Genomic DNA, 57,671 nt, shown 5'->3' with positions numbered 1-57,671 from the left:
CCCAGGAAATGCTGAAAACCCGCGGTACCTCGTTCGAAGGCAAGCGCGTGAGCGTCTCTGGCTCGGGCAATGTGGCGCAATATGCGGTGGAAAAAGCGCTGGCGATGGGCGCCAAGGTGGTCACGGTGTCTGACTCGAGCGGCACCATCATCGATGAAGACGGCTTTACCACCGAAAAGCTGGCGATCCTGATGGAGATCAAGAACCACCTGTATGGCAGGGTCAGCGATTACGCCGAACGCACGGGCGTGCGCTTCGAGGCCGGCGTCTCGCCATGGCATGTGCCGGTCGATATCGCCCTGCCCTGCGCCACGCAGAACGAACTGACCCTGGACGACGCGCGCACCCTGATCGCCAATGGCGTGCAGTGCGTGGCCGAAGGCGCCAATATGCCGACCACCATCGAAGCGGCCAAGGCGTTCGAAGAAGCGGGTGTGCTGTATGCGCCGGGCAAGGCCAGCAATGCGGGCGGCGTGGCCACCTCGGGCCTGGAAATGAGCCAGAACGCGGCACGCCTGTCCTGGCCGCGCGAGGAAGTCGATGCGCGGCTGCTGCAGATCATGCAGGGCATCCATGCGGCCTGCAAGCGCTACGGCACACGCGCCGATGGCACGGTCAGCTATGTCGATGGCGCCAATATTGCCGGCTTCGTCAAAGTGGCCGATGCGATGCTGGCGCAGGGGGTGATTTAACTCGACGGCAACGACTGGGGTTAACGACCGTTCACCTCATCTCCGGTTTCATCAAACTTTTTCTGCTGATGGTGCGGCCCGACACCATGAACTCGCCGTCGCCCCGGTAGTGCAGGGTTTCGGGCAGCTTGGGCGAGCTTGCCACATGGGCTTTCACGCATTCGAAGATGAAAAACCCGCCCTTCGGGTTGCCCGCCACCTGCGCGAGCTTGCATTCGAAGTTGGCGTAGCATTCGGCGATCAACGGCGCTTTCTCTTTGTCGGCCGCTTGCGCCGTCAGGCCGAAGGTGGCGAATTTGTCGGTGTCTTCGCCGCTACAGTTGCCGATGGCGACGACCTGGTCGACCATGTCGGCCGTCGGCAGGTTGATCACGCACTCCATGCTGCGCTTGATCATTTCGTAGCTGTGGTTGGCGTCGGAAATAAAGCAGCCCAGCAGCGAGGGCGTGAACCCCATCATCATGTGCCAGCCCATGGTCATGATATCGCTCTCGCCCTTCCAGGTGGAGCTGACCAGCACCACCGGCCCCGGTTCGAGAAAGCGGCGGATATTGTCGACGGGGTAATCTTCCTTTTGGTAATTTTTCATGGCGGCTCCTGGGCTGATCAAGCTCCAGCATAGCCCAAGCCTGTCGCGTCGGGCGCGCCGGTGACGCGGTCCGCTTGACGTTCATCGCAAATTTTCCCATTTGCTCAAATTGCAACTTAGAATAGACGACTCCACCTTACAAGGAAATCGCCATGCGCCACTTGCTCCTGTTCGCCGCCCTTTCTTTCACACCGCTGGTCCACGCCGACGAGCAGACCCGACCGGTGACCGCCTTCAACGCCATCGATATCCGCGGCCCGATCAGCATCGAGGTGGAGTCGGGCAAGGAGCACAGCCTCACACTGCGCGGCGACCAGAAATTTTTGAGCGGCGTGGTCACGGAAGTGGTCAATGGCGAACTGAAGATTTCCATGAAGGACAAGAACATCAAGAAGACCGAGGGCGACCCGCGCGTGATCGTCACCATGCCGCAGTTGCGCAAGCTGATCGCCGAAGGCGCCGGTGAAAAGATACTGACCAGGCTGCACGGCCCGCGCGTCGATATCAGCTATCAGGGCGCGGGGCGCCTGCTGGCCGACGGCAAGATCGACTGGCTGCGCCTGAAAGCCCAGGGCGTGGGCGAAGTCGATACGCGCGCCTTGCTGGCGCAAAACGTCGATGTCAATTTCGACGGCATCGGCTCGGTGAAAGTGTATTCGTCGGGGGAACTGAATGCCGTGGTACGCGGCATGGGCGAACTGGTGTATTACGGCAAGCCGAAGATCGTGCACAAATCGGTGGCCGGCATCGGCAGCGTCAGCGCCGCCAAGTAAACAGGAGAATGAAATGGACGTCTCCCTCCTACACGAGCCGCAGCGATGAATCGAACTGAAAGCGAATTACGCGAATCGGCGGGCAACGTCCGGACGCTCTGGAGGAGCGCCGGGCATGCGCAGGGGTACGCCCTTCGGGCTACCTCGCCTTCGCTCGGCTCAAATCGCCCCTGCCGACGGATCACGAGGTGGTTGGCTTGTTTTACGTGGGGAGAATTGGCGGCCTGTGACTGGCGGCGAGATAGATGGCAGATGACGCGTGGCAAGGAGTGGGTTCTCGCTTGCCAACGGCATCAAATGTGCCAGAGTGGAAGTGCAAATAAACCACTTGAGGGAAGGAGAACCCACCATGAATTTTACCGCTTATGGCGTCGACACTGCCAAGAACGTGTTCCAGGTGTATTCGGTCAACCGAGAAACCGGAGAGGTTCTGAACAAGCAGATCAAACGGGCTAAGTTCCTGGAGTATTTCGTCAACAAGCCTGCGTGCCTGATCGGGATGGAAGCGTGCGGAGGGTCGCATCACTGGGCGCGCGCCTTGCAGGCATTGGGACACGAAGTGAGGATGATGGCGGGCAAGGCGGTCAAGGCTTTTGTCAATGGCAACAAGAACGATGCCGCCGATGCGCGCGCGATCTGGCTTGCGCTACAACAGCCGGGCGTGCGGGCTGTGGCGGTGAAGAGCGAGATGCAGCAGGCGGTGCTGTCCCTGCACCGGATGCGGCAGCAGTTGGTGAAGTTTCGCACGATGCAGAGCAACGGCTTGCGCGGTTTGCTTGGCGAGTACGGCGAAGTGATGCCGATTGGCAGGACCGCGCTGAACCGTGGCATGAAGGACGCGCTGGCGCGACTGGCTGAGCGTTTGCCTGCCCTGTTAATCGATACCCTGCGCGAACAGTGGGACATGTTGGCCCGGCTGGACCAACAGATCCTGCAGATTGAGCAGCGGCTGCTGGCATGGATGCGGCAAGACCGGGCCAGTAAGGCGATCGCCGAGATTCCAGGTGTCGGCTTGCTGACGGCGACGGCGGCGGTGGCAGCCATGGGCAACGCGAACGCGTTCAAGTCCGGGCGCGAGTTCGCCGCTTGGCTTGGTCTGGTGCCGGCGCAGACCGGAACAGGCGGCAAGGTCCGGCTGCTCGGGATCAGCAAGCGCGGCGACACTTACCTGCGCACGCTGCTTACTCATGGTGCCAGGTCAGTGCTGATGCATACCAAGGAGCCAGGCAAATGGTTGCAGGACATCGGCAAGCGCCGCCCGCCGAACGTGGTCGTGGTGGCGTTGGCGAACAAAATAGCAAGGACGATCTGGGCGCTGCTGGCGCACGATCAGAAGTACGACAAAGAACACGTCAGTCTCCGACCAGCGTAACAGCCCGGAACGAACGTAAATATCAATCAACATAAGGATGGAATGTCAAAAGGTTGCGCAAGGTATTAACGTGTGATGACAAACAGGTCAGACCGGGACTTACTAAACCTGAATGGCGAGTCGGGCACAAAGCCCGCCAGGAGAATGAGGTGTAGGTCAGCGGATTTCATCGGGGCCGGCAGGGGAGAGACCGTTGCCGCAAGGCCGGATATAGAACTGCAGCCTATCCTGTCTGGAACACACAAAAAACACCTTGGCAAACGGGAGACGTCCATATAGACGCCATGAACATCACAACTGACACAGCGGCGCCACTGGTGCTGCGCGACAACGCCGGTGGCCTGGTCACCCTGCGCCTGAACCGTCCGCTGCAATTCAATGCCCTGTCCGAAGCCATGCTGGCGGCGCTGCAGGCCGAACTCGATCTCATCGCCGGCCAGCCCGAGGTGCGCTGCGTGGTGCTGGCGGCCGAAGGCAAGGCGTTTTGCGCCGGCCACGACTTGCGCGAAATGCAGGCCACGCGCAAGCTCGCCTATTACAAGACGCTGTTTGCGCAGTGTTCGCGCGTGATGCGGGCGATACAGGAATTGCCCGTGCCGGTGATTGCGCGCGTGCATGGCATCGCCACGGCGGCCGGCTGCCAGTTGGTGGCCAGTTGCGACCTGGCGGTGGCGGCTGCCTCGGCGCGCTTTGCCGTGTCCGGCATCAATGTGGGCCTGTTCTGCGCCACGCCATCGGTGGCGCTGTCGCGCAATGTGTCGCCCAAGCGCGCCTTCGGCATGCTGGTGACGGGCCGCTTTATCGATGCCAGCACGGCCGCTGACTGGGGCCTGATCAATACCGCCGTGCCCGACGAAGCGCTCGACGAGCAGGTGGCGCTGCTGGCGCAAAGCATCATGGACAAGAGCCCGGCCGCCGTGCGCCATGGCAAGGCGATGTTCTACCGCCAGCGCCAGATGGCGCTGGCCGACGCCTATGCCTATGCGGGCGACGTGATGGCGAACAACATGATGGAGGAAGACGCACAGGAAGGCGTTGCCGCCTTCCTGGAAAAACGCCCGCCGAACTGGCAAGCGCAAGCTTAGGAGCCTAGCGGTTTTCCTTCATCTGCTGCTGCGCCGAAACACTCAGCTTGTTCAGGTCGTCCTGGCCCAGCAGCGGCAGTTGCGACAGCAGATGCGCCAGGGTCGAGCTGCCCGCCATGTCCAGTTCCGACGACTGCACCAGCACCGTGCCGGCGCCCGTGAAATCGATCTGTTTTTCCTCGCCCGACAGGCTGAAACCGGTCAACGCACCGGCCGCCGAGGCCCAGCCCTGCACATGGGCGTAATCGTAGTGGTATGACGGGCTGGGGCAATCGGCCCAGCCCAGCACGGCCTGCTCGTCGACCCGGCACGGCAGTTCCAGAAAGTGCACGGGGCCGTTCGACGAGGCGATCACCTTGCCGGTGCCGATCATGGTCAGATAGCCGGGCAAGGTCGATTCCTGGCAGATCACGTCCTTGGTAAATCCCAGCAGGTTTTTCGCGCGGATGGTCATGTTGGCGTTGTCGAGATCATAGCAGGCCAGGTCGTTGCCGTTGTCGCCCAAAATCAGCTGGCCCTGCCCGTTCGCCACCACGAAATGATGGACATACTTGGGGGCGTTGAAGGCGGTGCGCACGATCAGGTCGAGCACGCTGCTGCCCATGGCCTCGAAGCGCAGCTCGCCATAAAAGGCAATCATCTTGCCCTTGCGAATGAAGATCTGTTCCTTGACGTCGATCACATACGAAAAACGGTTCAGGTTATCGTTTTTCGGCAAGGTGGAGGGATTGTAGATCGTCATGGCTTACCTTTCGCTCGCTTGGATATAGACCGTGCCCTGGCCCGTGAATTTCACCTGGTACGATTCGCCCGAGGCTTGTCCGACAAAGGTTTTCCAGTTCAGGTCGGTAACAATATTCGAACTCAGTTGCCCCGTATGGCCGATATACGCTTGCGGGTCGACAAACACCGGCACGTCCGGCGTGACGGGCAGGCCGATGGTGTTGCCATCCGACAAAATCGCCACTTCGCCGGTGCCCTGCAAGGTGGTGGTAAACAGGCCCTGGCCCGATACCGCGCCGCGCACCACGCCCTGGATGCCGCCCTGGTTGCCGAGGAACATGGTGCCGGCCGTCAGGCGCGCGTCAAAGGCCAGCAAAGTGTCGCTTTCCACATACAGGGTTTCGCCGCGCACCGGAATAATGGTGACGAACAGGCCGGCGTGCGCGTAGTACACGCTGCCGCTACCCCTGGCCGCCATCATGGCGTAGCCTTCATTGGTAACGGCGCGCATGGCCAGGCTTTGCACGCCCTGGCCCGCCAGGAAGGAGCGGCTGAACTGCACCTCGCCCTGGTAGGACACCATGGCGCCCTTGCGCGCGAACACTTCTTCGTTGCTGAGTTTGACCTCGAGCATTTTTTCATTGATCTGCTGATAAACCGGCATCGCGTGGCTCCTGGCTGCTTAACGTTCGGCGGGCTGGATATACACCACGCCCTGGCCGGTGAATTTGTGCTGGTAGGACTCGCCCGAGCTTTGTCCTATCATCGTGCGCCAGTTGACGTCGAACACGAATTCCTGGCGGATATCGCCCTTGAAGCCGACAAAGGCGTCCGGGTCCACCCGCAGCGGGGTCGAGGGCGTCACTTCCAGCATGATCAGGTTGCCTTGCGAGATGACGGCGATATTGCCGTTGCCTTCCACCGTGGTGGAAAACAGGCCCTGGCCCGAGCTGGCGCCGCGCAGGCCGGCAAAGCTGGTGCCGGTCTTCAGGCTGGTGTCGTAGGCCAGGAGGCTGCTGCTTTCGATGGTCAGCTTTTCGCCGGCCAGCGCCAGCACGGTGATCTCGAACGCATTGTGGGCAAAGAACACGGTGCCGTTGCCGGAGGCCTGCATCAGCTGCATGCCTTCGTTGGTCACCTTGCGCTTGAGCGCGCCAAAGATGCCTTCGCCGCCGAGCAGGGATTTTTCAAACTTGATGCTGCCCGTATAGGCGACCATGGCGCCGGCGATCGCCAGCACTTTTTCGTCCTGCAGCCGTACTTCGAGCAGGCGGTCGGTATTGTTGCGGAAACTGGTCACTCGCGATCCTCCTGAAATACCAGGCAACACAGCCATGGCTGAAGGACAAGATACCGGTGCTAGTGCTTGCGTGCAAGTGCTATTCCTATCGAACGCGGGGGCCGCCCCTGGCTCAGCGCTGCAGCGTGGGTCAGCGCTCTAATTCCAGATGCGATAGATCCAGTAACTTTCATCGTCACGGCTGGCGCGCGCCAGTTCGGTCGGGCTCAATCCCGTGATCTGCCGCGTTTCCCGGCATAAATGGGCCTGGTCGGCATAGCCGCCATGGGCGGCCAGATCGGACCAGGAAACTTTACCCTGCAGCATGGCGTCGCGCTCGTCGAGGAACAGCTGCTCGGCGCGGCGCATGCGGTGCAGGGTGCGCATGGGCTGGCCGGCCCAGGTCTTGATGCGGCGCTCGACATTGCGCGCGCCGCCGGCCAGGCCGCTGGACACGGCCTGCACACCCAGGCGCCGCACCCAGTCGCCGATGGCGCTGGCCGGTTGATCGTCCTGCTGACGCGCCACTTGCCAGCGTGGCGCGAGAAAATCCTCCACCAGTTGCACGCGCACTTCATCGCTGGGCGCGACCAGCACGGCCCGCGACAGCGCTTGCCATTCGCCATCGAACAAGTCCTCAAACGGACGGAACTGGTCCAGCAGCGGCGCCATCGCCATGCCAGTCAAGGCATGCAGCGCGGCCGGATAAAACATCACGACGAAGGAATGCACGGGGCCCGGGTTGTAGCTGACCAGCGGATACGAACGGGGGCCGCCAAACAGGGCCGCCGGCATGCGCACGTCGCCCCAAGCCAGCCCCGGCGCGGCCGCTTCGAGCTCGCCCGCCACCGTCCAGATGATGCTGCACATGGGCGCGGCCGGAAAGCGGTTCAGGCGCTGCGCCGGCGGCAAAGTCGGGCAGCCGGTCGTGTCGCGCACCAGAAAGGCGCGCACGCAGGAAGCGAGCGCCAGGCGCGGCGCGATCAAGCGCGTGACAGGAAGGGAAGCGGTAGCCATGACAGCGATTGTACCGAGATTCATGCGCCACGGGCGATGTCGTATACGTTCAAGACAGGCGCCATCATGCGCGCTACAGTCATGCCATTATTCGCCGTCCAACGGAGTTTGCCATGCCGCCACTCGACCTTGCCGCCGCGCCCGAAGCGCCCGCCATCCCGCGCACCCTGCGCCAGATCCGCCACTTGCCGGGTCCATTCGCCCTGCCCGTGCTGGGCAACAGTTTGCAGTTAAAACTGCCGCGCATCCACCGCGACGTGGAAGGCTGGGTACGCCGTTATGGCCCCTTCATGCGCGCCTGGTTTGGCCGCACCCTGGTGCTGGTGGTGGCCGATAGTGTCGCGGTCGCCGCCATTTTGCGCGACCGCCCCGACGGCTTTCGCCGCCCGCTGTCGAGCTATCTCGTGTCCGAGGAAATGGGCGGCATTCCGGGCCTGTTCCTGGCCGAAGGCAACGCGTGGCGCAACCAGCGCCGCATGGTGATGGCCGGCATGGCCCCGGGCGCCATCAAGGCCTATTTTCCGTCGCTGGTGACGGTGGCGCAGCGCTTGCAGCGGCGCTGGCAGGCAGCGGCGCAACAAGGCCAGCCGATCAGCCTCGACGGCGACCTGAAACGCTACACGGTCGACATTATCGCGGGGCTGGCCTTTGGCACCGAGGTCAATACCCTGGAAGCGGGCGAGGATGTAATCCAGCGCCATATGGATGCGATTTTGCCGGCCGTGGCGCGGCGCAGCCTGTCGATGTTGCCCTACTGGCGCTACTTCAAGTTACCCGCAGACAAGCGCCTGGAGCGCGACGTGGCGGCGCTGGACCGGGCCGTGAGCGACCTGGTCCAGCAGGCGCGGGTGCGCATGGAGCAGGACCCGGCGCGGCGCCTGCGCCCGCCCAATCTGCTCGAAGCCATGATCGCCGCCGCCGACGAGAAAGACAGCGGTGTCGACGACCGCGCCGTGGCCGGCAATGTGCTGACCATGCTGCTGGCCGGCGAAGACACCACGGCCAACACGATTTCGTGGATGATTTATTTGCTGCAGCGACATCCCCACGCCCTGGCCCGGGCGCGCGAGGAAGTGCGCCGGGTGGCGCCCGACATGGCCGGCTTTACCATCGAGCAGATGAACAGCCTCGATTACCTGGGCGCCTGCGCCAGCGAAGCGATGCGCCTGAAGCCGGTGGCGCCGTTTTTGCCGCTCGAAGCGCTGCGCGACACGGTGGTGGGCGACGTGGCCGTGCCGGCCGGCAGCATCGTATGGTGCGTGCTGCGCCACGATACCGTGTCCGACGCACACTTTCCCGATGCGCAAGCCTTCAAGCCCGAGCGCTGGCTGAAGCAAGGACAGGAGGGCCAGGTCAACAACAGCCGCGCCGCCATGCCCTTCGGCTCCGGCCTGCGCACCTGCCCGGGCCGCTATCTGGCGCTGCTGGAAATCAAGATCGCCATGGCCATGCTGCTGGGCAGTTTCGAGATCGCCGGCGTCGATACGCCCGATGGTGGCGAGGCGCAGGAGCTGATGGGCTTTGTGATGTCGCCGGTGGGCCTGTCGCTGCGGCTGGCGCCGCCCAGGTGATACCATCGGCTTTTACTTCAACGTAACGCCATCATGAACGACAGCCTGCTCGATATCCGTGACCGCCTGGCCGCCTTTGCCCAGGAGCGCGACTGGGACCAGTTCCATACGCCGAAAAACCTGGCCATGGCGCTGTCGGTGGAAGTGGCCGAACTGGTCGAGCACTATCAATGGCTGCCGACCGGTGCGGATGCGGAACTCGATGACGCCAGACGCGCCGGCATTCGCCATGAACTGGCCGACGTGCTGATGTACCTGGTGCGCCTGGCCGACAAGAGCGGGGTCGACCTGCATGCGGCCGTGCTGGAAAAGATGGCGCTGAACGCCGTGAAATATCCGGCAGGGCAGGTACGCGGCGACGCGCGCAAATATTCCGAATACTGATAGCCCCCCATCTGTGCGTGGCCGATGCGCGAATCGGCGTAGCATGGTGTCATGCGCATTCCCACTTCCCTCTTTGCTTCTCTACTCCTGATGGCCGTGCTGCCCTGCGTGCCTGCCCTGGCGCAAACGGCGCCGGTACCTGCGGCCGTACCGCAAGTCAAGGTGGACGCCACGCGCGACCCGGTCGACAAGTCCTACCGCAAGATGATGCGGGGCGTGGAGCGTTTCGAGCGCGACCATGCGCTGGCGCCGCAGGCCAGCCTGCGTTTTCGCCTGCTGCCGCGCCAGCCCGGCGTCGACATGCGGGACGTGAAATTGCGCATTGCCGGCGACACCGTCAGCGTGCCGCTGCCCTTGCTTGAGGATAACAGCTTCGCCCCCGTGCGCAACGAACAGGCGCTGCGCGAAGACGCGGTGCTGATCGCCAACCGCAAGGCCAGTACCATGAGCTGGCGCGCCCAGGTCATCACGCCGGGCTTGCCGCCCGACACGCGACGCCTGGGCGACCTGCGCCTGGAATGCCGCGCCGGCATGGATTCGGGCCTGATCTCGAACGATCCCGCCATCATTTCATGGCTGTCCAGCGTGCTCTACAGCACCGACAAGGTCTGCTCCGAGCCGGACGGCAACTATCTGTTCTTTAGCGACCGGCCTTTGCTGGGCGTCACGCTCGTGCACGGCGAGCGCCGCCTGGCCCTGCCCTTCAGGATGCTGTATGCGGGCGGTGAACAAACCCCGGCATCGCTGCCGTATTGCGACTGCCAGGTCTTGCTCGACCGCACCTACTACGCGCCGCTGTGGGACAAAAGCTGGCCCGACGATACCTTGCTGGAATTCGACTACATGGATGAGGTGGCGCCATGAAGTGGCTGATGTTTCCCCTGCTGCTGTCGCTGGCCGCCTGCTCCGGCACGCGCGCCCTGCAGGCCAGCAAATCGGTGCCGCAAGCCACCCTGGAACAAAACGTGCAGGTGGGCAGCAGCACGCGCGAACAGGTGCGCGCCGCCCTGGGCGAGAGCACCTCGATCCGTTTTGACAGCGGCAATGAGGTGTGGATGTACACCTACCCGGATGGCTCGCCGGGAGGCGGCGAGTACATCATCCTGTTCGGCCAGGACGGCGTGGTGAAAAAAGTCCGCCGCAGCGAGGTGTACCTGCTGAAGAAATAGCCCGGGCTGTTGCTCAGCGCGATGTGACCAGCGCCCGCACCGCACCGCCACTGGCCCTGCGCCGTGGCTCATGCTTGAGCTTGAACACGAACATCGACTTGGCCACGCTATCGGTGCGCTGCGCCAGGTTGGTCGCCGCTGCCGCCGCCTGCTCGACCAGTGCCGCATTTTGCTGGGTGATGCCGTCCATATGGATCACGGCCTGGTTGACCTGGCCGATGCCCTGGTTCTGCTCGCGCGTGGTCGACGAGATTTCGTCCATGACTTCCGTCACGCGCGCCACCGAGGCGATCACTTCCTGCATGGTGGCGCCCGCGTTGCTGGTCAGTACGGTGCCGGCGCTGACGGTGGCGATCGAATGGTCAATCAGGTGTTTGACTTCCTTGGCGGCGGTGGCCGAGCGCTGGGCCAGGCTGCGCACCTCGCCGGCAACGACGGCAAAGCCACGGCCGTGCTCGCCGGCGCGCGCCGCTTCGACGGCGGCGTTCAGGGCCAGTATATTGGTCTGGAAGGCGATGCCGTCGATCAGGCCGATAATATCGAGAATCTTGCGCGACGAACCGCTGATTTCATCCATGGTGCTGACCACTTCCGTGACGATCGCGCCGCCTTTCGCGGCCACTTTTGATGCCTGCACCGCCAGCTCATTGGCCGTGGCCACGTGATCGGCGCTATTCTGCACGGTCGAAGTCAGTTCTTCCATGCTGGCCGCCGTCTGTTCCAGACTGGACGCCTGCGATTCGGTACGGCTGGACAAGTCCATATTGCCAGTCGCGATCTCGGCCGTGGTAACGCGGATATCCTCGAAATTGGCGCGCACGTCGCCGATAATGCTGTGCAGATTGATATTGGTCTGGCGCAGGGCCGCCATCAGCTGGCCCATATCATCGTCGCGCACCTTGTCGATCACGCCCGTCAGGTCGCCGCCGGCCATCTTGCGCGCCGCCATCACCGCCTCGCTCAGGGGCTGCACCACAGCGTTGTTCAGATAGGCCCAGAACACCAGCATGATCACCGAGGCCATGGCGGCCAGCGCGATCAGCCAGCCGCGCGTGGCGGCGTGGGTGTCGCTGTCGATATTCCACACGGCGCCGCCCAGAATGGCCATCGAGGCGCAGAAAAAGATGGCGTTCACGGCCATGCCCTGCGACAGGCTGGGCTGGCTCAAGGCTTTCAGCATGGCGCCCAGGCCCTGGCCCACCACGCGGCCCTTGCGAATCGCCAGCTTGGCCTGGTTGCCGTCCTTGAAGCCCTGGTACGCCGCCGCCGCCTCGGCCACCTGCTCGCGCGTGGGCTTGGTGCGCACCGACATATAGCCGACCGGACGGCCGTTTTCGATCACCGGCGTGATATTGGCCAGCACCCAGTAATAGTCGCCGTTCTTGCAGCGGTTCTTGACCATGCCGGTCCACGGCATGCCGCTCTGGATGGTGCGCCACAGGTCGGCAAACGCTTCGGCCGGCATGTCGGGGTGGCGCAGGATGTTCTGCGGCGCACCCAGCAATTCCGATTCGGAAAATCCGCTGACTTCAATAAAATATTGATTGGCATAATTAATGTTTCCCTGTAAATCCGTGGTGGAAACAATTGTCATGCCTTCATTAAGAATATATTCCTGCTGCGTGACCGGCATATTCAAGCGCATTCTCGTCCCCTGTTTTTTTAAATAGCATGGCTAAATTATAAAAACAATATACCACATCAAGGCTGGCGGCCCCACGAGAGAGCCAGAATTGATACACGAAAAGGAATAACATAAATACACGTGATATTGCAATTTGTATTTTCTTTTTTTTAATTAAATTGATCTTATTAACATGTGGAATATTAATAAATCACGCGCCTGACATCGCCTGTATGCCATCAATATTCCAATGCAGCGTCAAATACGCGGCGATGCCTGCCAAATGAACGCAGGTGTAACCAAGCGGCGCACTGTCAGTCAAACCGCAAGCAGGACCACTTATTGCCCGCACAGCAAGGGAAGACGGCTCGGGAAGAGGAATTGATGTTGCCTAAAGGCGACAAAAAAGGCGCCCGAAGGCGCCTCTGGTCACTGCTGCGAACGCTGCAGGATTACTTGTAGGTCTTGCGCGGCGCTTTCGGGCGTGGCGGCGCGGGCTTGCGCTCCGAGGTGCCGTCATCGAGGGTGATGCGCAATTGCTGACCAGCCACCCAGACCGATTTCAGGTGGTCGAGGATTTCCGGCGGCATGCCTTCCGGCAGGTCCAGCACGCTGTGCTTGTCAAAGATATCGATGCGGCCGATATGCTTGGCTTCCAGGTTCGCTTCGTTGGCGATGGCGCCGACGATATTGCTCGGCGTGACCAGATGATCGCGGCCCACTTCGATGCGGTAAGCCGTCACGCCTGGTCGTGGGCGCTCTTTCTTCGGTGCACGAACCGGAACGTCGGCGGCTGGCGCTTCGGCAGCGGCTTCCTTGAACGATGGCGCGGCCTTGGCGGCAAATGGCTTGCGCGGTGCAGCCGCTGGCGCCAGGTCAGGCGCGTCGCCGTCGCGGCTGATGCGCAGTTGCTGGCCGGCGACCCACACGGTTTTCAGCTGCTCCAGCAATTCCTTCGGCATGCTGTCCGGCAGGTCCAGCACGCTGTAGTCGTCGTAGATCTCGATGCGGCCGATATTCTTCGAATCGATGCCCGCTTCGTTGGCGATGGCGCCGACGATATTGCCCGGTTTGACGCCATGCTGATGGCCTACTTCGATACGGAAGGTTTGCATGCCGGCGTCGGCAGGCCGTTGAACGCGTTCCTTTTTCGGGAAGGCCGGGCGTTCGCCGCGCTCGCCACGTTCGAAGCGCTCGCCGCGTTCAGGACGCTCGCCACGCTCGGGGCGGTCAAAGCGCTCCTGGCGTGCCGGACGGTCATCCTGCCAGGTCGCTTGTTCGCGCTGCTTGTTCTTGTCCAGCAGCAGCGGCGTATTGCCACGCGCCATCTTCGCCAGGGCGGCGGCGATTTCGATGGCCGGGATATTCTGTTCGCGCTCGAAGTCCTCGATCAGCGACTGGAATTGTTCCAGTTCGCCCAGCGCCAGCGTTTCCGTGATCTGTTCCTTGAACTTGGCGATCCGCACGTCGTTGACGGCCTGGATGGTCGGCAGTTCCAGCATGCCGATCGGCTGGCGGGTCGAGCGTTCAATGGCTTTGAGCAAATTCTTTTCGCGCGGGGTGATGAACAGAATCGCTTCGCCGCTGCGGCCGGCGCGGCCGGTGCGGCCGATACGGTGGGTATAGCTTTCCGGATCGTGCGGCACGTCGTAGTTGACCACGTGGCTGATACGCTCGACGTCCAGGCCGCGCGCGGCCACATCGGTGGCGACCAGGATGTCGATCTTGCCGTCTTTCAGTTGCTGGATGGTGCGTTCGCGCTGCGCCTGCTGGATATCGCCATTGATGGCGGCAGCCGAGAAGCCGCGTGCCTGCAGCTTGCCGGCCAGCTCTTCCGTGCCCAGCTTGGTGCGGGCAAAGATGATCATGCCGTCAAACGCTTCCGCTTCCAGGATGCGGGTCAGCGCGTCGAGCTTGTGCATGCCCGACACCAGCCAATAGCGCTGGCGAATATTGTCGGCCGTGCCGGTTTTGGCGGCCACCGTCACTTCGGCCGGGTTGACCAGGTAGGTGGTGGCGATGCGCTTGATGACCGACGGCATGGTGGCCGAGAACAGCGCCGTTTGATGGCCGTCCGGCGTTTCTTTCAAGATGCGTTCGACGTCGTCGATAAAGCCCATGCGCAGCATTTCATCGGCTTCGTCGAGCACCAGGGTTTTCAGCTTGGACAGGTCGAGCGAACCCTTGTCCAGGTGATCGATGACGCGGCCCGGCGTGCCGACAATGACGTGCACGCCGCGGCGCAGCGCCGACAATTGCGGGCCATAGCTTTGGCCGCCGTAGATCGGCAGCACGTGGAAACCCGGAATATGGGCAGCGTACACCTGGAACGCTTCGGCGACCTGGATCGCCAGTTCGCGTGTCGGCGCCAGGACCAGGGCTTGGGGTGAGCTTTGTTTCAGATCGATGCGCGACAGAATAGGCAGGGCAAAGGCGGCGGTTTTACCGGTACCTGTTTGCGCCTGGCCCAGCACGTCGCGATTGGCGAGCAACAAGGGAATCGTGGCCGCCTGGATAGGCGACGGTGTTTCGTAACCGACATCCTTGAGCGCGCGTATCAGCGGCTCGCTCAGGTGAAGATCGGAAAATAAGGAAATTGGTGTATCAGACATGAAATCACTCACAAGTTCGCTCGAATCGCCCAATGCGAAAGAGTGTATCTGCTAGTTTACTCTTTACTGGCCCTGCCCGGGTGGAAGCGCGCGGCAGATCGCCAATTTTTGCCATCCCAAACGCAGAAAAATCGGCGATCCGCACGCAATTGGTGCAAAAACCAGGCAACCTTACCTGTTTTGCAATATATCCCGCGCCGCCTACAAATGTTCGGAAGCCAGTGTTGGCGCGTTGGCCGCATGGCGCAGGAACTCCAGCAAGTCTGCATTCAATTGATCCTTGTGGGTGGTCGCCAGGCCATGCGGCGCGCCCGGATACACCAGCAGCCGGCTGCCGATGATCAGTTCGGCCGTGCGCCGCGCCGAGGCGGCGATCGGCACGATCTGGTCGTCGTCGCCATGGATCACCAGCGTGGGAATATCGAACTTCGCCAGGTCTTGCGTAAAATCGGTTTGCGAAAACTGCTTGATGCACAGAAAAGCGGCCGGCATGCCGGCCTGCATGCCCAGCCGCCAGAACGCATCGCGCACGCCCTGCGAAGGCTTGGCTCCGGGCCGGTTATAGCCGTAGAAAGCTTCACTGAGGTCGCGGAAGAACTGGCTGCGGTCGGCCTGCACGCCGCTGCGGATAGCGTCAAACACCTCGAGCGGCAAACCCTGCGGGTTGTCCGGCGTTTGCAGCATCAGCGGCGGCACGGCGCCCACCAGCACCGCGCCCGACAGGCGAGCCGTGCCATGGCGGCCGATATAGCGCGCCACCTCGCCGCCGCCGGTGGAGTGTCCGACCAGGGTCGCGCCCTGCAGGTCGAGCGCCTCGATCAGTTCGGCCAGGTCGTCGGCATAGGTATCCATGTCATTGCCGTCGAAAGGCTGGCTGGAGCGGCCATGGCCGCGCCGGTCGTGGGCGATCACGCGGTAGCCGTTGGAGGCGAGGAAAAACATCTGGTCTTCCCAGGCATCGGATGACAGCGGCCAGCCGTGGCTGAACACCACCGGCGCGCCGCTGCCCCAGTCCTTGTAGTAAATCGTCGTGCCATCAAGAGTGCGCAGGGTGTTTCCCGCGACTGCCTGGTCGGTGCTGCTGCGTGCGTCGTTCATGCCGGCCTCCTGTACATGGCCTGCCGGTTGGCGGCCTTCGTTGTCATTGTGGCCCGATTCGGCGCCGGCACGCCGCGCTGTACGTTCAGGAAATATGATCCGTAGAGTAAGATTACTGCCAATGCATCATCGTTGCAGCTTGTCTCGTCTATTCTGGAGTCCTTATGCGTACCTGTTCCCCCCTTGCCCTCGCCGCCAGCCTCGCCCTTTTGGGCACGGCCGCCAGCGCCCAGCCCCTGCCTGTCGTTGCCGAAGCGCCACTGCGCGCCCACCTGTCCTTTCTGGCCGACGACCTGCTCGAAGGACGCGGCACGGGCCAGCGCGGCGGCGACCTGGCCGTGCGCTACCTGGAAACCCAGGCGGCGCTGGCCGGCTTGCAACCGCTGAAGGACGGCACGTATCGCCAGGGCCTGCAGATTGTCGGCAGCAAGGTCTTGCCGGGCAGCACGGTGACCTTCAGCGCCGGCGGCAAGACGCTGGCGCCCAGGTTTGGTGAAGGCATCGTGTTTGGCGCGTCGAACGGGCAAGAGAAAGTGGCGTTCGAGGCGCCCGTGGTGTTTGCCGGCTACGGCATCCGCGCGCTTGACGAACACTGGGATGATTTCAAGGGTGTCGATCTGAAAGGCAAGCTGGTGATCATGATGGTCAACGATCCGCAGCCCACCGCGCTTGAACCGAACCGCTTTGCCGGCAAGTCGCTGACCTGGTATGGCCGCTGGGTCTACAAATACGAGGAAGCGCTGCGCCAGGGCGCGGCCGGGGTGCTGCTGATCCATACGACGGCGTCGGCCTCGTATCCATGGTCGGTACCGGCCAACGGTTTCGGCCACGAGCGCTTCAACCTGGCCGGCGCCGGCAATGCGATGGAAGGCTGGCTGCAGGAAGATGCGGCGCGCGCCCTGTTCCAGCAAGCAGGGCAGGACCTGGACGCCCTGCGCGCCAGGGCCGAGACGCGCGAGTTCCAGCCGGTGGCCCTGGACGCCACCGTCAAGGTCAGCCTGAACAGCACCATCCGCACCATCTTGCAATTCAACGTGGCCGGCATCGTGCCCGGCACCGACCCGAAGCTGAAAGACGAGGCGGTGATTTATTCGGCGCACTGGGATCACCTGGGCAAGGATGACGAAGGCAACGACAACAGCGCCGCCGGCAGCGACCATATCTATAACGGCGCGATCGACAACGCCTCGGGCGCGGCGGCCTTGCTGGCGATGGCGCAAGTAGCCGTCAAGCAACCGGCACGCCGCACGCAGATCTTCCTGTGGCCGGCCGGTGAAGAAACCGGCATGCTGGGCGCCAACGCCTGGGTACGCGCACCGCTGTGGCCGCTGGCAAAGACCGCCGCCGACCTGAACCTCGACAGCATGAATTTTGTCGGCAAAACGCGCGATATCGGCGTTGCCGGCGCCGAGCGCAGCAGCCTGTACGCGAGCGCCGCCAGGGTGGCCAAACGCATGGGCCTGCGCCTGGCGCCCGCCATCCCCGACCTGTCCGGCGCCTTTTACCGCGCCGACCATTTCGCCTTTGCCAAGGCCGGCATTCCCGCCTTTAACGTGGGCTCGGCCGTGTTCTCGGGCGACGGCTCGTTCGCCTTCATCAAGGACCCGAAGGCATCAAGCGCGCGCCTGGTTGCGTTCAAGAAAGATTACCATCAGGTGACGGACGAATACAAGCCGTCCTGGGATCTGTCGGGCATGGTGCAGCAGGCGCAGTTCACCCTGAACCTGGGCTATGAAGTGGCGAACGACAAGACCATGCCGGTGTGGAACAAGAACGAGGCCTTCGGGAAAGTGCCACGCTGATCAGCACCCGGCCTGGCGGCGGCATGCGCTGCCTGAGCGGCGAGCGGTAGCTCAGATCGCCATGATGCGTTTCAGGTCGACAAACGCCGTCTCATACAGGTGCTGGAAGGCGCCGACCATCACGTCTTCCACGCCTTCGGCGGCATCGAACTGGCTCGACCATTCGGCCACGCACGATGACGCACCTGGTTCGCCCGTCACGCGCAGGGTGGAGCGGTAGTTTTTGACGGGAATCGGGCCCGAGACGATGGTGTAGCTGTAGCTCTTGTCCGCTTCACTGAAGCTTTGCAGGCGTTCGGCGATGATGGCGCCGTCCGTGGTTTTCAGGCGGCGCACGCGGCCGCCCTGCTCCGGCAAGCTGGTCTTGATCGAACTCGACCACTCCGCCAGCGACTGGAAGCCGCCGATAAAATCCCACACGCGTTCGGCGCTTGCCGCCAATGTCACAGAAACAGTTACTTGGGCCATCTTCAGTTCGGTTCCTCATCCAGGTTTGCCGGGCGTGGCGCCCGGCCGGCCGGAATGCCCGGCACAGCCGCTATTTTAGCGCCCATGCCGCTTTGCTGCCGGATGACTACAGATTTTCTGACAGAAAAATCAGCGTATTGCCATGCGCCTGCACCGACGAGCGCAGATCGTAGCTGTCGCGGTAATTGCAGTTGAAACCGTGTTCGGCTTGCGGATAGACATGGATTTCCACCTCTTCGCGGCCGTCGAAGCGTTCGGCGATGCTTTTCACGGCGTCGGCCGGGATATGGCTGTCGTTGGCGCCGAAATGCATCAGCAGCGGCACCTTGATTTCCTCGGCCAGGTCCAGCTTGTTCTGGATGCCGCCGCCGTAGTAGGCGATGGCGCCGTCGACCAGGCCGGCCGCTGCCGCCTGGTACGACAGGCGGCCGCCGAAGCAGTAGCCGATCGAAGCAATCTTGCCGTCCACTTCCGCGCGCGCGCGCAGGGCGGCGACGCTGGCGGTGATATCGGCCAGCACGTGCTCGTTGTCGGTGGCCTGCATCAGTTCGACGGCGCGCTGCCAGTCCGCCCCTTCATAGCCCAGTTCGATGTGCGCGCCTTCGCGCCAGAACAGATCGGGCACCAGCACCACATAGCCGTCAAGCGCATATTGCTCGGCCACCGTGCGGATATGTTCATTGACGCCAAAAATTTCCTGCAACAACACGATGCCGGGGCCCTTGCCGAGATGCGGCACGGCCAGGTAAGCCGGGAAGGTGGCGCCGTCGGCGCCGGTGATATCGATCCACTGCGTAGTGATGCTCATGAAGACTCCAGTTCTGTAAGGGGAAGGAAACAGCAAGGCATCTTACTGGTTTTTTCCGCTTTCTGCGTCAGCCCTGCCCAAGGAACACACTAGTACATTTCGCGTATGTAAAGCACCGGACCCGACTTGAATACGCCAAACACCACCCGCCCGACGGTGGAGGGAAAATGCGGCAGGCCGCCGAGCGACACATCGACGCTGCCAGCCACCTTTGGCGCCTGCAGCGTCAACCGGCCATTGGCTGCCAGCACGCCGCTACTGAACTGATATACCTGGTCGGCAACCACCAGCGTGCTGCAGACCAGCGCCTTGGTGCAGTTGGCCAGCACCACATTGGCCTTGCCGAAGCTGCTCAGGCTGTCGGCCAGGTTGGCGCGCCAGCGCGCGCCGTCCCAGTACTGCGCCTGCACCTCCAGCCGGATCGGCAGCAGTTCCGAGCCGTAGCTGTTGGGCACCATCGCGCGCCCGGTAATCACCGTCAGCACCGCTTCCTTGCCTTGCGCCGACGGCGTCGATGTCACCACATTGCTGACCGGGTAAGTAAAGTTGGCGCGCAGCAGCAGTATGGTCGGCGCTGCCAGCGACGTGGCGCCAGCCGAGGGCGAATAAGCGCCGGGAAATTGATAGGCCAGCACCTGGCGCGCCACGCCGCCGCTGAAAGCGCTTATGGGCACGCCGCTCAAGACGATGCCGGCCGCGCTGCCATCGGTGAACTTGCTGCCGGCTGGCGGCATATTGGCGCTGTCCTGGGCGTCGCGCGCCAGCAGCTGGACCTGCTGCGTATTGATGCTGGTATCCTGCTTGTCAAAATTTATGGTGGTGGCGTTCTGCAGGTTCTGCGCCGTCACCTTCAGCGCGAAAGGCTGGCGCGCATACACATAGCGGGCGCCGGTGCCGGCGCCGTTATCGGTACAAGCGAACTGGGCGCCGCACAGTGCGGGAAAACCCGCAGCGGGCATGTTGACGATATCGAGCGCCGTCTGGAAATGGTGCGGGATAAACAGTACATTGTTGCTGGCGCCCGTCGCCAGCGGCGTAACCGTGCCGATTTGTTGCACGCCCAGGTAATTGTTCAAGATAGCGGTGATATTGATGGTGCCCGTTTCCGCCCATGCCAGTGCGCTGCTCTTGAGCACGCCATTGTTGAAACCGAGTACGCCGCTCACTTCCGGGTCGGCATTGCCATTTTGCGTACCAAACTTCGGTAACACATAGCCATGGCTCAGGGCCACCGCTGGCTTGATCGTCTCCTGACCGAAATTAGGCGTGGTGGCGCCCGCCTTGTTTTGCGCCGTGACGGTCACCGATGGCACTTCCTGGCCGGCGCGCTGCGGGCTGGCAATCGCGCTGAAAGCAAACTTGGCCGGTACGACGATGACATTGCCGCTGCCCGTCATCGTCAAACCATTGTCGGTGCCGCTGGTCGAGGTATAGGTGGCAGTCAGCCCCAGCTGGCCTACGTCCGCATAGAGCATGTTCGGCTGCGCCAGCCCATCGCTATCGAATTTCAACAGGACATCGGTGCCATCCACGCCGCAGGCGCTGCTGTTACTGGCGCCCAGCGACAAATAAGTCCCATTCTTGCCCTGTATGCGCGCGGCCAGGGTGCCAGTGGCGGGATTGGCATAACTGCAGCGCAGCTTGATGGTTTTATCGAGGCCTGCGAACAAGGGAACGCAGGCGCGCGGATTGTTGCTGGAGGAGCGCAGCGCGCTGATCGACACAATCGCCTCATCTTCCGCATAGCGCGGATTGCCGCTCACCTGCAGGCCGCTGCTGTTGAACGGCATCTGGCAGTTGGTGACATTGCCGGTGGTACTGTCTTTGCAGACCAGCGCGCCTGTGGTCGATGGCGTGCTGGTGAGGCTCAGGGTGGCCGTGCCCCCCGCGTATTGCGCCACCGTGCTGTCGACGCTGCCGGTAGTGCCCGTTGACGCCGTGGCGCCGCCAGGCGCCAGGACGACGGTTGCGCCATTGGTATACGCGCTGCCGCAACTGGCGTCGGCGCAGGCCTTGACGGTGACTTTTTCAGGGGAGCAGCTCAATGCTGCGGCCGGATGGGTGATCTGGAAATGGTGCGGGCCGGCTACCTGCGGCGCGGCGCAGGACGGTCCGTTCACCGTACCCTCGTCGTAACCGCTGTTGTTAGAGACGCAAGTACAAGGAGTGCTCGGAGTAAAAGCATTACAAGTGATTTTTTGCCGCACCCGGCCATGCCAGCCAAGGATGATGGAATCGACCTTGGCATTGCCGGTGATATACGCTTCCGACGATTGCAGTTCGACCTTTCCCGCGACAACGTTACCGGAAATAAAATTTCCAGAACCAAGGGTCAATGATTTGGAGGCCGTGACATCGCCGAAAACGCGGGTATCGGATGGTTCGATATTGACGGTTGGCGACACCAGCTTGCCGGTCAGGCGACCGCCAGATGCCAGGTTGAATTCGACCTTCGCGGTAACGTCGCCATTGAGCACTACCGGAGAATTGGTATGGACGGTAGAGCCGCTGATCGGACCGTTGACGGTGGCATGCGATGCAATATCGACCAGGCTTGTGGCCACAATGGTGCCAGTGATCGTCAGGTTGGAGCCACTGCCCAGATAAATGTTGGTCGCGCTGACGTTCGCCGTCAGTGTCTGTGCCTGTTGCCCGACCTTGAAGGTACCGCCCTGCGCAGTCAGGCTGCCGCCAGAGATATTCAGGTTGGGGCCGTTGATATTGCCAATATCGAGGTCGCCATTGACGATCAGCGCTGCGGTGCCGCTCATCGTCAGGCTCTGGTTATAACCGAAGGAAATGGCGCCCGGCACCACCACGGTGTAGCCGCTGGCGATCACCATGGTGTTGTTGTAATCCGGCATATCGAGGCCGCTACAGCTATATTGATTTCCCGTGATTGAACAAGCCGATACGGCACCGCCATTGAAATTCAAGTTGGCCGCCTGCGTGATCACAGAAACGGTCAATAAAAGCCACAATGCTGCCAGATATTTGAACAGGGTTTTTTTCATAATGCGGAATTATAAAGCCCTTTAATATCCACGAAACATTGCGTGTTGACTTTAAGCATAGCCCTCGCATGCTAAGCTGTCACCTTGACCCAGCAATCACGTATCTGATGACAGATCCGCTCCCCACTTCCCGCTCGCCATTGCGCACCGTCGACATCATCATCTACCCGGGCTTCAAGGCCCTTGAAGCCATCGGCGCCATGAAGGTGTTTGATTATGCCAACACCCATCTGCGCCTGCGCAATCTGCCGGGAGGCTATGAGATGCACATCGCTTCGACCGCCATCGGGCCGGTGGCGTCCGATACGCTGATGAGTTTGCATGCCAGCAAGATGCTCGACGCGGCCAGCTTGCCGGACCTGGCGGTGATCGTCGGCTGCCACCATGTCGAGCAGGTGTTGCAAGAGATCCCGGCGATTGCCGCCTGGGTGGCGCAGGCGGCGCCGCGCATCGATACCCTGGCGGCGCTGTGCACGGGCTGCTTTTTCCTGGCCGAGGCCGGTGTGCTCGATGGCAAGCGCGCCGCCACGCACTGGAGCGCGGTGGACAGCCTGCGCCGGCGCTATCCGCAAATCGAGGTCAACGCCGATGCGATTTTTGTGCGCGAAGGAAATGTCTGGACCTCCGCGGGCGTCACCGCCGGCATCGACCTGGCGCTGGCACTGGTGGAAGAGGATTTCAGCCGCGATATCGCGCTGGAAGTAGCACGCGACCTGGTAGTGTACCTGAAACGCCCGGGCGGGCAGTCGCAGTTTTCCGTGCACCTGTCGAGCCAGATGACGACGCACCCGACCATCCGCCAGTTGCAGGCCTGGATCATGGACCACCTGGCCGAAGACCTGAGCGTGCCGCAACTGGCGGCCAGTCTGGCCATGAGCGAGCGCAATTTTACGCGCGTGTTCCAGCGTGAAACGCATACCAGTCCCACCGAGTTCATTGAAACGGCGCGCTTCGAGCTGGCGCGTCGGCTACTGGAAGAAAACGTGTCGTCACTGAAACACGTGGCCGCGCAGACTGGTTTACAGAGCGAGGAAAGGCTGCGCCGGCTGTTTCACAAGAAACTCGGCGTCACGCCGCGCGACTACCGCGAACGTTTTTCCAGCACCACGCGTTAGCGTGAGTCCTTAGCGCGACTTGCCCGAACTGGCGATGCGCACACGCCGCACCGCCAGTTGCTGGCGCTGCCACTCCAGCGGCGTAAACATCAGCGCACACAGCAAATACGTGGCCAGCAAGGCCAACCAGACGACGGGCGTGGCAAGGATGGCGGCATCGCGCCACCACAGCGCCAGCATGGCGGACAAGCTCGCGCCAAGCAACACGGGCAGCATGCGCCGCAAGGTCAGCAGATAGGCAGTGGCAAACATTGGGGCTCCCGGCATCAAGGTTATGCAGCGATGCCTTCGACATTAGCAGGGGTGGCTGGCGAAGTACAGCGCGCCGTCCCCTGCTGGCCTCTGGTGTTGCTGATTTAAGTAAGTGCCAAGAAATTATTGTGAAATTATGACGAACAGAACCGGATGGCGGAGCAGGGAATTCGCGGGACCTGTCCCGCGCCTGCGCAACGGTATCGCCTTGCAAGGCGATACTCCCGCAAAGGCGCCCGATGCGACGCAGTGCGAGCACTGCTAGCAGCGGGCAACGCCGCAGAGCGCCGGTTATGGAAGTCAGAATCCACAAGAATTTATGCGTACTTGCTTAGTACAGCACCACCGAACGGATCGACTCGCCGCTCTTCATCAGGTCAAAGCCTTCGTTGATGCGTTCGAGCGGCAGGCGGTGCGTGATCAGGTCGTCGATATTGAGCTTGCCTTCCATATACCAGTCGACGATCTTCGGCACATCGGTGCGGCCGCGCGCGCCGCCAAAGGCCGAACCGCGCCATTCGCGGCCCGTCACCAGCTGGAACGGACGGGTCGAGATTTCCTGGCCGGCCGCCGCCACGCCGATAATGAACGATTTGCCCCAGCCCTTGTGGGTGCATTCGAGCGCCTGGCGCATCAGGCTGGTGTTACCGACGCATTCAAAACTGTAATCGGCGCCGCCGTCGGTCAATTGCACGATGGCGTCAACCACGTTCTCCACTTCGTTCGGATTGATAAAGTGCGTCATGCCGAACTTGCGGGCGATGGCCTGGCGCGCCGGGTTGATGTCGATGCCGATAATCTTGTCGGCGCCGACCATTTTCGCCGCCTGGATCACGTTCAGGCCGATGCCGCCCAGGCCGAACACGGCCACATTGGCGCCCGCCTCGACCTTGGCCGAGAACAAGACCGCGCCCACGCCGGTGGTCACGCCGCAACCGATATAGCAGACCTTGTCGAACGGCGCGTCTTCACGGATCTTCGCCAGGGCGATTTCCGGCACCACGATAAAGTTCGAGAAGGTCGAGGTGCCCATGTAATGGAACAGCGGCTTGCCGTCCAGCGAAAAGCGGCTGGTGGCGTCGGGCATCAGGCCACGGCCCTGGGTGCTGCGGATTTTCTGGCACAGATTGGTCTTTTGCGACAGGCAAAACTTGCACTCGCGGCATTCCGGCGTGTACAGGGGAATCACGTGGTCGTCCTTTTTCAGCGTTTTCACGCCCGGGCCCACGTCAACCACGATGCCGGCGCCTTCATGGCCCAGGATGGCGGGGAAGATGCCTTCCGGATCGGCGCCCGACAGGGTGTAGTAATCGGTATGGCAGATACCGGTCGCTTTCAGTTCGATCAGCACTTCGCCTTCACGCGGCCCGGCCAGGTCGACTTCTTCGATGGTCAGGGGGGCGCCGGCCTTCCAGGCCACGGCTGCTTTGGTTTTCATGGGTCGCTCCTGCGCGGTTTCAGATGTCGCATTATGGCCTGCCTCGGCCGCGCGCGATACGGGCCGGCGCGCGATTGTCTGAAAACGCCGCCCCTTTGTCCGATCGTGCGGCAACGAACGGTAGCGGTATGCGGCAGGCGTATGCTGGCAACAGTACAACACTCGCTTGCGCGCGATCAAGTCAGCTGGCGAAAAAATGCATGATCGTATTTCAACGCCGTCCGTCACCCGACAAGCGGCTGCGTCGTTCCATCCCTGGAGACTGACATGCGCAATCGAACTTCCCCCACCGCACTCAAACAAGCCTTGCTGGCGCTGCTGATGCTGTTCACCCTGGGCCTGCTGGCCGCGTGCGGCGGCAACGACAATGACCACCATCCGCCTCCCGGCCCCACCACCGGCAGCCTCGCGGTGACCATCAGCGGCCTGCCCGCCGGCGTCAACGGCGCCGTCACCGTGACCGGACCGGCCGCTTACAGCAAGCTGCTGACGGCGTCAGCCACCTTGAGCGACCTGGCGCCGGGTGCCTATGCCATCACCGCCGCCAATGTGGCTTACGGCACCGGCAGCCTGGCGGCCACGCCGGCGACCCAGCAAGTGCAGGTGGCCGCTGGCGCCACAGCCGGCGCTGGCGTCGCCTACGCGGCCACGGCGCCGCTGGCGCTGGCCTTGCAGGAGGTGGCCAGCGGCCTGCAGGCGCCGACCTTCCTGACGTCGCCGCCCGGCGACAGCCGGCTGTTCATCGTCGAGCGCGCCGGGCGCATCCGCATCGTCGACAATGGCATCCTGCTGGCCACGCCGTTTCTCGATATCAGCAGCCGCACCACCACCGATGGCGAACGGGGCCTGCTGTCGATGGCGTTTCATCCGCAGTACGCCAGCAACGGCTACTTTTTCCTGTACTACACCGACTTGATCGGCAATATCATCATCGAGCGGCGCCAGGTGTCGGCCGGCAACGCCAACGTCGCCGATGCGCTGGCCAGCGTGCAGATCATCGCGATTGCCCACCCCGGTTTCAGCAACCACAATGGCGGCCTGCTCAGCTTTGGCCCGGACGGCTATCTGTATGTGACCACGGGTGATGGCGGCGGCGCTGGCGACGCGGCCGGTAACGCACAAAATACCAATACACTGCTCGGCAAGATGCTGCGCCTTGACGTGAACGCCAGCAGCATCGTGCAACCATATGCCATTCCGGCCGGCAATCCGTTTGTCAATACGGCCGGCAAGCGCGCGGAAATCTGGGCCTATGGCCTGCGCAATCCCTGGCGCTACGCCTTCGATACCACGGCGCAACTGCTGTATATCGCCGACGTGGGCCAGGCCCAGCGCGAAGAGATCAATGTCGTGCCCGTGGACCAGGCTGGCAACAACTATGGCTGGAACATCATGGAAGGCACGCAGTGCTACAACAGCGCGACGTGCAACCAGACGGCTCTGGTATTGCCCAAGGTCGAGTACGGCCACGACAGCGCGGGCGGCTGCTCGATCACGGGCGGCTATGTCTACCGCGGCACGGCGCTGCCGGAACTGGCGGGCCGGTATCTGTACTCCGACTATTGCAGCGGCTGGCTGAAGAGTTTTACCTACAGCAATAGCAGCGCCTCGGCCGTGACGGACTGGAACATCACGAACGTGGGCAATATCCTGTCGTTCGGCCAGGATGCGCAGAAAGAACTGTACCTGCTTGGCGGCAGCGGCAAGGTGTACCGCATCGTGCGCAAGCAGTAACACAGTGGCATTTTTCGACGCCTGGCGGGGAAGCGGCTAGAATTGACTTTCCCGCCACGTCTGGCGCCCCTGCAAAGAGAGACCCATGGCACGTTTGACACTGGAATTTCCCGAAGACCAATACTGCTATTCTTCGCAATTGACGGTACGCACCACCGACATCAATGCCGGCAATCATCTCGGCAACGATTCCATGATCTCCATGATTTCGGAGGCGCGCGCCCGCTTTTTGTTCGAATTCGGCGTGCGCGACATCGAGGCCGACGGCACCGGCATCATCGTCACGGATCTCGCCACCACCTACCGTGCCGAAGCCCATGCGCGCGACCAGTTGCTGTTTGAAGTGGGCGTGATGGACTTCAACAAATACGGCGGCGACATCACCTTCCGCATCACGCGTCCGCGCGACAACACCCTGATCGCCATGGCCAAGTCGGGCTTTGTATTTTTTAACTACAAGCGCAGCCAGGTCGTGCCCATGCCGGAAGAATTCGGCAGCAAATTTACCCAGGTTAACTGGATCGATTAAGCCTGTTCAGCGGTAGATGGAAGGTCTTGGCGAACCATTCGTCGATCATCAGCTTTTCATAGCGCAGGCGCTCGCCGCTGGGGTAGCGGTTCATGTGCGTCAGGTAAGACATGTCGGACAGCTGCGCATCGGCGCTCTTGATCGCCTTGCCGTCCTGTTCCAGCACATACGACAGGCTGATGCGCGGCCAGTCGGCGCCGCCCGTCATTACGCGGATTTCGTTGGCGGAACGCACCTGCGGATCTTCGCGGCCTGCCAGGTCGATATCGGTGATCACGATCTGCAAATGCTGTCCGGCCGGCAGCGACGCGCCCAGCTTGTCGAAGTGGCGCGTCAGTTCCTGCAATGCCTCTTCGCGCTTGCGCGGATCGAACGACAGATCGGCGAATTGTTCCGGCTTGTCATAACGCACCTCGGTCTTGCCGGTGGCCATGACAGCATCAGAATGTTGCGCCCACGCGGCGGCGCTTGCCAGCAAGACGCTGCCAGCCAACAGCAAGCGCGTGACTTTCTTTTTCATGATCATCCCTTTCAAAAGACACCCGCATCCAATATACGCGCCTCGCCCGGCATCGCCGTTGAAATTCATATCTTGTTACGAACTGATTGGCAATCTGGACGAAAACAAAGTATTGTCTTGAGAGTATAATTGCATAAGTGATAAAGTATGTATGACAATGTTTTCGTGTAGTTGAAAACACTGTTGCATGGAAACAGGACAATTAATCTTGCCTGTTGTTAATACCATGCGCTCGGTCTACAATCGACAGAATGCGCCCGGAAACTGGGCAACGCCATTGCTGGCGCACAGGGTGCCTGGCGCGTGGCGGCCAGTCATGCCCTTTAGCGGAACTCGTCCTTATGTCATTTTTGTCTTCAGCCTCGCCCAAGTTAACGCCGTGGAAAGTCTTGCTTGTCGACGATGAACCCGACATTCACGACATTACCAAGCTGACACTGACCCGTTTCCGCCTCGAAGGCCGCGCCCTCAGTTTTGTGCATGCCTACAGCGGCGCCGAAGCCAAGCAGGTGCTGGCGCGCGAGGAAGGCATCGCGCTGGTGTTTCTCGACGTGGTCATGGAGCGCGAGGACAGCGGCCTGGAAGTGGCGCGCTGGATGCGCGAAGACCTGGGCAACCACTTTACCCGCATCGTGCTGCGCACCGGGCAGCCGGGCCAGGCGCCGGAAGAGCGCGTAATCGTCAATTACGATATCAACGATTACAAGGAAAAAACCGAGCTCGACCGCACCAAGCTGTTTACCACCACCTTTGCCGCCCTGCGCGCCTACCGCGACATCATGAAGGTCGAGGAAGCGCGTCTGGCGCAGCTGCATTACCGCGAAGGCCTGGAACGCGTGATCGCCGCCTCGGCGCACATCTTCAAGCAGCGCAACCTGCGCGACTTCGCCAGCGGCCTGCTGCAGCAAGTCGTCGCCCTGCTGCGCCTGGAAACAAGCATGCTGCTGCGCCTGCGCGGCGCCAGCGCCATCACCGGCGTGCAGGACTATGAAATCCTGGCGCAGATCGGCGACACCGACGACGGCATGTTCAGCCCGGCCCTGCTGTCGCAGCTGGACGACGCCAAGAGCAACAAGATTTCGCGCCTGCATGGCGACACCTATGTCGGCTATTTTCCCAACAGCAGCGGCAAGGCGTCCCTGCTGGTATTGAAAGGCGTGGCAGAAATTTCCGACCTCGACGCGCAGCTGCTGGAAGTGTTCTGCTCGGGCGTGGCGATCGCCTTCGACAATATTTTGCTGACGCAAGAAATCACCGACACCCAGGCCGAACTGATCCTGCGCCTGGGCGACGTGGTCGAATCGCGCTCGCACGAAAGCGGCAACCACGTGCGCCGCATGGCCGAGGTATGCCAGTTGCTGGCGCAGGCGTCGGGCATGTCGGAAGAAGAAACCATGGTGCTGCGCCACGCCGCGCCCATGCACGACATCGGCAAGATTTCCACCCCCGACGCGGTATTGCTCAAACCGGGCAAGCTCGACGCGGCCGAATGGGAAATCATGAAGCAGCACCCGTCCGTGGGCATGTCGATCCTCGACGGCTCGCAGCGCCCGCTATTGAAAGCGGCCGCCGTGATCGCCCACCAGCACCATGAAAAATACGACGGCAGCGGCTACCCGCAAGGCCTGGTCGGCGAGCACATCCACAAATACGCGCGCATCGCTGCGGTGGCCGACGTCTTCGACGCCCTGATGCACAAGCGCTGCTACAAGGACGCCTGGCCCCTGGAGCAGGTGGTCGCCTACCTGCGCGAAGTGAGCGGCAGCCATCTCGATCCGCAATATGTGGAGTTGTTGATTGCAAACCTCGACGAAGCGCTGGCGCTCAATCAGCGGTTTCCGGACTAGCATTGCATATTGAAACGTTGAACCATTGGCTTACGAATGAAGGGTGCGGCAAGTCGGAGATAGCAGCCGGGGGGGGTGATCTAATACAGTGAGTATGGAGAACGGACCCGGGGGTCAGGTCCGCCATTCCGACACAAGCCCAGCGGTGCCCATACAACTTGCTGCTGATCGAGACGACCAAGGCTCAGAGCGTGTGCAAATGACTGACCTGGCCCTGGCCACTGACCCTGACCACGCTCGGCTTCGTAAAACCCTCTCCCACTCAAGCTTTCTAACACAGAGTGTGAGACAATGAGACATGGTTAAAACGACTACCACAACTGTTGCTGGAAAGAAGCAGGCGGCGAAAAAGGCGCTTGCAACAGCGGCTGCGCCAGCGCGCGTAGGCCGGTCTGTTTCCGCCAGCGCAGCTGCAGCCGCAGAGGCTGCTCTTCCGCAAAAAACAAGCTATGCGGCATTGGTCCGCCGCCTTGCCAAAGACTATGGCGTCAAAGTCGCTTCGGCACCTGCCGCTTCGCCGATCAACCCGTATCGCACGAGCGAGGCCGTAACCAAAAAAGCTCTGCAAGGCGCAGGGGTTTTGACCCGTTACGGTAATCTGGCGCCACACTTGAAGTGAAGACTGGGCAGCTGGTATTCGCTTATCACGGTTGTGATGTTACTCTGCGTGATGACTTGGTCAGCGGTCGCATCACTGAGCTGAAGCCGAGTGCAAACAAGTACGACTGGCTAGGTGCTGGAGCATATTTCTTCGAGAACGATTACAAACGCGCGCTGATGTTCGCGAGCGCCGCGCAAGCCAATCCAACGAAGCGTTTCACGAAACAACCGATTGCGACGCCAGCTGTAGTAGGCGCAGTCCTGCAATTGGATTTCATCTTGGATATGACTACGCAAGAAGGTATTGAAGAGTACTGTCTTGCGTACGAAGCAATGGTTGAATATCTGACTGATAATGGCCTTCCCGAGCCAAAAAACTCGAAGGCTAATGACGATGATGAAGACATCATTGTTCGTCAGCTAGATAGCGATGTATTTAATTTCATGCATCAGATCCGCGACAGAACTGATCAGCGAATGTTTCAAGCTGTCCGATCAGCATTTCCGCAAGGCAAGGAGGTGGCGCCGTCATCAGCTTTCAAACGCAGCTCGCACATCCAGATTGCGCTACGCGAGAACTCCTGCGTCCGTGCCTGGTTCCTGCCGTCAGGTGCGCAGCTTATGACTGAACGGCAATATGAAACAGCCGAGGAAAAACTCGCCGCAGCCAAAGCTGTATATGCTGCTCAAAAGCCGCGTATCCGAGCCACTCCCCAGCATTAATAAGATATCGCACTGCGTTCGATAACAATGAAGCAAGCCGGTCATGGGGCAGCAAAGTGCCCCTGAGCAATACGCACAGCAGCAAACCAAGTTTCGCCCCAAGACCTCAACCTGGGCGCCTCGGGCCAAGCGGCCCGCTGTTTTGAAGTTAAAGTTCAAGCAGTCTTCGGCTCCAGCGGAAAACGTATCGTGTAATGCAACCCCATCCCCGGCGCACTGGCCACCTTGACGGTGCCTCCCAGCGCCCCCGTCACCAGATTATACAAAATATGCGCGCCCAGCCCACTGCCGCCCGACCCGCGCTTGGTGGTGAAAAACGGATCAAACAACTGGCCCAGGGTGGCACTATCCATGCCCAACCCGTCGTCGCTATAGTCGAGCAGCAGCATGTCGCCGTCGCTACGGGCATTGATCCTGATATTGCCCGGTTCGCCTTCCGGAAAACCATGCACCATGGAATTGACCACCATATTGGTGACGATCTGCGAGATCGCGCCGGGATAGCTGCGCAGCTGCAGCTCGGGGGCGCACTCGACAGCGACCTTGATCGGCTTGCCTTTGAGCTTGGGTTGCAGCGACAGTAAAATTTCATCGAGGTATTTGCGCAGGTTGAAGTTGCGCATGTCGTCCGAGGACTGGTCGACGGCCACCTGCTTGAAGCTGCGCACCAGCGCTGCGGCGCGCTGGGTATTGGTGGTCATGATGCGCAAGGTCTGGTCGATAATGCCGAAAAACTCCTGCAAGCCGTCTTCGTCGAGCTGGCCGCTTGCCAGGTCTTCGCGCGTCAGTTTCAGCTCCTGCACCAGGTGGCTGGTAGCGGTCACGCAAATGCCCAGTGGCGTGTTGATCTCATGCGCCACGCCGGCCACCAGGCGCCCCAGGGAGGCCAGCTTTTCCTGGCGCACCAGCTCCGACTGCGCCTCTTTCAACGCCTCGAGCGCGCGGTTCAGGGCCGCGTTCTGCTCTTCCAGGGTTTCCTTGGCCTGGCGCATGGCGCGGTCGGCCTGCATGCGCGCGATCGCCACCGCCACGTGGCTGGCCATAAAGGCCAGCACGTCCAGCTCGGCCTGGCCATACACCACAGAGGCATCATAACTTTGCACGATGATCACGCCATAGGCGCGCTCGCCGAGCAGCATCGGCGCCCCCATCCAGCTGGCGATGGCGGCATTGCCGAGCGGCTCGTTCATTTCGCCGCTGGCCAGCAGCGCCGCATAGCTGTGCGCGTCGAGCAGGCAGGGCTGGCGCCGCGCCAGCACATAGGAACTCATGCCCACGCCATAACGAAAACGCTTGACGGGCGCCTGCGCATCTTTTTCATCGACAAAATAGGGAATCGTGATCTCGCTGCTATCGGGGTGATACAAGGCGATCAGGAAATTGTTGGCCGTTACCAGTTCGCTGATGATGGCGTGCAGGCGCGCATACAGGGTGGCGGCGTCGGCCGCCTGAGCCGACAGGTTGGCGATTTCAAACAGCGCATGCTGCAGGTTTTCCGCGCGGCGCCGCTCGGCCACCTCGTGGGCCAGCAGGGCCGTGCGTTCCTGCACCGCCTTTTCCAGCCGGTCCATGCTTTGCAGGCCTTGCAGCGCGCTCGACACATGGGTGGCGATCAGCGCGAACAGGGCCTGGTCTTCCAGGCTGAAACGGTGTTCGGCGTCATAGCTCTGGATCACGATGGCGCCCAGCACCTGATGCTGCTGGTCGAGCAGCGGGCAGCCTATCCAGTGCTCGGCCGCCGTGCCGCCGCCCCAGGAGGCGCCGCCATCGACATGCATGGCCTCGTCGCCGGCCGTCATCACCAGTTGCTTGCCGTGGATGATGACCCAGGCCGTGGGCGACTGTTCGGCGCCGGCCAGGCGCACCACCCGCCCGGCATCGGGCGCAATGTCGAATTCGTCGACAAAATACGGAAAGCGCACGGTGCCGTGGTCGCTCAGGGCCACATAAAAATTGGCCGCATACATGATGCGTCCCAGCGCCGCGTGCACCGCTTGCAGGAAATCGGCGATATCGCTGCAGGTGCTGGAACGCTGGCCGATTTCCAGCAATACGTTTTGTACCGCTTCCAGGCGGCTGAGACGACTTTCCATGGGGTTTCCTGACGGCTGCAAAAAATAGTTCCAAAAATCAATGTTAGCAGTTCATCTGCCCCTTGGCACGCTAAACCGGCAAGGATTTGCCAGCATCGGCCGACAGTGGCTACACTAGCGACTCTTCCATGCATGAATTGCCCATGACCATCTCGCTACGCGCTGCAGTGCGCCCCTACACCGTTGCCGCTCTGCTGGTGTTTTCCGCCGTCGGCATGCCGCCCCTGTGCGCCGCACCGGCGCGCGTGCCGGCCGCGCAGACGGCCGATGGCGGACGCTATTTCGGCCCGCTGGTCGACGGCAAGATGCAGGGCCGCGGCCGACTCGAATACGCGAGCGGCGCCTACTATGAGGGCGGCTTCGAGCGCGGCGTGTTCAGCGGCCAGGGCAGCTTGCGCCAGCCGTCGGGCGTGCGCTACGAGGGCCAGTTCCGCCTGGGCGCGTTCGAAGGGCAAGGCCGCTATACCTCGCCCAAGGGTGAAGTCTATGCCGGCCATTTTACCAAGGGCAATTTCGAAGGCCAGGGCAGCTACCAGGGACAGGACGGCAGCTATGTCGGCGCGTTTCGCAACTGGAAGCCGCATGGCGCGGGCGTGCTGACCGACAGCGAGGGCATGGTTTTCCAGGGCACGTTCGTGCAAGGCCAGCCGCAGGGCAAGATGCAGGTGCGCACGCCCGACGGCATCGTCTACACGGGCACGCTGAAGGACTGGAAGTTCGATGGCGAGGGCGTCTTGCGCACGCTTGACGGCGATGAATACAAGGGGCACTTCCGCAATGGCCTGTTCGATGGCGCCGGCGTGCTGCGCTATGCGCATGCCCAGCCGGACGGGCGCACCAGCGACAGCGGCAACTGGACCGAAGGGCAACTCGACGACCCGGCGCTGGACAAGCTCACGCGCGACAATATCGAACTGGCCCTGTACAAGCAGCCGGCCCTGCTGGAAAAAACCCTGGCCGGCGTGCTGCCGCACGACCCGGCGAAAAAAATCAATCTGTACTTCCTCGGCGTCGGCGGCGATGGCGCGCAGGAAGTGTTCCGGCGTGAAACGGCCTTCGTGCAGCGCCAGTTCGACCGCGACTATGGCACGGCCGGGCGCTCGATGGTGCTGCTCAACAGCCGCAATACGGTGGCGCAGCAGCCGATGGCCACGCGCACCAGCATCGGCGCCAGCCTCGATGCGCTGGGCGCAAAAATGGACAAGAACAACGACGTGCTGTTTTTGTTCCTGACCAGCCACGGCTCGGCCGACCACCAGCTGGCGCTGGCGCAAAACGGCATGGACCTGCACAGCCTGCCCGCGCAGGACCTGGCCGCCATGCTGAAACACAGCGGCATCCTGTGGCGGGTGATCGTGGTTTCGGCCTGCTACTCGGGCGGCTTTATCGCCCCCCTGAAAGATGACCATACCCTGATCATCACGGCCGCGCGGCTTGACCGCACCTCGTTCGGCTGCGATGACCAGGCCGACTTCACCTATTTCAGCGAAGCCTATTTCAAGCAGGCGCTGCCCGCCAGCAGCGGCTTTGCCGAGGCCTTCGAGCAAGCCAAAATCCTGGTGCGCGCGCGCGAAGCGCAAGACTTCAAGGAGAACGGCGACGGCGCAGAAGAACATTCCGAACCGCAGATTTACCAGGGCAAGGCAATCGGCCAACAATTGACGGCATGGCGCGCCCAGCGCAAATAAAGTCGGTACAATGGCCGCTGCCATGAAAAAATTCTTCCTGCTCCTGCTGCTGTTGGTGCTGCCGCTCCAGATGTCCTGGGCTGCGGCAAGCGCTTATTGCCTGCACGAAGAAGGCAAGGCGGCCCGGCACCTGGGCCACCACAGCCACCAGCACCAGGCCGATGCCGATACCGACAAGAGCGAACCCGGCAAGGACCTGAAAGCCAAGGGCCAGCCGCACAGCGACTGCCATGTCTGCCATGGCATCGGCCATGCCTGGCTGCCGCCCGGCGCCAGCATGCCCGTGTTCGACTCGGCCTCGATGGCCGTTGATTCTTCTTCCGTCCTGTACGTCTCGCATATTCCCGATGGGCCCAAGCGGCCCGACTGGTCGCCGGTCATCGTTTAGACCGGCGGGATTTCTCACTGTTGCATCCTGGCGCCGCGCTGTTCAAGCGCGCGCCTGTGTACACGTCCCGTCGAATTTTCTTTCCATTGTCTGGAGAATTCGATGTACCGACTTATCTATTGCCTATTGCTGGGCATTGCCGCGCCCGCCCCTGCTCTCGCCGAGGCGCAGCGGGAAGCGCCCGGCCCCCTGACCCTGCCGGCTGCGCTGCAGCTGGCCGAGGCCGGCAACCCCACCCTGTCGGCCGCGCGCCACGAACTGGCGGCCCAGGGCGGCGCGCTGCAGCAGGCGCAAGCGCTGCCCAACCCCGAACTGCAAACCGTGCTCGAAGATACGCGCCGCGCCTCGCGCAGCACCACCGTGCAGTTGAACCAGCTGATCGAACTGGGCGGCAAGCGCGGCGCGCGCGCCGCGGTCGCCCTGCGCGGCCAGGACCTGGCGCAAGCGGCCCTGGCCCTGCAAGCGGCAGACACGCGCGCGCAAGTGACGACAGCGTTTGCCGACGTGCTGGCCGCGCAGGAAGGCTTGCGCCTGGCCGACAGCGCGCAGGCGCTGGCTGCGCGCGCCAGCGACATCACGGCGCGCCGCGTGGCGGCCGGCAAGGCCTCGCCGGTGGAAGCGACGCGCGCCAAGGTGCTTGAGGCCAGCGTGCGCCTGGAAGGCAATCTGGCGCGCAGCAACCTGAGCCAGGCCCGCCAGCGCCTGGCCGCGCTGTGGGGCGCCTGGGCGCCGCGCTTCACCGAGGCCGAGGGCCGGCTCGATGTGCTGCCGCCACTGCCCTCGCCGGCGGAACTGGCGGCGCGGCTCGACGCCTCGCCCGCCGTGCGCCAGGCGCGCAGCCATCTGGCGCAGCGGCAAGCCATGCTCGATGTGGAACGGCGGCGCGCCACGCCAGACGTAACGCTCAGCATCGGCATGAAGCGCTCGGAAGAGCTGGGCCGCAACCAGGCCATCTTCGGCCTGGCCTTGCCGCTGCCCCTGTTCGACCGTAACGCCGGCAACCAGCTTGACGCCTTGCGCCGCAGCGACCAGGCCGGCGACGAACTGGCCGCCGCCCAGGTGCAGCTGCAGTCGGCGCTGGCGCAGGCAGGTGCACGGCTGGCCACGGCCAGGCTGGACGCAGAGAGCCTGCAAAACGAGATCGTGCCCGGCGCGCAAAGCGCCTACGACGCGGCCAGCAAGGGCTTCGAGTTCGGCAAGTTCGCCTTTCTCGATGTGCTCGATGCCCAGCGCACCTTGTTGCAAGCAAAAAACCAGACCCTGCGCGCGCTGACCGAAGCGCACCATGCGGCCGCCGAACTCGAGCGCCTGCTGGGCGCTCCCCTGACTGCGCAAGAAAGATAACATGAACATCACACTCTCCAAAAAACAGCTGCTGGCCATCGTCGCCATCCTTGTCACCGGCCTGGTGCTGGCCTTCCTGATCCTTGGCAGCGGCGCGTCCAGGGACGAGCATGCATCCGAAGAAGAACAACACGGCCATGCCGAAGAGAAAAGCGCGCCGCCGGTCGAGGGCCTGTTGCTGATGAGCACAGAGCAAAGCAAGGCGGCCGGCGTGGCCATCGCCACCGCCGCGCCGGGGCGCATCCAGACCAGCGTGGCCCTGCCCGGCGAAATCCGCTTCAATGAAGACCGCACCGCGCACGTGGTGCCGCGCCTGGCTGGCGTGGTCGAGGCCGTGCATGCGGACCTGGGCCAGCTGGTGAAAAAGGGGCAGGTGCTGGCCGTGATCGCCAGCACCGATTTGTCCGAGCGGCGCAGTGAGCTGCTGTCGGCCCAGCGCCGCCTGTCGCTGGCGCGCGCCACCTACGAGCGCGAAAAAATGCTGTGGCAGGAAAAAATCTCGGCCGAACTCGATTACCTGCAAGCCAGGCAAGCGTGGCAAGAAGCGGACATAGCGGTGCAGAACGCGCAGCAGAAACTGCAGGCGCTGGGCGCCATGAACGCGGGCAAAGGGCCTTTGAACCGCTACGAGATCCGCGCGCCGTTCGACGCCATGGTGCTGGAAAAACATATCACCCTGGGCGAAGCGGTCAAGGAAGACGCGAATATCTTTGTCATCTCCGACCTGTCGACCGTGTGGGCCGAAATCGCCGTGCCGGCCAGGGACCTGGCCACCGTGCGGATGAAAGGCAAGGTGCTGGTGAAAGCGTCGGCCTTCAACGCCAGCGCCAAAGGCACGATTACCTATGTCGGCGCGCTGCTCGGCGAACAGACGCGCACGGCCAAGGCGCGCATCAGCCTGCAAAACCCCGACATGGCCTGGCGCCCGGGCCTGTTCGTCAGCGTGGAGGTGATCGCCGGCGAGCAGGATGCGCCGGTTACGGTGCAGAGCACGGCGATCCAGTCGGTGGAAGACAAACCGTCGGTGTTTGTGCAGGTCAAGCATGGCTACCAGGCCACGCCCGTGACGCCAGGGCGCAGCGACGGCCAGCTGACGGAAATCACGCAAGGGCTGGCGGCAGGTACGCCGTATGCGGCGCAAGGCAGCTTTACCCTGAAATCCGAGCTGGGCAAGGCCTCCGCCGGCCACGAGCATTGATCACGCCGACAAGAGCCAAGGAAACCATCATGTTTGAACGCTTGATCCGCTTTGCCATCGCCCAGCGCTCGCTGGTGATGCTGGCCGTGGCCGCCATGGCCGCCTTCGGCATCTACAACTATCAACAGCTGCCGATCGACGCCGTGCCCGATATCACCAATGTGCAGGTGCAAATCAATACCGCCGCCGCCGGCTACTCGCCGCTGGAAACCGAGCAGCGTATTACCTTTCCGATCGAAACGGCGATGGCCGGCCTGCCGAAACTCGAGCAGACCCGTTCGCTGTCGCGCTACGGCCTGTCGCAGGTGACCGTGATCTTCAAGGACGGCACCGATATCTATTTTGCGCGCCAGATGATCAACGAGCGCCTGCAGGAAGCGAAGGAAAGCCTGCCGGCCGGCATCACGCCGAAGATGGGACCGGTATCCACCGGCCTCGGTGAAATCTACCTGTGGACGGTGGAAACCAAACCGGGCGCAAAAAAGCCCGATGGCACGCCCTACACGCCGACCGACCTGCGCGAAATCCAGGACTGGATCATCAAGCCGCAGCTGCGCAATGTGGCAGGCGTGACGGAAATTAACGCCATCGGCGGCTACGCCAGGCAATACCAGGTGGCGCCGCACCCGGACAAGCTCGGCTCCTATGGCATCAGCCTGCAGGAGATCGTGGCCGCGCTCGAGCGCAACAACAGCAATGTGGGCGCCGGCTATATCGAACGCCAGGGCGAGCAGCTGCTGATACGCGCGCCGGGCCAGGTGGGCAACGGCGACGATATCGCCAATATCGTGGTGGCCAACCGCGAAGGCGTGGCGATCCGCATCCGCGACGTGGCCGACGTCGTCATCGGGCGCGAACTGCGCACCGGCGCGGCCACCGAGAACGGGCGCGAAGTGGTGCTCGGCACGGTCTTCATGCTGATCGGGCAGAACAGCCGCGCCGTGTCGCAGGCGGTCGACAAGAAAATGCTGGAGATCAACCGCAGCCTGCCTGCCGGCGTGCACGCCGTCACCGTGTATGACCGCACGGTGCTGGTCGACAAGGCCATCAATACGGTCAAGAAAAACCTGCTGGAAGGCGCGGTATTGGTGATCGCCATCCTCTTTTTGTTCCTGGGAAACATCAGGGCCGCCTTGATCACGGCCATGGTGATTCCGCTGGCCATGCTGTTCACGTTGACGGGCATGGTGCGCTTCCACGTCAGCGCCAACCTGATGAGTCTGGGCGCGCTGGACTTCGGCATCATCATCGACGGCGCCGTGGTGATCGTGGAAAACTGCGTGCGCCGCCTGGCGCACACCCGGCAACAGCTGGGCCGGCCCCTGAGCCTGCAGGAGCGCTTTGAGGAAGTGTTCACGGCCTCGCAGGAAGCGCGCCGGCCGCTGCTGTACGGCCAGCTGATCATCATGGTGGTGTACCTGCCGCTGTTTGCGCTGACCGGCGTGGAAGGACGCATGTTTACCCCGATGGCCTTGACGGTGGTGATCGCGCTGCTGGGCGCCATGCTGCTGTCGATCACCTTTATTCCCGCTGCGGTAGCCTTGTTTATCGGCGACAAGGTGGCCGAAAAGGACAACGTCATCATGCGCGTGGCGAAACGCTGGTATGCGCCGGCGCTCGACAGGGTGATGGCCAACACGCCGGTGGTGCTGGCGTTTGCTGCCGTGGCGGTCTTGCTGTCGGGCCTGCTGGCCACGCGCATGGGCAGCGAATTCGTGCCCAGCCTGAACGAAGGTGATATCGCCATCCAGGCGCTGCGCATACCGGGCACCAGCCTGACGCAATCACTGGCGATGCAGCAGCAGCTGGAAACCAGGCTGATAAGCAATCACAAGGAAATCGAACGCGTCTTTGCCCGCACGGGAACGGCCGAGATCGCGTCCGACCCGATGCCGCCAAATATCTCGGACGGCTACATCATGCTGAAACCACGTGAGCAGTGGCCGCAACCGAAAAAGCCGCGCGAGCAACTGCTGGCCGAAATCGAGGCGACGGCCGCCAGCCTGCCTGGCAGCAACTACGAGTTTTCGCAGCCGATCCAGCTGCGCTTCAATGAACTGATTTCCGGCGTGCGCAGCGACGTGGCCGTCAAACTGTATGGCGACGACATGGCGGTACTCGACAAGACGGCGGCAAGCATTGCCGGCGTACTGGGCAAGGTGGCCGGCGCCACTGAAGTCAAGGTCGAGCAGACCAGCGGCCTGCCCATGCTGACGGTGCAGATCGACCGCGAGCAGACGGCGCGCTATGGCCTGAACATGGCCGAGGTGCAGGCGGCGATTGCGACCGCCGTCGGCGGCCAGCAGGCCGGCACCGTATTCCAGGGCGACCGCCGCTTCGCTATCGTGGTGCGCCTGCCCGACAGCCTGCGCAGCGACCTGGAGCAACTGCGCCGCCTGCCGATCGCCCTGCCCCAGGGCGCCGGTGCGGAAGGGCGCGCGCGCTTTATACCGTTGGGTGAAGTGGCCAGCCTGCAAGTGGCGCCGGGGCCGAACCAGATCAGCCGCGAAGACGGCAAGCGCCGCATCGTCATCAGCGCCAATGTGCGCGGGCGCGATATCGGCTCGTTTGTCGCGGAAGCCACGCAGCAGCTGCAAGCCCGCGTGAGCATCCCGGCCGGTTACTGGACCAGCTGGGGCGGCCAGTTCGAGCAGCTGCAATCGGCCACCGAGCGGCTGCAACTGGTGGTGCCGCTGGCCCTTGGCCTGGTGTTCATTTTGCTGTTTGCCATGTTCGGCAATGTGAAGGACGGCTTGCTGGTGTTTAGCGGCATTCCGTTTGCGCTGACGGGCGGCATACTGGCGCTGTGGCTGCGCGACATCCCGCTGTCGATCTCGGCGGCGGTGGGCTTTATCGCCCTGTCCGGCGTGGCCGTGCTCAACGGGCTGGTGATGATCGCCTTTATCCGCCAGCTGCGCGAACAAGGCCTGCCGCTGCAGGCGGCGATACGCGACGGCGCCCTGTCGCGTTTGCGGCCGGTGCTGATGACGGCACTGGTCGCGTCGCTGGGGTTCGTGCCGATGGCGATCGCCACCGGCACCGGCGCCGAAGTGCAGCGCCCGCTGGCCACGGTGGTGATCGGCGGGATCTTGTCGTCGACGGTATTGACGCTGCTGGTGTTGCCGTTGTTATACCGGCTCGCTTACGGGAAGGACAAAAAACCTCAAGGTTTTCTGTAACCGCCTTCGATCCAGTTGGCCGCCGCGGTCGCGTTGAATTTGAACGCGGCCGGGGCGCGCACCTTGGCGATCTGTTCGCCGTCGGCGTCATAGGCGCTCAGCTCGGCGTACGGGTGCTCTTCGTCGGGCACGATGTCGAACATGACCTTGACCTGGCCCTCATCGGTGGCCACATACAGGCTCTTGTGCAGTTGCGCGTACAGCTGCTGTTCGTGGCGGCGCAGCACTTCGGATGCCGTTTTCACCAGGGTGTTGAAGGCGTTGACGTCGAGCGGCTTGGGGTTTTTCTTGTCGCGGCCCATGGTCCACGGACCGACCAGGGCCGGCTCCGGTTCGCCATCCTTGATCATCGCCACGGCCCAGCCCTCGTCTTCCTCGTTCTTGATCACGCGCGCCGTCCAGCCATTGCCGGTCCACAAACGCGGTTCCTGGATCGGGGCGTCGCTGTCTGGCTCAACTTGCTCGTCTTGCTCGGAAAACTCGGGAAGATCGTCGGTACTCATGGCGGTGCTCGTGAAGGAAGGCTGGGGCTAGCATGATAGACGAAATCGCCTCGCCGTGCCGTGTTTGGCACACGGCAAACGGCATGCCGCCCCACCTTGTCACTTCCCGCTCAGCACATCGACATGGCGGGCCTTGCCGGCCATGTCAGCGGTGGCCCGGGCGGCGTCCAGCGCGGGTCGATGGCCGGCAGCGGCACGCGGTAATTAAAGGGGGTAATGATAATCGGCGGGATCGCCGATGGCGCACCGACAGGCTCGGCGCATGACTTGACGGCGCTACGCTGGCGCGTGATTCGACGGTGTTTCAGGGATAGCGATTGATCCCCGTTCGCTGCAGTCACAAGCATGGTGCCCTCCTTGCAAATGTGAATGTTCAGTATAGGATGCCATCGGCGTATTACAAGAAAAGAAATCTTGTTTGACACTATGAAAGTGGGGCCGCGCGCCATCCATGCCGCGAAAACGACCGCCTGTCGCACGCCGCTGGCAGGGGCTGGGGCGCGCCGCTACAGTGTGAGCATGTTTCTTCCCTGTTCAACTGCCTGAGGCCTGCCATGAAAAAAATACTCGCGTTTGCCCTGATCCTCGTGCTGGCCTGCCTGTTCCTCGACAAGATCGGCGCGGGCGACATGCACATGCAGTTCAACGGCGACGATGTCGACGGCCCGTTGGAATGGCTGTTCGGCCTGGTGTTTGCCGGCGGCGGCCTGGCGATCGCCCTGATCGCGCTGGTCTGCGCCTTTGTCGTGGCGGGCGTGGTGGTAGCTGGCGTCGGCCTGTTCATGGTCGCCGGCATCGTCATCGGCGGCGGCGTGCTGGTGCTGGTGCTGCTGGCCTGCAGCGCGCCCGTGCTGCTGCCGCTGCTGGTGATTGCCGCCGTGATCTGGCTGTTGTCGAAGCGCAGCCGCCAGCAGGCGCGCGCGCGCCAGGCCGGCATGTAATGTAGTCAAGTGGCCATGAACTGGCTCAGCACGCCGCCGCTGCCGCCGTCATGGTGTTCCACCCGGTTGCGGCCGCCCCGCTTGGCGCGGTACAGCGCTTCATCGGCGCGCGCCAGCACCGCATCGCAACCGGCATCGGTGCCGCCCATGGCCGCGATGCCGATGCTGACCGTCACGCTCAGCAGCGCACCACCGTCGATGCCGATCGAACTGTCGGCTACGCGGGCGCGCAAACGTTCGGCAAACACGGCCGACGACGCCATGTCGGTACCCGGCAACAGGATGGCGAATTCCTCGCCGCCCACCCTGCCCGGCACATCGACCTTGCGCAGCGCCTGGCACATCAGCGAGCCCAGGTGGCGCAACACCACATCGCCCACCGCATGGCCGTACTCGTCGTTGACGCGCTTGAAATGATCGATATCGAGCATCAGCACGGTGGCCACGCTGGCCAGTTCGCGCTGCAAGCGCGCGTGTTCGCTGGCCAAAGCCGTCATGAACTGGCGCCGGTTCGGCAAGCCCGTCAAAAAGTCGGTGGTGGCCAGCTGCAGCAGTTCGGCATTCATGCGCTTGCGCTCGGTGATATCGAGCGACGACACCATCACGAAGTCCAAACTGTCGGCATGGCCAGGCATCACCAACAAGCTCAGTTCATTTTGCCGCGCCGCCCCATCGAGGCGCACAAAACTGCTCTCGCATTCGTACAGATGGGCGCCGCCGGCCAGCGCCAGCAGCGCCGCGCCAAACGCGGGCAAGGCGGCGTCGTCAAAATTTTGCGCCAGCCCCAGCTTGCCGCGCCGCTGATCGTCGAGGTTGGCCCGCACTTGCGCCAGCGCGGCGCCATTGGCGTCGATAATGCGCACCAGGCCGGCCAAACGTTTGAGTTCGTCGGCTCGCTGCTGCAAATACGCCGGCAGGTCCGCCACACCCGACTGCCTGAGCACATCGAGCGCCTCGCGCACGGCCGACCAGTCCTGCTCCCACAAGGCCACCGGCGCATGGTCGTACAGGCTGCGAAAGCGTGCTTCGCCGGCGCGCAGCGCCTGCGCCACCTGCGCCTGCTCGATCGCCATGCCGGCCAGGTGCGCCGCCTCGGCCAGGCGCGCCAGGTGCGAGGCGCCGGGCGCCAGCGGCTGGCGGTGGTAGGCCATCAGCACGCCCAGCAGCTTGCCCGAGCTGCCGCGTACCGGTTCGGCCCAGCACGATTGCAGGCCCGCCTGCCCCGCCAGTTCCATCTCGCCGGGCAGTGTTTCGGCCGCCCGCAGGTCGGGCACGCTGATGCGCTGGCCGCTGCGCACCACCAGCGCCGCCACGCCATGCACGCCGCGCAGCATGTCGAGGCCATGGCCGTGGCTGGACAGGTTGAAAAACGCCGGCAGCGAAGGCGCCGCGCCCAGCACCAGGCGATGGCGGCCTTCATCGAGCAGCAAGATGCTGCAGAGCATGGCCGGATGGTCGGCCTGCACGCCCAGCACCACGCTTTCGAGCACCCGCTCGAGCGGCGCGCCGATGGCCAGCATTTCAAGCACCTGGCGACGCGTCGTTTCGCGCCGCTCCGCCAGGCTGCGTTCGCTGATATCGCGGAAAGTCCACAGCCGGGCCTGTTCATTGCCAAGCTGCATGCTGCGGACATATTGTTCGATCACCCGGCCGTCGCGCAGGTGCAGCTCGTCGCGCTGCTCGCGGTGGCCGTGCGGCGCATGGCGGCGCGCGTCGAGAAATGGCGTGGCCTGCTCCAGCCGGCTTTGCACATGCAGCACCAGCGCGCACCCATCGGCCTGCCAGTCGAGCGTGTCGGGTACTTGCCACAGGTCACGAAAGCGCCGGTTCGAGGTAAAGATGCGGCCTTCGCCGTTGTCGACCAGGATGCCGTCGAGGGTCGAGTCGAGGATATTGCGCAACATCGCCTGGCTGCGCTGCGCCGCCTCGGCCATCGCCAGCACGCTGGCCTGGCCCTGCTCGAGCTGGCCGGCCAGCTCGCTGGCGCGCGCCAGCGAACGCTGCGCCTGGTAGCGGCTGGCCGCCAGCAGCCAGGTGGCCAGGGCCAGCGCCAGGCTGACGCACAGGCCGGTCCAGGCCACCACGGGCGGGCGCGCCAGCAAGTCGCCGTCAAAAGCGGGCAGCGCGCGCACACGCACCGTCCAGACATGGCCGGCGATGGTCAAGGCCTGCGTGCTCGACAGCCGGCCCGGGGCCGCAGGCGTGCCGGGCAGGCTGTCGTACAGCTGCGTATCGTCGCCGAGACGTTGGCCATCGTAGATTTCCAGGTCGAGCAGGCGCGACGCTTCGCCGCCCACGTCGCGCATCAGGTCCTGCATGCGAAACGGCGCGAAGACCCAGGCGCGCAAGGCGGCGCGGCGCTGCTGCACGCTGTCGTGCACCAGGCCATTGTCGAAGATCGGCAGCACCAGTAAAAAACCATACATCGTGGCGCTGGGGCCGCCATCCTGCAACAAGCGGATCTTGCCCGTCATGGCCGCCTGGCCGGTATCGCGCGCCTGCTCCAGGGCCGCGCGCCGCACCGGTTCGGCCAGCAGGTCATGGCCCATGGCGCGCAGGTTGCTGTCGTTGACCGGTTCCAGATAAGTGATGGGCGCAAGCAAGGGCCGCGCCCCCGGCGGTTCAATGACATAGCCGGGAAACCCCTGGGTGCGCGCCTGCGCCTCGTGCGCCGCGCGCTCTTTGCCCGGCAACAGCGGCAGGTAGCCGATGCCCTGAATGCCGGGGTAGTGGCGAGCGAAGTCGCGCACCGCCAGGAAGGCATGGAATTCGTCGCGCGTGACGTCGTTCGAGCTGGCGTACAGCCCCTGCACGCCATGCAACAGGTCGGTGTAAGTGCGCATGCGGCCGGTGATGCTGCCCACCAGTTCGCGCACGCGAAAATCGAAATCGGCCCTCACCTGCTGTTCACTGGCGTCGCTGGCGACGCGCCAGGCGCCGTAGCTCAGGCCCAGTCCCAGCACCAGTACCAGCGCCGCAAACAGCGGCGGGCCCACCCACTGCGGGCGGTGCGATCTGGACGACAACGGCGAGGCGCGTCTGTTCATGGCTGGCTGGAAAACTGATCGAAATGCGCGCAAGCGCGCCGCTACCGTCGGTAGAGGATGTCAACGATACTACGTCAGTGCCAAAAGCATTGCAAACTTTGTATCAATGTGTCAAAAAGACCACATTTTCATAGCGCAGGCAAGGCCACCTTGCCCGCCACATACTGGCGATAGCCATTGGCGCGCAACGCGCAGGCGGGGCAAGTACCGCAACCATAGCCCCAGTCATGCAACTGGCCCCGTTCGCCGAGGTAGCAGGTATGCGTGTCGCTGCGGATCAGGTCGACCAGGCTCTGGCCGCCGAGCTTTTCCGCCAGCTCCCAGCTTTGCGCCTTGTCCAGCCACATCAGCGGCGTTTCCAGCTTCAGGCGCGTGGCCATGCCCAGGTTCAGCGCCACCTGCAGCGCCTTGATGGTGTCGTCGCGGCAATCGGGGTAACCCGAAAAATCCGTCTCGCACATGCCGCCCACCAGCACCGTCAGGCCGCGGCGGTAGGCCACGGTGGCGGCCACGGTCATGAACAGCAGGTTGCGTCCCGGCACAAAGGTGTTCGGCAAGCCGTTTTCCTGCATCACGATTTCCACATCCTGCGTCATGGCCGTATCGGAAATGGCCGCGATCAGCGACAGGTCGATCATATGGTCTTCGCCGAGACGGTCGCGCCACTGCGGCGACTGCTCGCGCATCCTGGCCAGCAGGCCCGGGCGCACCGTCAGTTCGATGGCGTGGCGCTGGCCATAATCAAAGCCGATCGTTTCTACACGGCTATAGTGTTCGAGGGCCCAGGCCAGGCAGGTGGTGGAATCCTGGCCACCGCTAAACAGGACCAGCGCCGTATCAGTTGCTAACATAATATTCTTTCTATATAAAGTACAGGCTGGCGGACCAGGTGCAAGACCATGCAATACCTGCGCAAAATAGACTTATTCGTCCGCCATCAATTTTCCACTTCCGGTAACATGCGGGCAGCATTTACTCATCTGGAGCACCATGTTTTCTGCACGTCCCCTACCGCACTTCGCCACCGGCAAGGCAATACGACCACGAATTTTGGCACAGTTATTGGCAAAAGCAATGGGGCAACTGACACTGGCGGCCGCCGGCGGCGCCATCCTGACCCTGCCCATGACCCATGCGCGCGCGCAGGAAGCGGTAGCAGACACGCCTGCCGAAGCGCCTGCCGAAGCGCTCGCCGAAGCGCCTGCCGCCGATACCGCCCCCGTTGCGCCGGCCCTGCAATACGATGTGCGCGTCAATGCGCCCGGCGACCTCGACGAGCTGCTGGAAAAAAACCTCGACCTCGAACGCTTTCGCGGCAACCCGCGCATGGACCGCGAACAGCTGCAGCGCCTGGTGCGCGACGCGCCCGAACAAGTGAAAAACCTGGTCGCCACGGCCGGCTTCTATACGCCCGTCGTCACGGTCACTCTCGACACCGCCGGCAGCCGGCCGGTGGTCACCGTCAATGTCGAGCCGGGCCAGCCGGTGGTCATCGACAAGGTCGAGCTGGAATTGCGCGGTTTCGATCCAACGCCGCCGCTGGCGGCCAGCGAGCCGTACGACACCGAAGGCCTGAAGCGCCGCTGGGCGCTCAAAACCGGCGCCATCTTCCGCCAGGCCGAATGGGAGTCCGCCAAGCGCGCGCTGCTGCGCGAAGTGGTGCAGACGCGCTACCCGCGCGCCCAGCTGGTCGATACGCAAGCCGTGGTCGACCCGGAAACGCACCAGGTGTCGCTGCTGGTGATCCTCAGCAGCGGCCCCGAACTGCGCTTTGGCGAACTGCGCATCGAAGGCCTGAAGCGCTACGATCCCGCCATCATCCGCAACCTCAACAAGATCAGCCCCGGCGACTACTACAGCGAATCGGCGCTGCAGCTGTACCAGGCGCGCCTGCAGGACACCGGCTATTTTGCCAGCGTGGAAGTGAGCGCCGACCTGAGCAGTATCCTCAATGAGCAGATCGAGGCGGGCCAGGCGGTGCAGGAAGGCGAGACCGTGGCAACGGCCCAGGCCAGCCGCGGCCCGGCGCCGCAACTGCCGCTGGTGGTGCGCGTCACCGAGAACAAACAGCAGAACGTCAGCGCCGGTATCGGTTTCAGTACCAATACCGGCAACCGCGCCCAGCTCAACTACGACAACCTCAATGTCTGGGGCACGCGCTTCAAGAGCGCGGTCACGATGGAAACGAAGAAACAGGCGGCGCACGCCAACTTCTACTTCCCCACCACCGAACGCGGCTACAACGACAGCGTCGGCGCCTCGTTCGAGCGCAGCGATATCTCCAACGAGATCACGGCCGTGTCGACGATTGCCGCCAAGCGCAACTGGGGCGGCACCACCCTGGAACGCAGCCTGACATTCGAATTTCTCAGTGAGAATAAAACCGTGGTCGGCCTGGAACAGACGCGCAGCAAGAGCTTGCCGCTGACCTATGCCATCACCAAGCGCAGCCTCGACAGCCTGCTGTTCCCCACCAGAGGCTATGTCATCAATGCCCAGGTCGGCGGCGCGCTGCTGCCGGTGCTGACCGACGAGCGCTTCGTGCGCGTCTCGGGCAAGGGCGTGTATTACAAGCCGCTCGGCGAAAAAGGCGAATTGATCGTACGCGGCGAAATGGGCGCGCTGGGCTCGAAAGAGAAAACCGGCGTGCCGGCCGTCTACCTGTTCCGCGCCGGCGGCGACCAGTCCGTGCGCGGCTATGCCTACCAGGAGCTGGGCGTGAAGGAAGGCGACGCCACCGTTGGCGGGCGCTACCTGGCCACTGCCAGCGCCGAATACCAGTACTGGTTCAAGCCGAAATGGGCCGTCGCCGCCTTCTATGACGCCGGCAATGCGGGCGACAGCGTCAAGGATGCGCTGACCCTGAAATCCGGCTATGGCCTGGGCGGGCGCTACAAGAGTCCCGTCGGCCCCATCAATGTCGACGTGGCGTATGGCCACGCCGTCCACGCCTTCCGTTTGCACTTTTCTCTGGGATTCACTTTCTGATGTCCGACCTTACCACCGAGTCCTCCTCCGCCGTGCCACCACCTGCGCCACCGCCGCCGGCAAAAAAACGCCGCTGGCCGCGCTATTTGCTGGTCAGCATCATCAGCCTGGCCGTGCTGCTGGGCGGCGCCTTCTGGTTCCTGGGCCGCGAATCGACCCTGCAACTGCTGGTGCACAAAGTGGCCAGCGCCAGCGGCGGCCAGATCGAAGTATCCGGCGTGTCCGGCTCGCTCTACAACCGCATGCACCTGGACCACGTCAGCTACCGCAGCAAGACGCAGCACATCACGGCCGACAATATCGATATCGACTGGTCGCCGTTCCAGTATTTCTCGGAAGGCATCGCGATTTCCGAGTTGCATGTGGCCAGCCTGGCCGTGCAGACCATCGGCACCTCGGACGAACCGTCGACAATGCCCGACAGCCTGGCCTCGCCGTTTAAAATCGGCATCAGCGAAGCGCGCCTCGATAAAATCACCGTGATCGGCGAGACCGGCAACACCGTGTTTGAAAAAGTCCGCTTTGCCTTGTCCGGCGACAAGAGCGAGTGGCAGCTGAAAGACGCCGCAGGCGTCACGCCGTTTGGCCTGGCGAAAGCCGACGCCACCATCGCCGCCGTGAAACCGTTCAAGCTCAAGGGAACCGCCAGCCTGACGCAAGCCGTGGCGCCGGCCGGCGAAAAACCGGCGGCGCTGAAGCTGGCGCTCGGTGGCGACCTGAACCTTCTGACCATCGGCGCCAAGGGCAATGCCGGCGCCGCCACGGCCGACGCGCAACTGGCGCTGGCGCCGTTCGACCCCGTCATCATCCTGCGCTCGGCCAGCATCAAGGGCCGCAATATCAATCCGGGCAAGTTCGATGCGACCCTGCCACAGGCCGACCTGAGCCTGGAACTGGACGCGGCCATCGGCGCCAATCAAAGCGTCTCGGGCAAGCTGGCCATCGTCAACCACGCCGCGCCGGGCCCGCTGGACCAGCAAAAGCTGCCGCTGCGCCAGTTCGACGCACGCCTGGGAGGCACCCTGACGGCCACCACCCTCGATTCGGCCATCATCGACTTCGGTAACGCCGGCAAATTCACCGGCAGCGGCAAGCTCAAGCGCGACGCGCCCGACGCCGGCATCGCCCAAGCCAATATCGCCCTGCATACCGACAAAATCGACCTGCAACAGATCTACAGCAGCATCAACAGCACCAAAATCGCCGGCGACATCACATTGAATAGCGACGGCAAGACGCAGACCGTGCGCGCCAGACTGGGCGAAGCCAAGCTGCGCCTGGACCTGGAAGCCACCATGGCCGATTCCCTGGTCAAGCTCGGCAAGGCGACCTTGCAAGCAGGCAAGAGCAGCATCAGCGCCAGCGGCGAGCTCAACCTGAAAGACGATCAGCCGTTCAAGGCCGTCGCCGCCACCAGCCGTTTGAACCCGGCCGACTTTGGCGCCTTTCCTGTCGCCGACCTGAACCTTGATGTGCGCGCGAATGGCCACGTGGCCCCACAGTGGCTGGCCAACGCCGACTTCACGGTGCGGCCCAGCAAGCTGCTCGACCAGCCGTTGTCCGGCAAGGGCAAGCTGACGGCCGACGCCCGGCACTTGAGCGGCATCGACGTGCAGCTGGCGCTGGGCAAGAACACCCTCGCGGCCAAGGGCAACTTTGGCGGCCTTGGTGAAAAACTGAACTGGAATGTCGATGCCCGGCAACTGTCCGCCGTGCAGGGCGAGCTGGTCGGCGCGGTGCTGGCCAGCGGCGTGGTGCAGGGAACCATGCAGGAGCCGCGCACCACCTTTGTTGCCGACGCCAAAGGCTTGGGATTGTCCAGCAGCAAGCGTCCGGCACCCGACAGCGTGATCCACGCCAGCGGCGACATCGGCCTGACGGGGCCGAAGCAGTCGGCGGAAGTGAAAATGGCCGGCACGGTGCAAAAACTCAATCCGGCCGCGTTCGGCAACCTGCCGGTCGGCAATATCAATGCCGACTTCAACGGCAGCAGCAAGCTGTCCAGCGACTGGCGCATGGCGCTCACGCTGGCGCTGCGCGAATCGACGCTGCAAAATGCGCCGCTGGCCGGCTATGCCAAGCTGACGGCGTCCGCCAAGCGGGTCGACAATGCTGACGTGGAACTACGCCTGGGACCGAACAGCCTGGTCGCCAAGGGCGCGCTGGGCGGCGCCACCGACAAGCTGAACTGGAAACTCGATGCGCCGCAACTGAGCAGCCTGGGAGCGCAGTTTGGCGGCGTGCTGCATGCGTCCGGCGTAGTGTCGGGCAAGATGGATGCGCCGGCCGCGCAGCTGAGTCTGGACGGCAACAACCTGACCTTTTTCGGCGACCAGCGCCTGCAGACCGTCAAGGGCAGTGCCAGCGTCGGCTCCGGCCAGGGCGCGCAAGACCCGATGGTCAGCGCGCTGGAAATCACCGGCTACAGCACGCCCACCTTCAAGCTGGCCACGGCTAGGTTGGGCACCACCGGCACGCGCGGCAACCACAGCATCAACGTGGCGGCGCGCAATGACGACTTCGACGCCACCGTCGCCGCCAGGGGCAGCCAGAACGGCGCCAGCTGGACCGGCAGCATCGACAGCCTGCAGAACAAGGGCCGCTATGCGCTCGTATTGCAAGCGCCGGTGCCGGTCAAGGTCACAGGGCCAGCCGGCAGCGGCGTGGCTGGCCTGGGCAATCCCGAGCAACTCAGCGTGGGCAATACCGTCATCAAGCTGCCGGCCGGCAGCATCACCATGCAAAGCCTGGCCAAAAACGGTCCGCGCTGGACCAGCAGCGGCCAGGCCACCGGCGTGGCCTTGAACTACCTGGCGCAATTTGCGCCGGCGCTGCGCGACAATGCGCGCGGCGACCTGACCCTGGGCGCGCAATGGTCGCTCGACATGCAAGCGGCCACGGCCAGCCGGAAAGAGCCGGCCCTGGCCGGCATGCTGCATGTGTTCCGCGAAAAAGGCGATATCACGGTCGGCGTCGAGCAGCCTTTGACGCTGGGCCTGCGCACCCTGGACGCGCGGGTCGACGTGGCCAACCAGCAATTGCGCCTGGCCGTGAAACTGGACGGCACACGCGCCGGCCAGAGCGATATCAACGCCACCGTGCAAATGGTGAACGGGCGCATCGGCAACAGCAGCGCACTGAACCTGACCGGCACCACCAATATCGCCTCGCTGGCATGGGTGGCGCCACTGGCCGGCCAGCCTGGGCTGGAACTGGGCGGCGCCTTGAAGGTGGCATTGACGGGCAGCGGCACCATCGGCGCGCCCCTGCTCAATGGCGACATCACGGGCAGCGGCCTGCTGGTGAGCTGGGCCGAACAGGGCTTGCGCCTGCGTAATGGCGTGCTGCAGGCAAAACTGGCCGGCGACCAACTGCAGCTGCAGCGTTTGACTTTTGACGGCGGCAACGGCAAGGCGCAGCTTGATGGCTGGGTGCGCTTTGCGAACGGCGAAGCGACGATGGAACTGAAACTGCTTGCCGAACGCCTGACGGCGCTGTCGCGCCCGGACCGCACCCTGATCATGTCGGGCAATGCCACCGTGCTGCGCAACGACAAACTTTTCAGCCTGGAAGGCAAGTTCAAGGCCAACCGCGCGCTGATCGAACTGGCGCCGGAAGGCACGCCGACGCAAAGCGATGACGTGGTGGTGCTGGGCAAGAACAGCCGCGCCACCAAGGCGGCGCCCGAACTGCCATTGAATATCGACGTGGAATTCGACCTGGGCAACGCCTTCCACCTGCGCGGCATGGGCATCGATGCCGATCTCGCCGGCAATATCCGCGCCCGCGTGCAGAACCGCAATGCGCCGCGCATCACCGGCGGCATCCGCGTCGTCAACGGCCTGTATGCGGCGTACGGGCAGAAATTGTCGATCGAGCGCGGCGTGATCAACTTCACGGGCGCCTACGACAATCCGTCGCTGAACGTGCTGGCCGTGCGCAAGCGTCCGCAGGGCGAAGCGTTGTCGGAAACCAATGTCGAAGCGGGCGTGGAAGTGCGCGGCACGGCCCAGGCGCCAACGGCCAAGCTGGTGTCGACGCCGAACGTGTCGGACAGCGACAAGCTGGCCTGGCTGATCCTCGGCCACGGCGCGGAAACGGCTGCCGGCGATGAGATGGCCCTGTTGACCACGGCCGCCGGCGCCCTCTTCGGCGGCTCGGGCGGCGGCATGCAAGGCAAGCTGGCCAGCTCGCTGGGCCTCGATGAAGTGGGCCTGTCGCAGGCCAAGGGACTGGAAAGCACGGTCGTCACGGTCGGCAAGCGTCTGTCCTCGCGCGCCTACCTGACGTTCGAGCAGGGCGCCAGCTCGGCGTCGAGCCTGGTCAAGCTGCGCTACAAGCTGAACCGCCGCTTTACCTTGCAGTTCCAGACCGGCACCAACAATGCGCTGGACATCCTGTATACCTGGGCGTTTGATTGACCCAAGACACAAAGGCACCCAGGCGCGAGCCGTTTCCTTAATCAGTTGAAATGAGGTCGATTCGCGTCACAAACTCGCTCGCAATCCATGTGATTGCCTGGTGTCAAAGAGCAAGGCCAGCCTTAACTTTCAACTTTTCGGCCTGTTGCGCCGCAAGGATGCTGGCTTGCAGAACTGGACTTTGCAGCGCTGTTTTTAAGACTGATTCAAAATGATCGATGGCGTCTGAATACGATGGCTTGTCTGCGCCATAAACCATGTCGCTCACGAAGGCCACATACTGGGCGCTGAGCGTCTTGCTCGTTTTTGCGAAAGCCATGCTGGCTTGTAGCTCTTTGGCAGGATCGTCTTTGAAATCATCATGCGACTTGAACTCGAAAGCGTCCTTGTTGATAGCTGTCGCGAGCAGGGAGCCAAAACCGTCCAAATCAGCGGTCAATGCAGGATATTTATCCGACAGAATCTTGACATCGAGAAGATGGCGGATGAGAGCTTTATCCCAATGAAGCTCCTCAGTCAAAAATTTTTCGTTGAATATTTTCTGGCTCTTGGCCCCCTTCGGAACCTGGTCCGCCATCTGCTTGCTTAAACGACGCGGAAAAGAAACTATTTTTTCCGCCAAGGCCTCTTCCAACGAAACACACTCCAGTTTCAACGGTGCCGAGTAGCTGCCGCTTAACAACCTGTCCAGCAATAAGCCTACTTCTTGGGATTGGCTTGGCTTGGCCAATTCCGTGTAGTTCAGCTCGATTAATAAGTGTGGGCGCAACGAAACTGGTTTATCAAACACCGAATCATATTCAACGCTAATCGCGCAATAGGCCCCCTCGTCTCTCACTTTTGTCGCAATGGCGTCATCGCCGGTAAATCCGCCGACCACCAAGGCTGTCGTCACGGACTGTCGGAACGTCTTCAGTTCATTCATTCGGCGAGTTTTGCTAAGGATGAGAGCCGCTGCCGTCGGCACGACTTTATAATCAATGTCTTCCGACATGCGTTCCAAAATCCCGTAGGCCTTGGATAAACACGTCCCGCCGCAAAACACAAGCTTGAACAGAGGGCTCGCAGGCAAGGCAGCCAGGATTTTCATGGCGTCGACTACATGCATGTCTTTTTCAAGCACATAAGCTGGAAGCGCTACGGGGCTTTCCAGAGCAAAATCAGCGAGCTTCTGAGCGTCAACGGCTGAGATCTTTTTCATTTCTCATACCTGATCTGCTTGCCACCAAAACCGATTTTCCGGGCCACCCGCGCCTTGCCAATATTGACGACAGGAGCCATCGGCATTTGCGTCGATTTGCCGGATATGTATTCCTTGGCCGATGCACCAACGTCAGCCTCAACCCCCATTTTCGACAACGCTTCAAGTCCCAGTTGGACGAGGGGAACGACGGGAATTGGGTTACCCGTGATGCTGGACTTTTTCGCCTTGACATAAATGCCATAACCAGCCTTGACCAAGAAGCCTTTGCGGATGGCGGCGCGTAGAGCGCGACCGACCTGATCATAGCCGCCGAACCGCTCAAAGTCTTTTCTGAGGAAAACATTGGGTTTGGAGCGAGCGATGCTCATTTCAATGCGTTCTTCCAAGTTCATTTTCGGCATGAAAACCCTGCAAACATAAGACATTATTGTCGTATGTTTGCATGCGTAGAAACCCATGTCAAGGGCCATCGGAGATCGTTACGGCGCGATGAGTTATCGCCGTCATCTCAGATACCAGCCGAGGTAAGCAATGAACTGACAAGGTCGAGCCGATTCACAAGTATCCCGCAACGCTACATATAAGTAGGGCAAGGACACACTTGATCGACAGCAAAACTGTGTTTTGTGGCATCGTCGCCGCAGTCCTGGAATCAGCCCAGGCTGGTCACGAGATCCTTGCCGAACGCCACCTCGGCCACGTCGCACGCCATGGCGATGATCTGGCCTATCGTCTGTTTGCTGTGGTTCGTGCTCATCCACCAGCCAGAGACCAGTTGGGTCGAGCTATCACGAACCAGGTCCGAGCGGCCTGGATAAAGGTCGTTGGCGTCGAGGGCCAGGTAGCGCCGGCTCCGGCCATGCTTGGGCAAGCCGGCGAACCGCTCGCCGAACATCGCGTCCCGCTGGATCAGCAGGTCGAACACCTGGCGCAGAGTGTCGATGGCGTTGCGGGCTGGATGGAACTGCCCCTGGAATGAGAAGCCGGCCGGCCGGCTCGGGGCGGCCGCGACGCGCGCCACCGGCATGGGCGGAGCTGCCGCAGCGGCGGGTTGGCCAGCAGACTTGATCGATGCTGTCCCGATAGCCGGGACTGCCATCACTTGCGACCCCAGCTGAGCGGCTGCTTTGGCCCGAGCGATGGATCTCGTCGGGGAGACAGGCAGCTGCAGACGGCCGGCCACGCTTTCCTTCAAGAAGCTCGCGACCATGTCCGGCTCGGGTTTGAAGCCGCACAGACTCTCGACGCGGTCGGAGAGGATCTCCAACAGCATCCCGTCTTCGTCATCGATGATCTGCCGCCAGGCCTTGGGAAGGGTCGCCAGCATCTGGCGGTCCTTGGACACGTTGCGGTAATCATCGCGGGCGGCCTGGATCGCATGCCCCGACGCCACCGCCGAGTGCAGCAGGTATCGCTGCAACCGCTCGACGCACTCCTTCACGTCGCGGTCGACGATGTCGAGCTTGTAGACACGACGCTCGCCATAGTCGCCCTGCTCGCCGGGCAGGAAGAAATGCCACTCGCGGCCATCGGTGAGGATGGCCATCGGAACGCCAATATGGAACGCATATTCGAACAGTTGCCGCTCAGCCCCGTCGCTCTGGCCGATCTGTTTGACCTCGACGAAGGCGATGGGCTTGGCCGGTGGGTTGCACAGGGCGAAGTCGACGCGACGTCCTCCCAACGCGTATTCCGGCCAGACGGCGTCGGTGTCGTAAGTGGGCCAGCCCAGCGCATGGAGGAGGCGCAGCACGATGCCCTGGGATACCGACGCCTCGTTGGAGAAGCGGCCCGCTTTGATACCGGCCCGGATGGCCTCGACCTCCTGCTCAATCCCCATGCGACACACTCCCCCTGTTGTTATAGAAACATTTTACAGGAGTCTGGTCGAACGGACTGAGCTGGCTACCCGAAGCGCGCGCCGTAAATCAGGCTGATGGCCGGGTTTAACTTGTGTATACCTGAGGTGGATCAGACTCGGCGGGTCTGATCCCGGATCTTACTCGGCGACATCGAGCCCGCGCTCGATCATGCCTTCGACATAGGCGCGCAGGTATTGCTCCAGCGCCGGGCCGGACAGCACGTTGGCCGTCAGCGCGCCGTGTGGCGAGCCCTTCAGCACGCCGTCGTGGTAGACGCGGGCCAGCCAGCCCACGGCGCTGCCGGGCGTGTATTCGAGTTCGTAGTCGAACGCTTCTCCGCTGACCTTGCGGGTGTAGTTTTCCTTGATTAATACCATCTGAAACAGCCTTTCTTTGACGAATTAACTTGGGTGCGGATCGGGGACCGGATCATCCTGCGGCACCGGGTGCGCGGGACCGGGACGGTGCCCCGGACTCGTATCGGGCTCCGGTGCGGACAGCGGATCGTTGACCGGCGCCGGGTCGGGCGCGCGGTGCGCTTCAATGGCATGGCTGGGCATGGCAGGCCTCCGTTAGCGAACAGGCAAAGGAAGACCATACCACGACTCGCTGCCCTCTGCCCTTATTGGCCGTCCTTGCCCGCCCGTGGCGTGCGCGGCGCGGCGTTTTTGACATATTTTTCCAGCCAGTTGTTGCTTTCATACAGCATGTGCATGATCGATTCGCGCGCGCGGTAGGCGTGGCTTTCGTTGGGCAACATCACCAGGCGGGCCGTGCCGCCCAGACCCTTGATAGCCTGGAACATGCGCTCGCTCTGGATCGGGAAGGTGCCCGAGTTGTTGTCCTGCTCGCCGTGGATCATCAGCAGCGCATCCTTGATCTTGTCGGCATAGTTAAACGGCGACATGGCCTGGTACACCGCCTGCGCCTGCCAGAACGGCCGGTCTTCCGACTGAAAACCGAATGGCGTCAGGGTGCGGTTGTAGGCGCCGCTGCGGGCGATGCCGGCGCGGAACAGGCGCGTATGGGCCAGCAGGTTGCCGGTCATGAAGGCGCCATACGAGTGACCGCCGATGGCGATGCGGTCGCGGTCGGCCACGCCGCGCCGCACCACTTCATCGACGGCCGCTTCGGCGTCGGCCACCAGCTGCGGCAGATAGGTGTCGTTCGGTTCCTGCTCGCCCGTACCGACGACGGGAAACGATGGATTGTCGAGCACGGCGTAACCCATGGCCAAAAAGGCCGCCGGCCCCCAGTAGCTGACGGCATTGAATTTATACGGCGAACCCCTGGTCTGGCTGGCGGCGCTGGCGGTCTTGAATTCCTGCGGGTAGGCCCACATCAGGGTCGGCAGCGGGCCGTCGCGTTTTGCATCGTAATTCGGCGGCAACATCAGGGTCGCCGTCAGGTCGACGCCGTCGGCGCGCTTGTAACGGATCAGTTCCTTTTGCACGTCTTTCATCTGCGGCAGCGGATGCGGGAAATGCGTCAGCGGCGTCAGGGCAGTCGCACCCGGTTTCAGATTGCGCACATAATAGTTCGGCTGCTCGGTCGGCGATTCGCGCGTCGACAGCAGGCGGCCACCGTCTTCGTCGAGCACGGCCACCACGTTTTCATAATACGGCGCGGCGCTCTGGAACAGCCGCTCCTTCTTTTTCGTCGCCAGGTCCAGGCGGTCGATAAACGGACGGTCGCCATCGTTCGAGGCGCCGGCGCCGTCGAGCAAAATGGTACCGTCGGCGGCAATCAAAATGCGCGGCAGGCCGGCCGCGTCGGCGCGCATCACGGGCTGGCCCGGATCGTTGTAGCGGTCTTCGAACGAGCCTTCATAGATCAGGTCAGCTGCCTGGTCCGCGAGTTTATCTGGATAAATGCGCCACTGCCTGATGGCGCGCGTCTTGTACCACGCTTCGGTCAACAGGGCCAGGTCGCCACGGCCCCAGGCGACGCCGCCATAGCGCGCAGCGAGCCTGGCCA

The 57,671-nt window shown here is 62.8% G+C and carries 47 protein-coding genes (2 of these 47 running past the window's edge); 23 read left to right on the top strand and 24 right to left on the bottom strand.

What is annotated here, in order from left to right; translation table 11 throughout:
• A protein-coding gene (gene gdhA, locus CD932_RS13630) for an NADP-specific glutamate dehydrogenase (protein ID WP_094443097.1) crosses the window boundary here: on the top strand, positions 1–692 show its 3' portion. Its footprint begins 652 nt before the window's first position; 692 of the gene's 1,344 nt are visible here — the last part of the coding sequence; its start codon lies off the left edge, out of view; the stop codon is at positions 690–692.
• Positions 693–723: 31 nt separating this feature from the next.
• Here the strand turns inward: gdhA and CD932_RS13625 are convergent, their stop codons facing one another.
• Positions 724–1,281, bottom strand: coding sequence for a flavin reductase family protein (locus CD932_RS13625; RefSeq protein ID WP_094443096.1), 558 nt, complete (start codon positions 1,279–1,281; stop codon positions 724–726).
• A 152-nt stretch (positions 1,282–1,433) separates the two neighbouring features.
• On the opposite strand from CD932_RS13625, the gene CD932_RS13620 reads away from it, so the two are divergent.
• The 3 genes from CD932_RS13620 to CD932_RS13610 all read left to right on the top strand — a co-directional run bounded on the left by CD932_RS13620 (position 1,434) and on the right by CD932_RS13610 (position 4,511).
• Positions 1,434–2,054, top strand: coding sequence for a head GIN domain-containing protein (locus CD932_RS13620; RefSeq protein WP_094443095.1), 621 nt, complete (start codon positions 1,434–1,436; stop codon positions 2,052–2,054).
• 349 nt (positions 2,055–2,403) lie between these two features.
• Entirely contained in the window at positions 2,404–3,426 is a 1,023-nt protein-coding gene (locus CD932_RS13615) for an IS110 family transposase (protein WP_094442825.1), read from the top strand.
• A gap of 284 nt (positions 3,427–3,710) precedes the next feature.
• Positions 3,711–4,511, top strand: a complete 801-nt coding sequence (locus tag CD932_RS13610) for an enoyl-CoA hydratase (RefSeq protein WP_094443094.1) — start codon at positions 3,711–3,713, stop codon at positions 4,509–4,511.
• A gap of 4 nt (positions 4,512–4,515) precedes the next feature.
• On the opposite strand, the gene CD932_RS13605 is transcribed toward CD932_RS13610, so the two are convergent.
• From CD932_RS13605 to CD932_RS13590, 4 genes are all read right to left on the bottom strand, one after another.
• Positions 4,516–5,253, bottom strand: coding sequence for an AIM24 family protein (locus CD932_RS13605; protein ID WP_094443093.1), 738 nt, complete (start codon positions 5,251–5,253; stop codon positions 4,516–4,518).
• A 3-nt stretch (positions 5,254–5,256) separates the two neighbouring features.
• Entirely contained in the window at positions 5,257–5,898 is a 642-nt protein-coding gene (locus CD932_RS13600; RefSeq protein ID WP_094443092.1) for an AIM24 family protein, read from the bottom strand.
• Positions 5,899–5,916: 18 nt separating this feature from the next.
• Positions 5,917–6,534, bottom strand: a complete 618-nt coding sequence (locus CD932_RS13595) for an AIM24 family protein (protein WP_217270619.1) — start codon at positions 6,532–6,534, stop codon at positions 5,917–5,919.
• Positions 6,535–6,672: 138 nt separating this feature from the next.
• Positions 6,673–7,530 (bottom strand): AraC family transcriptional regulator, encoded by an 858-nt coding sequence (locus CD932_RS13590; protein ID WP_094443091.1) that lies wholly within the window; start codon positions 7,528–7,530, stop codon positions 6,673–6,675.
• 113 nt (positions 7,531–7,643) lie between these two features.
• On the opposite strand from CD932_RS13590, the gene CD932_RS13585 reads away from it, so the two are divergent.
• From CD932_RS13585 to bamE, 4 genes are read left to right on the top strand one after another with little or no spacing between them, the layout of a single operon-like run.
• Positions 7,644–9,101, top strand: a complete 1,458-nt coding sequence (locus tag CD932_RS13585) for a cytochrome P450 (protein ID WP_094443090.1) — start codon at positions 7,644–7,646, stop codon at positions 9,099–9,101.
• Positions 9,102–9,134: 33 nt separating this feature from the next.
• Positions 9,135–9,485 (top strand): nucleotide pyrophosphohydrolase, encoded by a 351-nt coding sequence (locus CD932_RS13580; protein WP_094443089.1) that lies wholly within the window; start codon positions 9,135–9,137, stop codon positions 9,483–9,485.
• A gap of 51 nt (positions 9,486–9,536) precedes the next feature.
• Positions 9,537–10,349, top strand: a complete 813-nt coding sequence (locus tag CD932_RS13575; protein WP_094443088.1) for a hypothetical protein — start codon at positions 9,537–9,539, stop codon at positions 10,347–10,349.
• Entirely contained in the window at positions 10,346–10,654 is a 309-nt protein-coding gene (bamE, locus tag CD932_RS13570) for an outer membrane protein assembly factor BamE (protein ID WP_094443087.1), read from the top strand. Before CD932_RS13575 ends, bamE begins: the two co-directional genes overlap by 4 nt.
• Before the next feature lie 13 nt (positions 10,655–10,667).
• On the opposite strand, the gene CD932_RS13565 is transcribed toward bamE, so the two are convergent.
• The 3 genes from CD932_RS13565 to CD932_RS13555 all read right to left on the bottom strand — a co-directional run bounded on the left by CD932_RS13565 (position 10,668) and on the right by CD932_RS13555 (position 15,988).
• The gene (locus CD932_RS13565; protein WP_176460949.1) at positions 10,668–12,299 is read right to left on the bottom strand and encodes a PAS domain-containing methyl-accepting chemotaxis protein; all 1,632 of its coding nucleotides are present in this window, start codon (positions 12,297–12,299) and stop codon (positions 10,668–10,670) included.
• Positions 12,300–12,730: 431 nt separating this feature from the next.
• Positions 12,731–14,890: a DEAD/DEAH box helicase gene (locus tag CD932_RS13560; protein ID WP_094443636.1), complete on the bottom strand. Its 2,160-nt coding sequence runs from the start codon at positions 14,888–14,890 to the stop codon at positions 12,731–12,733.
• 201 nt (positions 14,891–15,091) lie between these two features.
• Complete coding sequence (locus tag CD932_RS13555) at positions 15,092–15,988, bottom strand: alpha/beta fold hydrolase (RefSeq protein ID WP_094443086.1); 897 nt, start codon at positions 15,986–15,988, stop codon at positions 15,092–15,094.
• 164 nt (positions 15,989–16,152) lie between these two features.
• Here CD932_RS13555 and CD932_RS13550 point away from each other — a divergent pair, with 164 nt between their 5' ends.
• Entirely contained in the window at positions 16,153–17,790 is a 1,638-nt protein-coding gene (locus CD932_RS13550; protein ID WP_094443085.1) for a M28 family peptidase, read from the top strand.
• 51 nt (positions 17,791–17,841) lie between these two features.
• On the opposite strand, the gene CD932_RS13545 is transcribed toward CD932_RS13550, so the two are convergent.
• From CD932_RS13545 to CD932_RS13535, 3 genes are all read right to left on the bottom strand, one after another.
• On the bottom strand, positions 17,842–18,258 hold the full coding sequence (locus CD932_RS13545; protein WP_094443084.1) for an SRPBCC family protein: 417 nt from the start codon (positions 18,256–18,258) through the stop codon (positions 17,842–17,844).
• A 106-nt stretch (positions 18,259–18,364) separates the two neighbouring features.
• The gene (locus CD932_RS13540) at positions 18,365–19,066 is read right to left on the bottom strand and encodes a dienelactone hydrolase family protein (RefSeq protein ID WP_094443083.1); all 702 of its coding nucleotides are present in this window, start codon (positions 19,064–19,066) and stop codon (positions 18,365–18,367) included.
• Between the two features lie 89 nt (positions 19,067–19,155).
• Positions 19,156–21,930, bottom strand: a complete 2,775-nt coding sequence (locus CD932_RS13535) for a polymer-forming cytoskeletal protein (RefSeq protein ID WP_141213244.1) — start codon at positions 21,928–21,930, stop codon at positions 19,156–19,158.
• 257 nt (positions 21,931–22,187) lie between these two features.
• Between CD932_RS13535 and CD932_RS13530 the strand changes: the two genes are divergently transcribed.
• Positions 22,188–23,195, top strand: coding sequence for a GlxA family transcriptional regulator (locus CD932_RS13530; RefSeq protein WP_094443081.1), 1,008 nt, complete (start codon positions 22,188–22,190; stop codon positions 23,193–23,195).
• A 9-nt stretch (positions 23,196–23,204) separates the two neighbouring features.
• Here the strand turns inward: CD932_RS13530 and CD932_RS13525 are convergent, their stop codons facing one another.
• Positions 23,205–23,447 (bottom strand): hypothetical protein, encoded by a 243-nt coding sequence (locus CD932_RS13525; RefSeq protein ID WP_094443080.1) that lies wholly within the window; start codon positions 23,445–23,447, stop codon positions 23,205–23,207.
• 331 nt (positions 23,448–23,778) lie between these two features.
• Positions 23,779–24,885 carry an S-(hydroxymethyl)glutathione dehydrogenase/class III alcohol dehydrogenase gene (locus CD932_RS13520; protein ID WP_094443079.1) on the bottom strand — a complete coding sequence of 369 codons (1,107 nt, stop codon included), beginning with the start codon at positions 24,883–24,885 and terminating at the stop codon, positions 23,779–23,781.
• Positions 24,886–25,152: 267 nt separating this feature from the next.
• On the opposite strand from CD932_RS13520, the gene CD932_RS13515 reads away from it, so the two are divergent.
• Positions 25,153–26,619 (top strand): sorbosone dehydrogenase family protein, encoded by a 1,467-nt coding sequence (locus tag CD932_RS13515; protein ID WP_094443078.1) that lies wholly within the window; start codon positions 25,153–25,155, stop codon positions 26,617–26,619.
• Between the two features lie 85 nt (positions 26,620–26,704).
• On the top strand, positions 26,705–27,148 hold the full coding sequence (locus CD932_RS13510) for a thioesterase family protein (RefSeq protein ID WP_094443077.1): 444 nt from the start codon (positions 26,705–26,707) through the stop codon (positions 27,146–27,148).
• On the opposite strand, the gene CD932_RS13505 is transcribed toward CD932_RS13510, so the two are convergent.
• On the bottom strand, positions 27,132–27,668 hold the full coding sequence (locus tag CD932_RS13505) for a DUF3016 domain-containing protein (RefSeq protein ID WP_094443635.1): 537 nt from the start codon (positions 27,666–27,668) through the stop codon (positions 27,132–27,134). The genes CD932_RS13510 and CD932_RS13505 overlap by 17 nt on opposite strands.
• A gap of 341 nt (positions 27,669–28,009) precedes the next feature.
• Between CD932_RS13505 and CD932_RS13500 the strand changes: the two genes are divergently transcribed.
• From CD932_RS13500 to CD932_RS13495, 3 genes are all read left to right on the top strand, one after another.
• Positions 28,010–29,515, top strand: coding sequence for an HD domain-containing phosphohydrolase (locus CD932_RS13500; RefSeq protein ID WP_094443076.1), 1,506 nt, complete (start codon positions 28,010–28,012; stop codon positions 29,513–29,515).
• A 298-nt stretch (positions 29,516–29,813) separates the two neighbouring features.
• Positions 29,814–30,134, top strand: coding sequence for a hypothetical protein (locus CD932_RS28235; RefSeq protein ID WP_141213243.1), 321 nt, complete (start codon positions 29,814–29,816; stop codon positions 30,132–30,134).
• Positions 30,131–30,838 (top strand): hypothetical protein, encoded by a 708-nt coding sequence (locus CD932_RS13495; protein WP_094443075.1) that lies wholly within the window; start codon positions 30,131–30,133, stop codon positions 30,836–30,838. The genes CD932_RS28235 and CD932_RS13495 overlap by 4 nt, the downstream gene beginning before the upstream one ends.
• A 155-nt stretch (positions 30,839–30,993) precedes the next feature.
• Here CD932_RS13495 and CD932_RS13490 read toward each other — a convergent pair whose 3' ends face one another.
• On the bottom strand, positions 30,994–32,931 hold the full coding sequence (locus CD932_RS13490; protein ID WP_094443074.1) for a GAF domain-containing sensor histidine kinase: 1,938 nt from the start codon (positions 32,929–32,931) through the stop codon (positions 30,994–30,996).
• A 143-nt stretch (positions 32,932–33,074) separates the two neighbouring features.
• Here CD932_RS13490 and CD932_RS13485 point away from each other — a divergent pair, with 143 nt between their 5' ends.
• From CD932_RS13485 to CD932_RS13465, 5 genes are all read left to right on the top strand, one after another.
• Positions 33,075–34,619, top strand: coding sequence for a C13 family peptidase (locus tag CD932_RS13485; RefSeq protein WP_176460948.1), 1,545 nt, complete (start codon positions 33,075–33,077; stop codon positions 34,617–34,619).
• A 22-nt stretch (positions 34,620–34,641) separates the two neighbouring features.
• On the top strand, positions 34,642–35,007 hold the full coding sequence (gene czcI, locus CD932_RS13480; protein ID WP_094443634.1) for a cation efflux protein, CzcI family: 366 nt from the start codon (positions 34,642–34,644) through the stop codon (positions 35,005–35,007).
• A gap of 102 nt (positions 35,008–35,109) precedes the next feature.
• Positions 35,110–36,351 (top strand): TolC family protein, encoded by a 1,242-nt coding sequence (locus CD932_RS13475; protein WP_141213242.1) that lies wholly within the window; start codon positions 35,110–35,112, stop codon positions 36,349–36,351.
• A gap of 1 nt (position 36,352) precedes the next feature.
• The gene (locus CD932_RS13470) at positions 36,353–37,549 is read left to right on the top strand and encodes an efflux RND transporter periplasmic adaptor subunit (RefSeq protein ID WP_094443072.1); all 1,197 of its coding nucleotides are present in this window, start codon (positions 36,353–36,355) and stop codon (positions 37,547–37,549) included.
• Positions 37,550–37,578: 29 nt separating this feature from the next.
• A complete protein-coding gene (locus CD932_RS13465; protein WP_094443071.1) occupies positions 37,579–40,728 on the top strand; it encodes an efflux RND transporter permease subunit in 3,150 nt (1,049 codons plus the stop codon).
• Here the strand turns inward: CD932_RS13465 and CD932_RS13460 are convergent.
• Both CD932_RS13460 and CD932_RS28230 read right to left on the bottom strand, forming a co-directional pair.
• The gene (locus CD932_RS13460) at positions 40,713–41,231 is read right to left on the bottom strand and encodes a hypothetical protein (RefSeq protein WP_094443070.1); all 519 of its coding nucleotides are present in this window, start codon (positions 41,229–41,231) and stop codon (positions 40,713–40,715) included. The two genes, CD932_RS13465 and CD932_RS13460, sit on opposite strands and share 16 nt — an antisense overlap.
• Before the next feature lie 110 nt (positions 41,232–41,341).
• Positions 41,342–41,578, bottom strand: coding sequence for a hypothetical protein (locus tag CD932_RS28230; protein WP_141213241.1), 237 nt, complete (start codon positions 41,576–41,578; stop codon positions 41,342–41,344).
• A 207-nt stretch (positions 41,579–41,785) separates the two neighbouring features.
• Between CD932_RS28230 and CD932_RS13455 the strand changes: the two genes are divergently transcribed.
• Complete coding sequence (locus CD932_RS13455; RefSeq protein WP_094443069.1) at positions 41,786–42,172, top strand: hypothetical protein; 387 nt, start codon at positions 41,786–41,788, stop codon at positions 42,170–42,172.
• Positions 42,173–42,177: 5 nt separating this feature from the next.
• Here the strand turns inward: CD932_RS13455 and CD932_RS13450 are convergent, their stop codons facing one another.
• Both CD932_RS13450 and queC read right to left on the bottom strand, forming a co-directional pair.
• A complete protein-coding gene (locus CD932_RS13450; protein WP_254926574.1) occupies positions 42,178–45,219 on the bottom strand; it encodes a CHASE domain-containing protein in 3,042 nt (1,013 codons plus the stop codon).
• A 128-nt stretch (positions 45,220–45,347) separates the two neighbouring features.
• Positions 45,348–46,070 (bottom strand): 7-cyano-7-deazaguanine synthase QueC, encoded by a 723-nt coding sequence (queC, locus tag CD932_RS13445; RefSeq protein WP_094443068.1) that lies wholly within the window; start codon positions 46,068–46,070, stop codon positions 45,348–45,350.
• Between the two features lie 223 nt (positions 46,071–46,293).
• Here queC and CD932_RS13440 point away from each other — a divergent pair, with 223 nt between their 5' ends.
• Both CD932_RS13440 and CD932_RS13435 read left to right on the top strand, forming a co-directional pair.
• Positions 46,294–48,207 (top strand): autotransporter assembly complex family protein, encoded by a 1,914-nt coding sequence (locus CD932_RS13440; protein ID WP_094443067.1) that lies wholly within the window; start codon positions 46,294–46,296, stop codon positions 48,205–48,207.
• Positions 48,207–52,628, top strand: coding sequence for a translocation/assembly module TamB domain-containing protein (locus CD932_RS13435; RefSeq protein ID WP_094443066.1), 4,422 nt, complete (start codon positions 48,207–48,209; stop codon positions 52,626–52,628). The genes CD932_RS13440 and CD932_RS13435 overlap by 1 nt, the downstream gene beginning before the upstream one ends.
• A 103-nt stretch (positions 52,629–52,731) precedes the next feature.
• Here CD932_RS13435 and CD932_RS13430 read toward each other — a convergent pair whose 3' ends face one another.
• From CD932_RS13430 to CD932_RS13410, 5 genes are all read right to left on the bottom strand, one after another.
• Positions 52,732–53,829, bottom strand: coding sequence for a nucleotidyl transferase AbiEii/AbiGii toxin family protein (locus CD932_RS13430; protein WP_094443065.1), 1,098 nt, complete (start codon positions 53,827–53,829; stop codon positions 52,732–52,734).
• Positions 53,826–54,233, bottom strand: coding sequence for a DUF6088 family protein (locus CD932_RS13425; protein WP_094443631.1), 408 nt, complete (start codon positions 54,231–54,233; stop codon positions 53,826–53,828). The genes CD932_RS13430 and CD932_RS13425 overlap by 4 nt, the downstream gene beginning before the upstream one ends.
• A gap of 251 nt (positions 54,234–54,484) precedes the next feature.
• Entirely contained in the window at positions 54,485–55,672 is a 1,188-nt protein-coding gene (locus tag CD932_RS13420; RefSeq protein ID WP_094443064.1) for a hypothetical protein, read from the bottom strand.
• Between the two features lie 159 nt (positions 55,673–55,831).
• Positions 55,832–56,071 carry a hypothetical protein gene (locus CD932_RS13415; RefSeq protein WP_094443063.1) on the bottom strand — a complete coding sequence of 80 codons (240 nt, stop codon included), beginning with the start codon at positions 56,069–56,071 and terminating at the stop codon, positions 55,832–55,834.
• A 245-nt stretch (positions 56,072–56,316) separates the two neighbouring features.
• Positions 56,317–57,671: the 3' portion of a S9 family peptidase gene (locus CD932_RS13410; RefSeq protein ID WP_094443062.1), read on the bottom strand. The gene runs 1,141 nt beyond the window's last position; the window shows 1,355 of its 2,496 coding nt (coding positions 1,142–2,496); its start codon lies beyond the right edge, outside the window; its stop codon occupies positions 56,317–56,319.

This window comes from Janthinobacterium sp. PC23-8 (assembly GCF_002250505.1).
In the GTDB taxonomy this organism is placed as follows: Bacteria; Pseudomonadota; Gammaproteobacteria; order Burkholderiales; family Burkholderiaceae_D; genus Janthinobacterium.
Note: the sequence above shows the minus strand (reverse complement) of the source record. Positions and strands in the feature narration are given on the sequence as shown.

Excerpts from the sequence above, each read along its gene's own strand:
- CD932_RS13505 (WP_094443635.1), bottom strand. The coding sequence starts at position 27,668 with ATGAAAAAGAAAGTCACGCGCTTGCTGTTGGCTGGCAGCGTCTTGCTG.
- CD932_RS13525 (WP_094443080.1), bottom strand. The coding sequence starts at position 23,447 with ATGTTTGCCACTGCCTATCTGCTGACCTTGCGGCGCATGCTGCCCGTG.
- CD932_RS13490 (WP_094443074.1), bottom strand. The coding sequence starts at position 32,931 with ATGGAAAGTCGTCTCAGCCGCCTGGAAGCGGTACAAAACGTATTGCTG.
- CD932_RS28235 (WP_141213243.1), top strand. The coding sequence starts at position 29,814 with ATGGTTAAAACGACTACCACAACTGTTGCTGGAAAGAAGCAGGCGGCG.
- CD932_RS13430 (WP_094443065.1), bottom strand. The coding sequence starts at position 53,829 with ATGAAAAAGATCTCAGCCGTTGACGCTCAGAAGCTCGCTGATTTTGCT.
- CD932_RS28230 (WP_141213241.1), bottom strand. The coding sequence starts at position 41,578 with ATGCTTGTGACTGCAGCGAACGGGGATCAATCGCTATCCCTGAAACAC.
- CD932_RS13510 (WP_094443077.1), top strand. The coding sequence starts at position 26,705 with ATGGCACGTTTGACACTGGAATTTCCCGAAGACCAATACTGCTATTCT.
- CD932_RS13615 (WP_094442825.1), top strand. The coding sequence starts at position 2,404 with ATGAATTTTACCGCTTATGGCGTCGACACTGCCAAGAACGTGTTCCAG.
- CD932_RS13590 (WP_094443091.1), bottom strand. The coding sequence starts at position 7,530 with ATGGCTACCGCTTCCCTTCCTGTCACGCGCTTGATCGCGCCGCGCCTG.
- CD932_RS13515 (WP_094443078.1), top strand. The coding sequence starts at position 25,153 with ATGCGCAATCGAACTTCCCCCACCGCACTCAAACAAGCCTTGCTGGCG.
- CD932_RS13580 (WP_094443089.1), top strand. The coding sequence starts at position 9,135 with ATGAACGACAGCCTGCTCGATATCCGTGACCGCCTGGCCGCCTTTGCC.
- CD932_RS13550 (WP_094443085.1), top strand. The coding sequence starts at position 16,153 with ATGCGTACCTGTTCCCCCCTTGCCCTCGCCGCCAGCCTCGCCCTTTTG.
- CD932_RS13535 (WP_141213244.1), bottom strand. The coding sequence starts at position 21,930 with ATGCCGGATTACAACAACACCATGGTGATCGCCAGCGGCTACACCGTG.
- CD932_RS13415 (WP_094443063.1), bottom strand. The coding sequence starts at position 56,071 with ATGGTATTAATCAAGGAAAACTACACCCGCAAGGTCAGCGGAGAAGCG.
- CD932_RS13540 (WP_094443083.1), bottom strand. The coding sequence starts at position 19,066 with ATGAGCATCACTACGCAGTGGATCGATATCACCGGCGCCGACGGCGCC.
- CD932_RS13475 (WP_141213242.1), top strand. The coding sequence starts at position 35,110 with ATGTACCGACTTATCTATTGCCTATTGCTGGGCATTGCCGCGCCCGCC.
- queC (WP_094443068.1), bottom strand. The coding sequence starts at position 46,070 with ATGTTAGCAACTGATACGGCGCTGGTCCTGTTTAGCGGTGGCCAGGAT.
- CD932_RS13605 (WP_094443093.1), bottom strand. The coding sequence starts at position 5,253 with ATGACGATCTACAATCCCTCCACCTTGCCGAAAAACGATAACCTGAAC.
- CD932_RS13625 (WP_094443096.1), bottom strand. The coding sequence starts at position 1,281 with ATGAAAAATTACCAAAAGGAAGATTACCCCGTCGACAATATCCGCCGC.
- CD932_RS13465 (WP_094443071.1), top strand. The coding sequence starts at position 37,579 with ATGTTTGAACGCTTGATCCGCTTTGCCATCGCCCAGCGCTCGCTGGTG.
- CD932_RS13575 (WP_094443088.1), top strand. The coding sequence starts at position 9,537 with ATGCGCATTCCCACTTCCCTCTTTGCTTCTCTACTCCTGATGGCCGTG.
- CD932_RS13620 (WP_094443095.1), top strand. The coding sequence starts at position 1,434 with ATGCGCCACTTGCTCCTGTTCGCCGCCCTTTCTTTCACACCGCTGGTC.
- CD932_RS13555 (WP_094443086.1), bottom strand. The coding sequence starts at position 15,988 with ATGAACGACGCACGCAGCAGCACCGACCAGGCAGTCGCGGGAAACACC.
- CD932_RS13545 (WP_094443084.1), bottom strand. The coding sequence starts at position 18,258 with ATGGCCCAAGTAACTGTTTCTGTGACATTGGCGGCAAGCGCCGAACGC.
- CD932_RS13455 (WP_094443069.1), top strand. The coding sequence starts at position 41,786 with ATGAAAAAAATACTCGCGTTTGCCCTGATCCTCGTGCTGGCCTGCCTG.
- CD932_RS13460 (WP_094443070.1), bottom strand. The coding sequence starts at position 41,231 with ATGAGTACCGACGATCTTCCCGAGTTTTCCGAGCAAGACGAGCAAGTT.
- CD932_RS13500 (WP_094443076.1), top strand. The coding sequence starts at position 28,010 with ATGTCATTTTTGTCTTCAGCCTCGCCCAAGTTAACGCCGTGGAAAGTC.
- CD932_RS13600 (WP_094443092.1), bottom strand. The coding sequence starts at position 5,898 with ATGCCGGTTTATCAGCAGATCAATGAAAAAATGCTCGAGGTCAAACTC.
- CD932_RS13485 (WP_176460948.1), top strand. The coding sequence starts at position 33,075 with ATGACCATCTCGCTACGCGCTGCAGTGCGCCCCTACACCGTTGCCGCT.
- CD932_RS13425 (WP_094443631.1), bottom strand. The coding sequence starts at position 54,233 with ATGCCGAAAATGAACTTGGAAGAACGCATTGAAATGAGCATCGCTCGC.
- CD932_RS13435 (WP_094443066.1), top strand. The coding sequence starts at position 48,207 with ATGTCCGACCTTACCACCGAGTCCTCCTCCGCCGTGCCACCACCTGCG.
- czcI (WP_094443634.1), top strand. The coding sequence starts at position 34,642 with ATGAAAAAATTCTTCCTGCTCCTGCTGCTGTTGGTGCTGCCGCTCCAG.
- CD932_RS13610 (WP_094443094.1), top strand. The coding sequence starts at position 3,711 with ATGAACATCACAACTGACACAGCGGCGCCACTGGTGCTGCGCGACAAC.
- CD932_RS13520 (WP_094443079.1), bottom strand. The coding sequence starts at position 24,885 with ATGAAAACCAAAGCAGCCGTGGCCTGGAAGGCCGGCGCCCCCCTGACC.
- CD932_RS13420 (WP_094443064.1), bottom strand. The coding sequence starts at position 55,672 with ATGGGGATTGAGCAGGAGGTCGAGGCCATCCGGGCCGGTATCAAAGCG.
- CD932_RS13565 (WP_176460949.1), bottom strand. The coding sequence starts at position 12,299 with ATGCGCTTGAATATGCCGGTCACGCAGCAGGAATATATTCTTAATGAA.
- CD932_RS13470 (WP_094443072.1), top strand. The coding sequence starts at position 36,353 with ATGAACATCACACTCTCCAAAAAACAGCTGCTGGCCATCGTCGCCATC.
- CD932_RS13530 (WP_094443081.1), top strand. The coding sequence starts at position 22,188 with ATGACAGATCCGCTCCCCACTTCCCGCTCGCCATTGCGCACCGTCGAC.
- CD932_RS13585 (WP_094443090.1), top strand. The coding sequence starts at position 7,644 with ATGCCGCCACTCGACCTTGCCGCCGCGCCCGAAGCGCCCGCCATCCCG.
- bamE (WP_094443087.1), top strand. The coding sequence starts at position 10,346 with ATGAAGTGGCTGATGTTTCCCCTGCTGCTGTCGCTGGCCGCCTGCTCC.
- CD932_RS13560 (WP_094443636.1), bottom strand. The coding sequence starts at position 14,890 with ATGTCTGATACACCAATTTCCTTATTTTCCGATCTTCACCTGAGCGAG.
- CD932_RS13450 (WP_254926574.1), bottom strand. The coding sequence starts at position 45,219 with ATGAACAGACGCGCCTCGCCGTTGTCGTCCAGATCGCACCGCCCGCAG.
- CD932_RS13440 (WP_094443067.1), top strand. The coding sequence starts at position 46,294 with ATGGGGCAACTGACACTGGCGGCCGCCGGCGGCGCCATCCTGACCCTG.